This window comes from Lentzea albidocapillata (genome assembly GCF_000719115.1).
Lineage (GTDB): Bacteria > Actinomycetota > Actinomycetes > Mycobacteriales > Pseudonocardiaceae > Lentzea > Lentzea albidocapillata.
The window spans coordinates 1-56,785 of record NZ_JOEA01000006.1; the positions used below are offsets into that span (position 1 = coordinate 1).

The window sequence follows — 56,785 nt, forward strand, 5'->3', positions numbered from 1 at the left end:
GGAAACACCCGGTCCCATTCCGAACCCGGTAGTTAAGCCCTTCTGCGCCGATGGTACTGCACTGGTTACGGTGTGGGAGAGTAGGTCGCCGCCGAACTTTACTTCCCTGAAGGGGCTTGTGATCGCGGGGCACAATTACAGTGCTTTGCTCACAGGCCCCTTTCAGCGTGTCCATAGTAGGAGGATTTGGTGTCTAGGTTCGGGGATCGTCCCGGCGACCGTCAGCGTGGCCAGGGAGACCGACCGCGCCATTCCGACGGTGGCCGTCCATCAGGCGATCGCAAGTTCAGCAGCAACAGCAGCAACAACAACTCCCAGCGCGGTGAAGGCTCCGGCGACCGCACCAACAGCGGTGACCGTCGAGACAACCGCGCCGGCTCCAGTGACCGTGGTGGTTACCGCGGTTCCAGCGACCGTCCCGCTTACCGCAAGGACGACTCCGGCGACCGCGGTGGTTACCGCGGCCAGGGTTCAAGCGACCGTGGCAGCTCCAGCGGCTCCAGCGATCGTGGTGGCTACCGCAAGAGCGACTCGGGTGACCGGGGCGGCTATCGCGGTCAGGGTTCCAGCGAGCGCAGCGGTTTCCGCAGCGACCGCCCTGCCTTCCGTAAGGACGACTCAGGCGATCGCGGCGGTTCCCGCGGCGGCCAGGGTTCGAGCGACCGTGGCGGTTACCGCAAGAGCGAGTCGAGCGACCGTGGTGGCTACCGGGGCTCCAGTGACCGGCCCGGCTTCCGCAAGGACGACTCCGGCGACCGTGGCGGTTACCGCGGTTCCAGCGACCGTCCTGCCTACCGCAAGGACGACTCGGGCGACCGTGGTGGTTACCGCAAGAGTGAGTCCGGCGACCGTGGCGGCTTCCGCTCCGGTGAGCGCACTGGCTCGAGCGACCGTGGCGGCTTCCGCAAGAGCGACTCCGGCGACCGTGGCGGTTACCGAGGCCAGGGTTCCAGCGACCGTGGCGGCTTCCGCAAGGACGACTCGGGCGACCGTGGTGGTTACCGCAAGAGTGAGTCCGGCGACCGTGGCGGCTTCCGCTCCGGTGAGCGCAGCGGCTCGGGCGACCGCGGTGGGTTCCGCAAGAGCGAGTCGAGTGACCGTGGTGGCTACCGGGGCTCCAGTGACCGTCCCGGCTTCCGTAAGGACGACTCCGGCGATCGCGGTGGCTACCGCGGCCAGGGTTCCAGCGACCGTGGCGGCTTCCGTAAGAGCGAGTCGAGCGATCGTGGTGGTTACCGCGGTTCCAGCGACCGTTCGAGCGACCGTCCCGCGTACCGCAAGGACGACTCGGGCGATCGCGGTGGTTACCGCAAGAGCGAGTCCAGTGACCGTGGTGGTTACCGCGGTTCCAGCGACCGTTCGAGCGACCGTCCCGCTTACCGCAAGGACGACTCGGGCGACCGCGGTGGCTATCGCGGCGACCGTTCGAGCGACCGTGGCGGCTCCAGCGGCTCCAGCGACCGCGGTGGGTTCCGCAAGAGCGACTCCGGTGACCGGGGCGGCTCCCGCGGCCAGGGTTCGAGCGACCGTGGCGGTTACCGTAAGAGCGAGTCGAGTGACCGTGGTGGTTACCGCGGTTCCAGCGACCGTTCGAGCGACCGTTCCAGCGACCGCGGTGGTTACCGCAAGAGCGACTCGAACGACCGCGGTGGTTACCGCAAGAGCGAGTCGAGCGATCGCGGCGGCTACCGCAAGGACGACTCGAACAACCGCAAGGACGAGCGTTCCGCTCCGGTGCGCGACGACCGTCGTAAGGACGAGCGCAGCCGTGAGCGTGCGGCGCGGTTCCAGGATCGTCAGACCGACCCGGAGACCACCGGCCAGGACGGCACCGACGTCAAGGCCGCCGGCCAGGACGCGCCGGTCGCCGCCGAGGTGACCCCGGCCGCCGAGCGCGCCGGTTACCGCCTGGGCGACGGCGCCGCGGCCACGCGTGCCGCAGCCGGTCGTGAGACGGCAGCTGAGACCGTCGCCGAGGCCGAGGTCGCCGCTGAAGGCGACACGGACGAGGTGGCGAAGACCGAGACCGACGAGTCGCCTGCCGAGGGTGACGTCGTCGCGGCCGAGGTCAGCAGTGAGGCCGGCGGCGACGAGCCGCGCGACGAGGCGCCCGCGCCCCGTGGCGGACGGCCCCCGCTGCCGGACGAGGCCGACCTGTCGCTGCTCGACCCGGAGATCAAGCTCGAGCTGCGCAGCCTGCCCAAGGGCCTCGCGGAGATCATCGGCAAGCACCTGGCCGCGGCCGGGCTGCTCATCGACGAGGACCCCGAGCTGGCGCTGGAGCACGCGCGGTACGCGCGGAGCAAGGCTGCTCGTGTCGGTGTCGTGCGCGAGGCGGCCGGTCTGACGGCCTACTTCGCGGACGAGTGGGCCGAGGCTCTCAGCGAGCTGCGGGCCGCCCGCCGGATGATGACCGGCCCGGGCCACCTGGCGATCATGGCGGACTGCGAGCGGGCCCTGGGCCGGCCGGAGCGGGCCATCGACCTCGCCAAGGACCCGGCGGTCAAGGACCTCAGCCAGGAGGACGAGATCGAGCTGCGCATCGTCGCGGCCGCCGCTCGTCGTGACATGGGCCAGCTCGACGCCGCCGTCGTGGCGTTGCAGGGGCCCGACCTTGATCCGGGGCAGCGCAATCCCTACTCCGCGCGGCTCTTCTACGCTTACGCCGACAACCTGGCCGCGGCCGGTCGTATCGAGGAAGCCGTCAAATGGTTCCTCAACGCCGCCGAGGCTGACGACGAGGGGGAGACGGACGCCGCCGAGCGCGCGTTCGAGCTGACCCAGGAGGAGACCCCGGAGCAGTGAGCGAGACGTTGGTCGACAGGTACGACGCGTTGCTGATCGATCTCGACGGCACCGTCTACCGAGGATCCCAGGCCGTGCCGGGCGCAGCCGAAGCAATCGCTGCGGCCAGAAGCAAGGGCGTCGGGATCCGGTACGTCACCAACAACGCCTCCCGCTCACCGCAGATGGTCGCTGATCACCTCGTCGAGCTCGGGTTCGAGACGAGCATCGACGAGGTGAGCACCTCCTCGCAGGCGGGCGCGGCCATGCTGGCCGAACGCCTGCCGAAGCGATCCACTGTGCTCGTGCTCGGCACCAAGGCCCTGGAGGCCGAGGTGCTCAAGCGCGGACTCATCCCGACCGACACCGCCGACGGCGCGGTGGCGGTCCTGCAGGGGCTGTCCATGGACCTCGGCTGGCGTCAGCTGGCCGAGGCCGCGGTCGCCATCCGCGCCGGCGCGCTGTGGGTGGCGTGCAACGTCGACGCCACCCTGCCCACCGAACGCGGTCTGCTGCCCGGCAACGGCAGCCTCGTCGCGGCGCTGAAGACGGCGACCGGCCAGGAGCCGCTCGTCGCCGGCAAGCCCGCCACCCCGCTGCTGCAGCAGGCGGCGAAGGACCTCGGCGCGAACCGCCCGCTGGTGATCGGCGACCGCCTCGACACGGACATCCTGGGCGCCGTGAACGCCGGAATGGACTCCTTGCTCGTCCTCACGGGTGTATCCACCGAACAAGAGGCGCAAGCGCTTCCGGATGAGCAAAAGCCCACGTATGTCGGCGCGGACCTGTCGGTACTCCATCGGCTACCGTAAGACGAGTGAGCTACCCCCTGCCCGGACCGCCGCCCAACCCGGCTGACGCCATCGACGGCGCGCTGGAGCGGCTCGACGGGCTCGAGAACGTTCCCCTCGACGAGCATGTTGCCCGGTTCGACGCAGTGCATGCGACGCTCACCGACGCACTGTCGAGCATCGACAAGGTGTGATGCACAGTGCCTCGCAGGGTGCGGCTCGACGCCGAACTCGTGCGCAGGGGGCTTGCCCGGTCCCGTGAGCACGCCAGCCAACTCGTCGCGGACGGTCGCGTGAAGGTGCGCGGCACCGTCGCGACGAAGCCCGCGACCGCCGTCGAGACCTCCGACGCGGTCGTCGTCAAGGACATCGGCAACGACCCGAACTGGGCGTCGCGCGGCGCGCACAAGCTCATCGGCGCGCTCGAGGGCTTCAAGATCGACCCCACCGGCAAGCGTTGTCTCGACGCGGGCGCATCCACTGGCGGTTTCACCGACGTGCTGCTGCGCAAAGGCGCACGGCAGGTCGTCGCGGCCGACGTCGGCAGGGGTCTGCTCGACTGGAAGCTGCAGACCGACGACCGGGTCGTGGTGAAGGACAAGACCAACGTCCGCACCCTCACGCCCGAGGACATCGGCGGCAATGTTGAACTCGTGGTAGCCGATCTTTCGTTTATCTCGTTGAGGCTTGTGCTTCCCGCACTGGCCGCGTGCCTCGACGAGGAAGGCGACCTGCTGCCCATGGTCAAGCCGCAGTTCGAGGTGGGCAAGGAGCGCCTCGGCTCCGGTGGCGTCGTGCGCGACCCCGAACTCCGGGTCGAAGCCGTACTCGACGTGACCAGGGCGGCGACCGGACTGGGTCTGGCCGTGCACGGGGTCGTCGCGAGCCCGCTGCCCGGACCGTCCGGCAACGTCGAGTACTTCCTCTGGCTGCGCAAAGCGGATCCGCTCCCGGAAGGATCGGACGCTGTTGCACAGATGGTGCGCACCGCCGTCGAAGAAGGGCCCCAATGAGGGAAGTCCTGCTGGTCGTCCACACCGGGCACCAGAGCAACATCGATCTCGCCCGTCAGGTGGCCGGCCGGCTCGCGGTCGGGGGCGTCACGACGAGGGTGCTCGACGACGAGGCGCGTGACCTCGGCCCGTCGTGCTGCACCAAGGTCGTGCCCGCCGACGACCACGCGGCCGAGGGCACCGAACTGGTGCTGGTGCTGGGCGGTGACGGCACGCTGCTGCGCGGCGCCGAACTCGCCCGCCCGGCGCGGGTGCCGGTGCTGGGCGTCAACCTGGGCCGCGTCGGGTTCCTCGCGGAGGCCGACTCGGACGCGTTGCACGAGGCCGTCGGCCACGTGCTGGAGCGCGACTACTTCGTGGAAGAGCGCATGACGCTCGACCTCGTCGCGAAGGTCAACGGCGACGTGGTCGCGAAGACCTGGGCGCTCAACGAGATCACCGTCGAGAAGCTGATCCGCGAACGCATCCTCGACGTCGTGGTCGAGGTCGACGGCCGCCCGGTGTCGGCCTTCGGCTGCGACGGCGTGATCTGTGCGACGCCGACGGGCTCGACGGCCTACGCGTTCTCCGCGGGAGGTCCGGTCGTGTGGCCGGACGTGCAGGCGATCCTGGTGGTGCCGAGCAACGCGCACGCGCTGTTCTCGCGGCCGCTGGTCGTCTCGCCGAAGTCGCACGTGGCGTTCGAGATCGACCCGTCGGGCCACCCGGCGGCGCTGTCCGCGGACGGGCGGCGCACGTTCGAGCTGCCCGCGGGCGCGCGGATCGAGATCGTGGAAGGCGAGGTGCCTCTCAAGGTCGTGCGGCTGCGCCAGGCACCGTTCACGGACCGGCTGGTCGAGAAGTTCGCCCTGCCGGTGAAGGGATGGCGGGGACCATCGGCAGGCTGACAGCGCCGCTCGGTGCGTCGGCACTTGCCCGTTATGGTGCCCGCGAGGAAATGTCGGACTCGACAAGTAAGGTTCGCCCTGTGCTGGCCGAGATGCGCATCAATGGCCTTGGCGTGATCGACGAGGCCACCCTTGAACTAGACCCCGGATTCACCGTGGTGACCGGTGAGACGGGCGCGGGCAAGACCATGGTCGTGACCGGGTTGCACCTGCTCGGCGGTGGCCGGGCAGAGGCTTCGCGGGTGCGCACCGGGGCTGACAAAGCGGTGGTCGAAGGCCGCTTCCAGGCTCCGGCGGGCAGCCCTGCCGCGAAGGTGGCGGAGGAGGTCGGCGGCGAGGCCGACGAGGACGGGTCGCTGATCGCGATCCGCACCGTCGGCGCCGACGGCCGCTCGCGAGCCCACGTCGGTGGCCGCTCCGTGCCGGTCGGCGTCCTGTCCGAACTGGCCGAGCAGCTCATCGCCGTCCACGGGCAGAACGACCAGCTTCGGCTCATGCGGCCGACCGAGCAGCGCGGTGTGCTGGACCGCTTCGCCGGCGACGACGTGAGCTCGCCTTTGCGCGCCTACCAGGCCGTTCGCGAAGAGTGGCTGCGTGTCTCGGCGGAGCTGAAGGAACGCACCGAGCGCTCCCGCGAACTGGCCCGCGAGGCCGACCTGCTGCGGCACGGCCTGACCGAGATCGACGCCGTCGCCCCGAAGCTGGGCGAGGACGCCGAACTCCACGACGAGGCGCGGCGGCTCGCGGACGCCGACCAGCTCCGCGAGGCCGCCCAGGGCGCGCAGTTCGCGGTGTCCGGTTCGCTGGAGGGCGACCCGGACAACCCCGGTGCGCTCGGGCTGATCTCCGAAGCCGCCCGCAAGCTGTCGGCGTCGGAGGATCCGAAGCTGCGGGAGATGGAGCCGCGGCTGGTCGAGGCGGCGACGTTGCTGGCCGACGTCGGTGCCGAGATCTCCGGCTACCTGGACCATCTGGAGGCCGACCCCGGCCGGCTCGAGAGCGTGCTGCAGCGGCAGGCCGACCTCAAGGCGCTGACCCGCAAGTACGCCGCCGACGTCGACGGTGTGATCGCCTGGGCCGAGGACGCGCGCACCAGGCTGGGCGGGCTGGACACGTCCGAAGAGGCGTTGACCGGCCTGGCCGCCCGTCGCGACGAGCTGGCCGCGGAACTGGCGACGCTCGCCGGCCAGGTGACGGCCGCTCGCGTCGAGGCCGCTCTGGAGCTGGGCAAGGCCGTCACTGAGGAACTCGACGGGCTCGCCATGCCGCACGCCTCGGTCGAGCTGGCCGTCCGGCCCCGGCACGCCGAGGCGGGGGACGCGCAGGCGTTGTCCGTCGGACGCTCGATCCTGCACGCCGGCACGTCCGGCGTGGACGATGTCGAGCTGCGGCTGATCTCGCACCCCGGGGCGCCCGCCCTGCCGGTGCACAAGGGTGCTTCCGGCGGTGAGCTCTCCCGGGTGATGCTGGCGCTGGAAGTGGTGCTGTCGCACTCGGATCCGGTGCCGACACTGGTGTTCGACGAGGTCGACGCCGGTGTGGGCGGACGGGCCGCGGTCGAGGTCGGCCGCCGGCTGGCCCGGCTCGCCCGGTCGCACCAGGTGATCGTGGTGACGCACCTGCCGCAGGTGGCCGCGTTCGCCGATCGGCACCTCGTGGTGGACAAGTCCGCAGACGGGACGTTCACGCGGTCCGCGGTGCGGAGGCTGGACGAGACGCAGCGGGTCGTCGAACTCGCCCGGATGCTGGCCGGCATGGACTCGACCGACACCGGCCGGGCCCACGCCGAGGAGCTGCTGGCCGCGGCCAAGGCGGACAAGTCCGCTGCTCCCGTGGTCCGCCGGAAGAAGAAAAAGGCCTGACCGTCCCGGTCGCTTCTCCTCCCGCTGTTCCCGGCCGGGTTCGGCATGATGGGGGAGTGACGGGAACTTTGACCACGCGCCGGGTGCTCGGGGCGGTGCTGGTGGTCGTCGCGGCCGGACTGGCCGTGGCGGCCACGTTCCTGTCCGCGTACTCCGTGCAGGTCGTGGTCAGAGGTCAGACGTTGCGCTTCGAGGCCACCTCCTGGGTGGTCGAGCGGGACGACTTCCGTGAAGTGTTGTTGCTTGAACCCCTCGAGTTCGGGGAGCCCGCGGTGGGGGCCGCGCTCATCATGGCGCTGGCGGCCGTGCTGGCGTTCCGGATTCCGGCACTGCGGGTCGGGTCGCTGCTCGGGGCCGGGCTGCTGGCCGGGGTGGCGTGGGCCGCCGTCTCCCGGATCCAGGGGTTGCTGAAAGGGCTGGGAGAGATCGACTCACCCGTGCCCATCGAGGTGGAGCAGGGCGAAGGGGTCACCCTGCTGATCGTGGCAGCCGGGGTGGCCGTGGTGTCCGCCGTGCTGCATCAGGAGTTGCCTCGGGCGGACCAGGCGGAACCCGACGGTGACGGGGTGGTCGTCCACCAGATCGACGACGAGGCGGACGACACCGACACACCGCCGTACGGATATCCGGTGATCGTGGAGCCCAAGAGTGATTGATAGTCGCAAGACCGCATGGGTGCTGCTGGCGCTGGGGGCGGTGCTGTCGGTCGTGGCGTCGCTCCAGGACGTCTTCAGCACGGTCTACAAGGGATTCGGGTCCGACCTGACGGTCACCTGGACCCTGTGGGCCATCAGGTCGGCTCCGCAGGAGGGGGTCGCCGGTCAGTCCGCTCTCTTCGCCGCCGGGTGGCCGGTGGTGGTGTCGGCGGTCGTGATGGCCGTCGCCGTGGTGTTCGTGGTGCGCGAGCGGACCGCGTTCGTCGGGCGGCCGCTGGCCATGGGCGGGGCCGGGCTGCTGGCCGGGGTCGTGCTCCTCTACGTGGTTCAGGTCTGGGAACTGGAGCGGGGCATCAACGCACAGCCGCAGTCCGGTGCCGGCAAGGACGAGCTGCTCTACAACGGTGGCTTCTACCTGTTGATGGTCGCGGCCGTAGCCGCGCTCGTCGGTGCGGTGCTCGTCCAGCGGCGGAGTCCCGAGCCGGTGGCGGAGGACGACGACGAGGGGGAGGAAGTGGTCGTGCACCAGCTCGACAGCGACGACGACACTCCGCCCTTCGGCCTCGCCATTCCGCACGACGACGAGCAGCGGGAGGCTCGGTGATCGGCAGACCTACGGCGATCGCGTTGATCGCGGCGGGAGTGGTGCTGACCGCCACGGCGATGGTGTTGCCGTGGTACTCGACCGCCTACGCCGGCGGGGTCGAGGTCGTGGTCCGGGCGTGGGGGACGGAGATCCTCAACAAGCCCGGAGACTGGCCCGCGGGAGAGCTTTCGCCCTGGTACGGGGTGCCCGTCGTGGTCACCGCCGCGTTGCTCGTTGCCGGGGTCTGGATCAGCCGGGCGGCGCTGGCGGGAGCGGCCGGGCAGCTCGGCGCCGTGGGCGTGATCGGGGCGCTCGTGGTGTCCGAGCGCGGGCACGCGGTCGAGCAGCAGGGCGACTTCGCGGTCGGGTTCGGGCTGGTGTTCCTCGCGGTGGGGACACTGGTCGCGCTGGCCGGAGCCGTTGCGGTGCAACGGGAGGCGATGTGAGGAAGGTCGTGGGCGTCGTCCTGTTCGGACTTGCCGCCGCGGCCGCGGTCGCGGCCACGTTCCTGCCGTTCTCGGAACTGTTGATCAGCCTTGCCCCCGGGCAGCCGCAGACCGCGTACGTCACCACGGGGTGGAGCACGCGGTTCGGTGGCACGCAGGACGAGCACGGTCCGTTGTTCGCCATCCCGATCGTGGTGGCGGCCGCCGCCGTGCTGGCCGGGATGCGATGGCGAAAGGCCGCCTTTGCCGGAGCGGCCGCGCTCGCGGGCGTCACCGGAATGTTGTTCGTGTATTTGCTGAACGCGATCAGCTTTCACAAGGAGGGCAACATCGCCATCGATCCGGCGCTGGAAGCCGGGTTCGGCAACGGTATTTGGGTGCTCATAAGTGCAGTGGTTCTCGCGTTTGGAGCCGTAGTAGTTCACCCCGACGACTGACCAGCCGGAATTGTCCGGCGTGCCTCACCTGTCGCGTGCGCACCGTGAGCCACTATCGGCTCATGAAGCTTTCCGGGCTGCTGAGCCGCACCAACCACGAACTTCCCGGAGTCACCGGCGTCGCGCGGGTTGATCGGCGCGCGAGCGACCTGGTTCGGCGCGTCAGCGCCGGTGACATCGCGGTGATGGACCTGGTCGACATCGACCGGCGGACCGTCGAAGCGCTCGTCGCGGCCGAGGTCGTCGGCGTCGTGAACGCGTCACCGTCCATTTCCGGACGGTTTCCCAACCTCGGCCCGGAACTGCTGATCGAGGCCGGCATTCCGCTGATCGACAACGTCGGCGCGGTCGCGCTGCGGGAGATCAAGGAAGGCGTCAAGATCCGGCTGCACGAAGGTGTCGTGTACGCCGGGGAACGCGAGCTCGCCAAGGGGATCGAGCAGAACGCCGAAAGCATCGCCGACGCGATGATCGAGGCGAAGGCCGGCATGTCGGCGCAACTCGAGGCGTTCTCCGCGAACACCATCGAGTTCCTGCGCCGGGAACGCGCGCTCGTTCTCGACGGCGTCGGCGTACCCGAGGTGTACGTGCCGATGCGCGACCGGCAGGTGCTCGTCGTCGCCGGCGGGCCGTCGCACGCCGAGGAGCTGCGCAAGCTCCGCAAGTACATCCGCGAGTACCGGCCGGTGCTGATCGGCGTCGACTCGGGCGCGGACACGCTGATCGACGCCGGGCTCAAGCCGGACATCATCGTCGGCGACCCGGACGGCATCGGCACGGCGTCACTGCGCGCGGCCTCCGAGGTGGTCGTGCCCGCGCAGACCGACGGTCACGCGCCCGGCCTGCAGCGGATCCAGGACCTCGGCATCGGCGCGGTGACGTTCCCCGCGTCGGGCAACGCCGAGGATCTCGCGTTGCTGCTCGCCGAGGCGCACGGGGCGTCCCTGGTCGTCACGGTGGGGCTGCGCGCGACGCTGCGCGAGTTCCTCGACCGCGGGCACTCCGGTTCCAACCCCTCCACGTTCCTCACCCGGTTGAAGCTCGGCAGCAAGCTCGTCGACGGGGAGGCCGTCGCGACCCTGCACCGCAGCCGGGTCTCGCTGGGCGTGATCGTCCTGCTGGTGACCGCGGCGATCGTCGCCATGGCTGCGGCCCTCGCGGTGTCCGGTGTCGGTCACGTCTACGTCGACATCGTGGTCGACGGCTGGCAATCCGTCGTCAACTGGTTCAAGGGGTTCTTCTCGTGATCACGCTGCGCTACCACATAGTTTCGATCACCGCGGTGTTCCTCGCGCTGGCGGTCGGTGTCGTGCTGGGGTCGACCGCGATCAGCGGAAGGCTGCTCTCCGGGCTGAGCGACGAGAAGAACTCGTTGGCACAGCAGGTGAACGACCTGCAGAACGACCGCAACGCGTTGAACGCCAAGCTGACCGAGGCGGACAAGTTCGCCGCGTCCGTCGGCCCGCTCGCGGTCAAGGACCGCCTCGCCGAACGCACGGTCGTCATCGTCACGACGGCGGACGCCCGTCCGTCCGACCGGGACGCGCTGACCGGGCTGCTCAAGTCCGCGAGCGCCACCGTCACCGGCGAGATCCAGCTGACCGACGCGTTCACCGACCCGTCCCGCGGCGACCAGCTGCGCGATCTCGTGGCACGGCTGCAGCCCGCCGGCTCGCAGCTGCCCACGGCCGCGGACCCCGGCACACGCGCCGGTGGCCTGTTCGGAGCGCTGCTGCTGCTCAACCCGTCCAACAACCAGCCGCAGGCCACGGCCGACGAGACGGCGTCCGCGCTCGCCGGGCTGACCAACGCCGGGTTCGTGAAGGCCACCTCGGGGATGAAGCCTGCGCAGCTCGCGATCGTGCTGACCGGCGGTGCCGCGATCGGTGACTCGGCCGCGGACCGCGCCTCGACCGTCGCGCGCTTCGCCACCCAGCTCGACCGGGCCGGCGCGGGTGTCGTGCTGGCGGGCGCGAACGGTTCGGCGAACGGCACGGGTGCGATCGGCGTGGTCCGCGCGGACACCGCCGCGACGTCGATCCTGTCCACGGTGGACAACTCCGACACCCCGGCGGGCCAGGTCGTCGTGGTGATGGCGTTGAGCGAACAGCTGGAGGGCCGCTCCGGCCGTTACGGCGTCGCGGGCAACGCGGAGGCGTCCTCACCGGGGACGGCGGGCTAGTAGTCGGTCGTCCAGTCGCCCGGAAGGATCTTCAGCAGCTGCTCGAAGGCGTCCGGTGTGCGGGCGCGGGCCCACAGCCACTGGCGGTCGTCCTCGCGCACGACCAGGTCGTCCGCGACGAACCAGCGGGTGCCGGGACTGTGCAGCGGCAGCAGGGCGAAGTGGTCCTCGAGCAGGGAGACGTCCGCCTCGGATGTCTCCCTGTCCGCTGTTCCGGCCCCGTCGCGGAACAGCGACTCGGAGAGCACCATCTCCACGCACGCGAGCGAGAACCGCGGCAGCCAGGTGTCCCAGCGCTCCTCGGTCCTGTCGACGAGGTCGAGCTTGATCATCACCTCGGGGTCGTCGCCGTCCAGCGTCGTTCCCCAGGCCGCGACCCACTGGTTCTCGGCGCGGAACACCAGGACCTCGTCGTCCACGCGCAGTTCGGACGGCGTGAGCAGGCGGTCCTGGTTGCTGGTCAGGTCGGGGCGCTTGCCGAACAGCGACAGCGCCTCCTTCACCGCCTCGGGCAGCCGGACGAGCAGCTGTTCCTCGGCGGCGGCGAGATCGGCCCGGTTCCAGCCGTCCTGCGGTTCGATCGGCTCGGCCCACGCGGCCGCGAAACCCTCGATGAAACGCCACGCCCCTGAGCGTTCGCGCACGGCTCTTGCGGCTTCCCCTGCCACGTCGAAGGTCACGTGACAACTTTTCCTGATGCCGGCCCTTGCCGTGGGAGGTTCGGCAAAACCCCTCGCTGCGCCGATCGGGTGATGTGATCTGCCGGGTCGTGGTGCGCTGAGTGACCGGCGGCGTGTTAGCGTTATGGCCCGTGGATAGGGGGATTCGGCCCCCACGATTTTCACGGGAGCCCCGTTGGTGCAGCAGGCACGTACGACCAAGCACGTCTTCGTCACGGGAGGCGTCGCGTCCTCCCTGGGCAAGGGGCTCACCGCCTCCAGCCTCGGCCAGTTGCTCACCTCGCGCGGCCTGCGGGTGACGATGCAGAAACTCGACCCGTACCTGAACGTGGACCCCGGCACGATGAACCCGTTCCAGCACGGCGAGGTCTTCGTGACCGACGACGGCGCGGAGACGGACCTCGACATCGGCCACTACGAGCGGTTCCTCGCGCGGGATCTGAGCGGCGAGGCCAACGTCACCACCGGTCAGGTGTACTCCGAGGTCATCGCCAAGGAGCGGCGTGGTGAGTACCTGGGCGACACGGTCCAGGTCATCCCGCACATCACCGACGAGATCAAGCGCCGCATCCGGGCGATGGCCGAGCCGGACGCCGACGGCGTCAAGCCGGACGTGGTCATCACCGAGGTCGGCGGCACGGTCGGTGACATCGAGTCGCTGCCGTTCCTCGAGGCGTGCCGTCAGGTGCGTCACGACGTCGGCCGCGACAACGTCTTCTTCCTGCACGTCAGCCTGGTGCCGTACCTGGCGCCGAGCGGCGAGCTGAAGACCAAGCCGACGCAGCACTCCGTCGCGGCGCTGCGGAACATCGGCATCCAGCCCGACGCGATCGTGTGCCGCGCGGACCGGGAGATCCCGGACGCGCTCAAGCGCAAGATCGGCCTGATGTGCGACGTCGACACGGAGGCCGTCGTCGCGGCCGTGGACGCGCCCTCGATCTACGACATCCCGAAGGTGCTGCACTCCGAGGGCCTCGATGCCTACGTGGTGCGCCGCCTCGACCTGCCGTTCCGCGACGTCGACTGGACGGTGTGGGGCGACCTGCTGGAGCGGGTGCACAACCCGTCCGAGACGGTGAAGATCGCGCTCGTCGGCAAGTACGTCGACCTGCCGGACGCGTACCTCTCGGTCACCGAGGCGCTGCGTGCGGGCGGTTTCGCGCACCACGCCAAGGTCGAGATCAAGTGGGTGCCGTCGGACGAGTGTCAGACGCCCGAGGGCGCGGCACGGGCGTTGTCCGGCATGGACGCGGTACTGATCCCCGGCGGGTTCGGCGTGCGCGGCATCGAGGGCAAGCTCGGCGCGTTGAAGTACACCCGCACGCGCGGTGTGCCGACGCTCGGCCTGTGCCTCGGCCTGCAGTGCATGGTCATCGAGGCCGCGCGGAACCTCGCGGGCATCGAGGACGCGAACTCCAGCGAGTTCGAAGAGGGCGGCACGCCGGTCATCTCCACGATGGCCGACCAGCAGGACGTCGTGGCCGGTCAGCGCGACATGGGCGGCACGATGCGCCTCGGCGCGTACGTCGCGAAGCTCACGCCGGGGTCGGTCGTCGCTCAGGCGTACGGCGCGACCGAGGTGTCCGAGCGGCACCGCCACCGCTACGAGGTCAACAACACGTACCGGGGCAAGCTCACCGAGGCCGGCCTGGTGTTCTCCGGCCTGTCGCCGGACGGCCGCCTGGTCGAGTTCGTCGAGCTGCCGTCGGACGTGCACCCGTTCTACGCGGGCACGCAGGCGCACCCGGAGCTCAAGTCGCGTCCCACGAAGCCGCACCCGCTGTTCGCGGCGTTCGTGAAGGCCGCGATCGACTACCGCGTGGCCGACCGGCTGCCCCTGAAGGCCGGAGCTTCGAAGTGACATCTGATTTTGGGACGCGGCACGACTTCCGGACGGTCTCCAGCGAGGACCTGCACGTCGGACGCGTCGTCGCGCTGCGGATCGACGAGGTCGAGATGCCCGGTGGCGGCACGGCCAAGCGCGAGATCGTCGAGCACATGGGCGCCGTCGCGGTCGTGGCCGTGGACGACGCCGGTGAGGTCGTGCTGGTCCACCAGTACCGGCACGCGCTCGGGCGGCACCTCTGGGAGCTGCCTGCCGGGCTGCTCGACCACGACGGCGAGGAGCCGGTCATCGGCGCGCGCCGCGAGCTGGCCGAGGAGGTCGGGCTCGATGCGGCGCGCTGGGACACGCTGGTCGACACGGCCGCGTCCCCCGGCTTCACCGACGAGGTCGTGCGCGTGTACCTGGCGCGCGAACTGTCCGAAGTGGACCGTGAGGTGCAGGGCGAGGAGGAGGCGGATCTGGAGATCCACCGCTTCCCGCTCGACGAGGCCGTGCGCATGGTGCTGGCGGGGGAGATCGTGAACTCCTCGACCGTGGCCGGGCTGCTCGCGGCGCACGAGGTGCTGGCGGGGCGGGCGCAGACGCGTCCGGCCGACGCGCCGTTCCGCGACAAGCCGACCCGGTTCGCCGCGCGCAAGAAGTAAGTTGGACTCATGCAGACGTTGAAGGGTGCCTTCGCACGGGTGAAGGCACCCTTCGGCGTTCTCGCACTGGGTGGCGCGGGCGCGGTGCTGCTGCTGTTCGTCGATCCGAACAAGCCGGGCAACCTGCTGCCGAAATGCCCGATCAACTGGCTGACGGGGCTGAACTGCCCTGCGTGTGGTGCCACGCGCATGGTGCACGCGTTGCTGCACGGGGATGTCGTCGGCGCGTTCCACTTCAACGCCGTGTTGCTCGCGTTGGGCGTGCCTCTGGCCGTGTGGCTGTTCGCGCGCTGGACTCGCGACCGGTGGAATGGCGAACGGCGATCCGTGCCGAAGTCGGTCGGTGTCGCCGTTCTCGTCGTTGCCGCCGTGTGGGGCGTGGGTAGAAATCTCGCGGGGGTTTAGTCCCTGAGCTTGCGGCCCTGAGCGTCCGTGCCGCCGTTGACCAGGATGATGATTCCGTCGATCAGCGCCCAGATGCCGCAGCCACCGCAGGTCAGCAGCTGGGCGACGGCGATGCCGGTGTGACCGGTGTAGAAGCGGCCGATGCCCAGGTTGCCCAGGAACAGCTGCAGCACGCCGGCGGCGACCTTCGACTTGTCCGACAGCGGCACGCCGGTGATCGGGTCGTAGCCGTACGGGGCGCCGGGACTGCCGTAGCCGGGCGGGAGCATTCCGGGCGGAGGCATGCCGGGCGGGGGCGGCGGAACCGCGTACTGCGGCTGGGGCCCGGTGGGCGGCGGGTAGTACGGCTGAGTGGGCTGAGGCGCGTAACCGGGCGGGGCCGGGGGCACGGCGAACGGCACCGACGGCGGCGCGAGGAACGGCGGATGGGGCTGCGGCAGGTCGCGGAACAGCTCCGCGAGCTCGGCGTAGCTCTGCGCGCCGGACGCGCGGTTCACGCGTTCCTGGTATTCACCGATGTCGAGCCGCGCCATCGCGAAGTGGTCGTTGAGCGCGGTGATCGCCTCTTCGCGCTGCTGGTTGCCGATGCGTTGCTGCTCAGGCCCGAATGCTTCTGACACGGCACGCACGGTATCCGATGCAACAGATCGATATCGGGAATACGCTGCGACGATGCTGGTCGGTGTCCCAAAGGAGATCAAGAACCACGAGTACCGCGTCGCGATCACACCCGCCGGAGTCGTCGAGCTGGTGCGCCGCGGCCACGAGGTCGTCGTCGAACGCGACGCCGGCGCGGGTTCGTCGTTCCCCGACCACGAGTACGTGGCGGCGGGCGCGCGGATCGCGTCGTCGGCCGACGACGTGTGGGGGTCGGCGGACCTGGTTCTCAAGGTCAAGGAACCGATCGAGCCCGAGTACCACCGCATGCGCCGCGACCAGGTGCTGTTCACCTACCTGCACCTCGCGGCTTCGCCGTCGTGCACCGCGGCGATCGCGGCCTCCGGCATCACGGCCATCGCCTATGAGACCGTGCAGCTGCCCGACGGGTCGTTGCCGTTGCTGGCGCCGATGAGCGAGATCGCCGGGCGGATGGCCGCCCAGGTCGGCGCGCACTGCCTGGAACGAGCCCAGGGCGGGCGCGGGGTGTTGCTCGGCGGGGCGCCCGGAGTGGCGGCGGGCAAGGTCGCGGTGATCGGCGCGGGAGTGGCGGGGATGAACGCGGCGACGATGGCCGTGGGTATGCAGGCCGAGGTCGTCGTGCTGGACAACAACGTCAACCGGTTGCGGCAGATCGACTTCACCTACCGCGGGCACCTGCAGACGATCGCCTCGAACGTCTACGAGGTCGAGAAGGCCTGCCAGTGGGCGGATCTGGTGGTCGGCGCGGTGCTGGTGCCGGGTGCGAAGGCGCCGAAGCTCGTCAGCAACGACCTGGTGTCGCGGATGCGGACCGGCAGTGTGCTGGTGGACATCGCGGTCGATCAGGGCGGGTGTTTCGAGGACACGCGGCCGACCACGCACGACGCGCCGACGTACCGCGTGCACGACTCCGTGTTCTACTGCGTCGCGAACATGCCCGGTGCCGTGCCGAACACGTCGACGTACGCGCTCACGAACGTGACGCTGCCGTACGTCATCGCGTTGGCGGACAAGGGTTTCGATCGTGCTGTCGCGGATGACCCGGCGCTCGCCAAGGGTGTCAACGCGCGTGCTGGAGAGATCGTGCTGGAAGGGCTGGAGTGATTGCCGAGCTGGTGGCGACCTATCTCGACCACCTCGCCGTGGAACGCGGCACCGCCCGCAACACGCTCGACTCCTACACGCGCGACCTGCGCCGCTACACCGAGCACCTGGAGTCCATAGGTGTCACGGATTTGGGCGCGGTCACGGAACTGCAGGTGAGTGAGTTCCTGGCCGTGCTGCGCGAAAGCGGGCTCGCGGCGTCGTCTGCCGCACGGACGTTGGTCGCCGTGCGCGGATTGCACCGCTTCGCGCACCGTGAAGGCGTTGTGCCGCATGACGCCGCACGGGCTGTGCATCCGCCGTCGCCGCCGAAGAGGCTGCCGAAAGCTTTACCGATCAATGAGGTTCTCACCCTCCTGGAAACTGTGGGAAACCTCAGGGACAAAGCGCTGCTGGAGCTGCTGTACTCGACGGGAGCGCGAATCTCCGAGGTCGTCGGGCTGGACGTGGACGACATCGACGCTTCCGAGCGCACGGTGCTGCTGGACGGGAAGGGAGGGAAACAACGGCTGGTCCCGGTCGGGCGGCCGGCGTTGGCGGCGGTCGACGCCTACCTGGTGCGAGCACGTCCCGCGTTGGCGGCCAAAGGACGTGGTACGCCTGCATTGTTCCTGAATACACGTGGCGGAAGGCTGTCGCGGCAGAGCGCGTGGACGGTTCTGAAGACCGCGGCGGAGCAGGCTGGAATCACCGCGGTGGTCTCCCCCCACACGTTGCGACATTCGTTCGCCACCCATCTGCTCGAAGGGGGTGCCGACGTTCGGGTGGTGCAGGAACTTCTCGGGCATGCATCCGTTACGACCACTCAGGTGTACACACTGGTAACCGTTACGACTTTGAGGGAGGTCTACGCAACTGCACACCCTCGGGCCACTGGAACATGAGGCTTCCACGGGTACGGTGGGCAGGTGCCGAACTTGGACGAGCCGTCCCCACAGGCCATCGATCTAGCCGCCGTGCTGCACGCGCTGAGTGACCCGACAAGGCTCGCGGTCGTGCGCCAGATCCAGTCGAGCGGCGAGAGGCTGTGCGGGGCTTTCGAAGTTGACGTAGCGAAGTCGACCCTGTCCCAGCACCTGCGCGTGTTGCGCGAAGCGGGTATCACCCGAACACGCTGCCGCGGCAACCAGCGCTGGGTGTCATTGCGTCGCGATGACCTGGATCTTCTCTTCCCCGGCCTGCTGGACGTGGTGCTGTCCGCCGCGGACAGGCGAACACGAACGGATGTCGCGGTCTAACTCAGTCTTGACAAACACCGGCGAGGCGCGTTGCTGCTCGCACGGGTGCGGCCTAGGCTGCGCCCGGAGAGACGACTACGACCAGATGAGGGAACGCCAGCCATGTCGACACCGGAGCACGCTTTCGCGCCCCGTGCCGATCTGAACATGGCCCCGCACGCTGCGCCGGTGGACGACGTCGCTCACGAGCAGGTCGACGGGATCGGTCCGACAGGCCGCACGCGCCGCATCATCCCGGATCCGCCGCAGTTGCTGCACCACGGCCCGGCGAAGATCCTGGCCGTCTGCAACCAGAAGGGTGGCGTCGGCAAGACGACGACGACCATCAACCTGGGCGCGGCGCTGGCCGAGTACGGCCGCCGGGTGCTGCTCGTCGACTTCGACCCGCAGGGCGCGCTCTCCGTGGGCCTCGGCGTGCACCCGCACCAGCTGGAAACCACGATCTACAACGTCATCATGGAGAACGACACCGCCGTTCCCGACGTGATCCGCAAGACCATGGTCGACGACATGGACCTGCTGCCGAGCAACATCGACCTGTCGGCGGCCGAGATCCAGCTCGTGTCGGAGGTGGGCCGCGAGCACACGCTCGTGCGCACCCTTCGTCCCGTGATCGACTACTACGACTACGTGCTGGTCGACTGCCAGCCTTCGCTCGGCCTGCTCACGGTGAACGCCCTCGCGGCCGCGGACGGTGTGCTGATCCCGCTGGAGTGCGAGTTCTTCTCGCTGCGCGGGGTGGCGCTGCTCATCGACACCATCGAGAAGGTCAAGGAACGGTTGAACCCCAAGCTCAACATCACCGGCATCCTCGCCACGATGTACGACCCGCGCACGCTGCACTCGCGTGAGGTCATGGCCCGCGTCGTGGAGGCGTTCGGCGAGATCGTGTTCGACGCGGTCATCAACCGCACGGTGCGCTTCCCGGAGACCACCGTGGCCGGCGAGCCGATCACCCGCTGGGCACCGCGGTCCGCAGGTGCCAACGCGTACCGCGCGCTGGCTCGCGAGGTGATCGCCCGGTGAACCGTCGCCCAACGCTTCCCGGGGCCGCGGAACTGTTCAGGCTGACCGCTGCCGCGCCCTCCACCGAGGTCTCCTCCTCCGAGGACGCTCCGCAGCAACGCCGGGGTTCCGGCCGCACCAAGCACACCACGAAGATCACGGTCTACGTGTCCGACGAGGAGCTGCTCGCCCTGGAACAGGCGCGGCTCGTGCTGCGCGGTTCGCACTCGCTGGGCGTCGACCGCGGCCGCGTGGTGCGCGAGGCGGTCGCCATCGTGCTGGACGACCTCGAAACGCACGGTGACGCGTCGTTGCTGGTACGCAGGTTGCGCGAGCAGTGACAGAGCAAACCCCTGCTGACACTCCGGTTGACGACGGCAAGTTCAGGGTCCGGCTCACGAACTTCGAGGGTCCGTTCGACCTGCTGCTGCAGCTGATCTCCCAGCACACGCTCGACGTGACCGAGGTGGCGCTGCACACGGTCACCGACGACTTCATCGCGCACCTGCGCGGCATGGGCGACAAGTGGGACCTCGACGAGACCACCGAGTTCCTGGTCATCGCGGCGACCCTGCTGGACCTGAAGGCCGCCCGGCTGCTGCCCACCGGCGACGTCGAGGACGAGGACGACCTGGCGCTCCTGGAGGCGCGCGACCTGCTGTTCGCCCGCCTTCTGCAGTACCGCGCCTACAAGCAGGTCGCCGCCCTGTTCGCGGAACTGGAGCAGGGCGCGTTCCGGCGCTACCCCCGCTCGGTGTCGCTGGAACCGCGCTTCGAGGGCCTGCTGCCCGAGGTGATGCTCGGCGTCACGCCCGACAAGTTCGCCCTGATCGCGGCCGCCGCCTTCCGCCCGAAGCAGAAGCGCACGCTGTCGGTCGACCACATCCACCAGCACCGCGTGTCGATCCGCGACACCGCCGACATCCTGCGCGCGATGCTGATCGAGAAGGGCACCGCGTCGTTCTCGGAGATCGTCGCCGAGTGCACCGAGACCATGGAGGTCGTGGCACGGTTCCTGGCACTGCTGGAGCTGTACCGCGAGAAGTCGCTGGCCTTCGATCAGGAGGACCCGCTCGGTCCGCTGCAGGTGACGTGGGTCGGCGGGACGTTGGAGGACGCGCAGGCGCAGGTGCACGCCGGCGACGAGGATGAGGACTACGGCTGATGAGTGAGCCACTGGTCGGGCCGGACGCGGCGGAGATCGAGAAGCCGGGGCCGGCCTTCGACGGCGGCGAGCCGCAGGAGCCCGACGCCGCGCTGGACGACGCCGCTCCCCCCGCCGTCGTGCTGGAGGAGCCCGAGGTCGCGGAGCCCGAGGTCGCGGAGCCGGAACCCGACCCGGCCGACACCGAGGACGCCGCCACCCTCGAGGCCCAACTCCTCGCCGCGGCCCCGGAAGAGGCGATCGAGGACAGCGGCCTGCCCGACCTCACCGACGACGCCACCTTCGAGGCGGCACTGGAGTCCGTCCTCCTGGTCGTCGACAGCCCGATCGGCGAAGATGCCCTCAGCAGTGCTCTGGAGCAGCCGGTTAAGCGAATCAAGCAGGCACTCCGTAGACTCTCCAACCGGTACACCGAGTCCGGCAGCGGCATCGACCTGCGCAGGGCGGGGGACGGCTGGCGGTTCTACACGCGAGACCGCTTCGCCCCGTTCGTGGAGAAGCTGTTGCTCGACGGCCAGCGCGCGAAACTGACCCGCGCTGCCCTGGAGACGCTTGCGGTGATCGCCTACCGGCAGCCCGTGACGAGGGCCCGGATCGCGGCGGTTCGAGGCGTCAACGTGGACGGTGTGATCCGGACCCTGGTCGCACGGGGGCTCATCGAGGAGACGGGCACCGACAGCGACACAGGTGGGATCCTGTACCGCACGACCGAACTGTTCCTGGAGCGGTTGGGGCTGTCGTCACTTGCCGACTTGCCGCCAATCGCCCCGCTGCTGCCCGAAGTGGATGCGATCGACGATGTCTGAGAACGAGGGCGTGCGCCTGCAGAAGGTGCTCGCGCAGGCGGGGGTCGCCTCGCGCCGCGCTTCCGAAGAACTGATCGAGCAGGGGCGGGTGCAGGTCGACGGCAAGGTCGTCACCGAGCAGGGGCGGCGGATCAACCCCGAGACCGCGGTCGTGCACGTCGACGGACTGCGGGTGCAGATCCGCGAGGACGTCGTCACGATCGCGCTCAACAAGCCGTACGGGATGCTCTCCACGATGGAGGACGACCTGGGCCGGCCGTGCGTGGGCGACCTGGTGCGCAGCCGCAAGGAGCGACTGTTCCACGTCGGGCGTCTCGACGCCGAGACCGAGGGGCTGCTGCTCCTCACGAACGACGGCGAGCTCGCGCACCGGTTGATGCACCCGAGCTACAACGTCAAGAAGACCTATCTCGCCGAGGTCCCCGGACCTCTCGAGAAGGGCCTCAACAAGAAGCTCAAAGAGGGCATCGAGCTCGAGGACGGGCTGGCCAAGGTCGACTCCTTCAAGCTCATCAGCTCCGTGCCTGGCAAGGCGCTGGTCGAGATCGTGCTGCACGAAGGCCGCAAGCACATCGTCCGCCGCCTCATGGAGACCGCCGGATTCCCGGTGCAGTCGCTGGTCCGCGTCGCTGTCGGCGGTGTTTCCCTCGGAAACCAGCGTCCCGGTTCGATGCGGGTGCTCAACCGGCAGGAAGTCGGCGGGCTGTACAAGCTCGTCGGTCTCTGACGAGAACCTGACCCGCTGAGTTCTGAGCCGTGGGTGGCGCGTGCGCGGGCCACCCACGGCCACTCCGGCGCCGGTTCGGGGCGCGAGCACCGGGTCTTCCCCGAGTTGTGTCTGCCTCGACGTTAGGGCGAACGGGTTGTTCACGGTCATGTGTTCGCCGCTGAACAAAGTTCTCTGAACAATGACGGGATGCCGAGACGGGAACGCCCTCTCGACGAGGGCGAGAGTGGTCTCCTGCGGTTCGCGGCGGATCTGCGCCGGCTGCGGGAGCGTGCGGGCAGCCCCACCTACCGGGAACTGAGCCGGCGGGCGCACTACTCGGCGGCGGCGCTGTCGGAGGCGGCCGGTGGGCGCAAGCTGCCGAGCCTCGCGGTGACCATGGCGTACGCCAAGGCCTGCGACGCCGATCCGGAGGAGTGGGCGCGGCGGTGGCGCGCGGTCGTCGAGTCCGAACCCCGCGGGGGGAACGACAGTCCGTACGTGGGGCTCGCGATGTTCCAGCCCGACGACGCGCCGAAGTTCTTCGGGCGCGAGCGGCTGACGGCCGAACTGCTCACCACCCGGAACCGTTTCACCGGCGTCTTCGGACCGTCCGGTGTGGGCAAGTCCTCGTTGCTGCGGGCCGGTCTCATCGCCCGCACCCGCGAGCCGGTGCTGCTGTTCACGCCCGGCGCGAACCCCGTGGAGGAGTGCGCGATCGCGCTCGCCCGGCTCACCGGCGGGGAGGCGGCCACGCTCTCCGGCGAACTGGGGGACCCCGGCGCGCTTAGCCGCAGGCACCCGCACCTCGTGGTCGTCGACCAGTTCGAGGAGCTGTTCACGTTGTGCCGCAACGAAGAGCTTCGCCGGTGGTTGATCGAGGCACTCGTCGGCTGCCCGAAGGTCGTCATCGGCGTGCGCGCCGACTACTACGGCCACTGCGCGCAGTACCCCGATCTGGTCGACGCCCTCGAAGGCACGCAACTCCTCCTCGGCCCCATGACGCCCGACGAGCTTCGCCTCGCCATCACCGAACCCGCCGCGGTCGCAGGGGCCAAGGTCGAGACCGCGCTGCTGGCCAGGCTGATGGCCGACGCGGTGGGGCAGGCGGCCGTGCTGCCGTTGCTGTCGCACGCGCTCGCGGAGACCTGGCAGCACCGGCGCGGCATGACGCTGACCCTCGCCGGTTACGAGGAGGTCGGCGGCCTCGAACACGCCGTCGCCCGCACCGCGCAGGAGGTGTTCGACGGCCTGTCCCCGGCCGGGCAGGAACAGGCGAGGCAGATCCTGCTGCGGCTCGTCACCGCCGACGACACCAAACGCCGCGCGCACCAGGCCGAACTCGAAGCCGACGACGAGGTGTTGTTCGCGCTGGCCGCGGCGAGGCTCGTCGTGATCGACCGCGACGGCGTCGAACTGGCCCACGAGGCGTTGATCCGCAGCTGGCCCACGTTCCGGCGCTGGGTCGAGGAGGATCGCGAGAACATCAAGGCGCAGCGCGAACTCACGCACGCCACGCAGACCTGGGAGTCGCTCGACCGCGACCCCGGCGTGCTGTGGCGGGGACGCCGCCTGATGAACGTCCCGGCAGGACTTTCCCTGAACGCCAAGGAACGCGCCTTCCTCGCCGCGAGCCTGGCCGCGGAAGAGGAGGTCTCGGCGAGCGCCCGAAGACGCACCCGCCGTCAACGCCAGCTGCTCGCCGCACTCGCGGCACTCGTGGTCGTCGCCGCCAGCTCGACCGTTTTCGCCCTGCGGGCGGGCATCGCCGCCGACGAGCAGCGCGCCAACGCGGCCGTGCTGAGAGCAGTGGGGGAGGCCACTGCCCTGCGTTCCACGAACCCCGCCCTGGCGCAGCAGGTCGCGCTCGCCGCCTACCAGCTCGTGCCGTTGCCCCAGGCACGCAACGGGCTGAGGCAGGAGGACGTGCCGTCCCAGGTGCTGCGGGAAGCCCAGTCCGAGGTCACGGCCTTGGTGGTCGGCCCGACCCAGCAGCAGGTCGCGACCGGGCACCGTGACGGCACGGTCGTGCTGACGACGCTGGACGACCTGCCGTCCCCACGCACCTCCCACGACGCCACCAGGCACTCCGGCGCCGTCACCGCGCTCGCGATGGACTCGACCGGTGGCCTGATCGCGTCCGCGGCGGACGACGGCACCGTGCACCTCGTCGACGTCTCCCTCGGCAAACCGCGCGAACTGGCCGCGCTTCCCGTGCGTGCCACCGCGATCGCCTGGCAGGGCAGCACCCTCGTCACCACCGGCACGGACGGCGCCCTGAGCTTCTGGACGGACCTGCGCCGCGAACGCCCGAGGCTCCTCACCACCGCCCAGCCCGGCCTGGGACCGCTGGCGGGCATGTCGTTCCGCCCGGACGGCCAGGTCCTCGCCGCCGTCACCACCGGCCACGCCGTGCACCTGGTCGACGTCAGCGACCCGCGTGACGTCAAGCTCCTGTCGCTGACCAGGGAGTTCGCCCGCAGTGCCCAGTTCGCCGGCGCGGACCGCCTGATGACCACCGCGGGCACGGCCGTCCACCTCTGGGACACCACCGACCCGCGTGACCCGGTCCTGCGCGCCGTGATCCGGTCCGGCGGCGGCGAGGTCACGTCGGCCTGGCTCGCCGCCGGCCGGGTCGCGGTCGCCACCGACGACGGCCTGGTGCGGCTCTGGCAGCTCGGGGACGGCGAACCGGTCGAGCAGGCCCTGCTGCGCGGGCACACCGGGCCGGTCACCGCGGTAGGCCTGACGCCCAGGGGTGACGAGGTCGTGACGGGTGGCGCGGACCGGGCGGTGCGGCTGTGGAACGCCGACCCGCGCGACCCGGCGGTCAGGATCTGCGAGCAGGCCTTTCCGCGGATGAGCCGCGAGCAGTGGGGGCAGTACTTCGGCGATCTCGACTTCACCCCGCCGTGCCAAGACTGAAAGCCCAGGACCTGACCGGTGGAACGATCACGAAGCGCACGTCCGGATGGTGAGTGATTAGCGGGCCGTTAGACGGAGGGCGAACCTCTGGTGGACAATCCGGCCAGGAGGCGGCATGCCAAGAGGGGAACGTCCGCTGGGCCCGGAGGACACCGCGTTGCTGCGGTTCGCCGGTGACCTGCGCAGACTGCGTGACCAGGCAGGCAAACCGAGCTATCGCGAACTGGCCCGGCGCGCGAACTACTCGCCGACCGCGTTGTCCGACGCGGCCGGCGGACGCAAGCTGCCCTCACTCGCGCTGACGCTCGCGTTCGTGCGGGCCTGCGAGGCCGATCCCGCCTCGTGGACCAGGCGATGGCGTGAACTCGCCGCCGAGCACACCCAGCCGTTGCACCCGAACACGCCATACCCCGGCGGTGCGCCCTTCACCGAGACCGACGCGAAGCGGTTCTTCGGCCGTGAGTGCCTCGTCGAGCAGGTCGTCGAGTCGGTCAGGGCCAAGACCGTCACCGTTGTCTTCGGCGCCTCCGGATCGGGCCGGACGTCGCTGCTGCGCGCCGGTCTGCTGCCCGCCCTGGACGACGCCGTGGTGGTCACGCCGGGGCAGGACCCGGTCCGGGACCTCGCCGCGGCCCTCGCCGAGATCTTCGAGAACACCACCGCGAGCCGGTTGGCGCAGGAGTTCCGGGAGGACCCCGACCACCTCAGGCTGCGGATCCGCCAGCACCGCCCCGGCCTGGTGCTCCTCGTCGACGACTTCGAGAGGGCGCTGGACGCGGACGACTTCGTCGCCGCCGTGACCCGCTGCCCCCACGTCGTGCTTTCCGTGCGTGCCGACGAGCGGCGGCGCTGGCACGACAAGGGCGTCGACGCCGCCGAGATCACCATCGAGCCGATGAGCGCGGACCAGGTGCGCCGCGCGATCACCGAACCCGCTGCGAAGATCGGTGCCACCGTCGAGACCGCGGTGATCGCGCGCCTGGTCGCCGACGCCGCGAACCAGCACGCGCTGTCACTGGTGCAGCAGGCGCTGGTCGAGACGTGGCGGCGCAAGCGCGGCATGACGCTGTCACTCGCCGGTTTCGAGGAGTCCGGCGGCATCGAACACGTCGTCGCGCAGTCCGCGGAGACCTTCTTCGCGGGCCTCGGCGAGGCCGACCAGCGCGTGGCCAGGCAGCTGTTCCTGAGGCTCGTCTCGGTGCCGCGCAACGGGATCGTGCAACGCCGCAACCGCCTGCTGGACGTCGACGCCCGCCTGCTCGGCCTCCTCGTGAAGGCGAGGCTGGTGACGCTCACCGAGGACGGCGTCGAACTGACCCACGACGCCCTGCTGCGCTGGCCGCGGCTCGCCGGGTGGATCGACGAGGAACGCGAGAACCTCAGGACGCACCAGCAACTCGTCACCGCGATCGAGCTGTGGGAGGCGAGCGACCGCGACCCGCTGGCGCTCTACCGGGGCGTCCGGCTGCGCAAGGCCAAGGAGCTCGGCGAGTTCCTGACGGTCCAGGAGCGCCGGTTCGTCGACATCAGCACCAGACGCGAGACGCGCCGCTCGACGGCATTGATCGCGGTCGTGGCGGTGCTTCTGGCGCTGGTACCCGGCGGGGTCGTCTACGCGCTCGCGAACGAACGCAAGCTCACCGAGATGAGCGACAGGGCGCTGGGCGGCAAGGCGCTGTCGCAGTCCGAGGCGCTGCTGGAGCAACGCCGGCCGTACGCGGACAAGTACGCGCTGGTCGGCTACGCGGTCAGCCCGTCGGCCGAGGCCGAGAAGGTGCTGCGGCTCGCGAACGCGGTGGCGAGCGGCATCCTGTTCACCGGCACGCCGAAGGACGACGCGGACGTGGTGGTCTCCCCGCGCGGGGAGATGGCGGCGGTGACCGACCAGGACGGCACCGACCGGATGTGGGGCATCGACGACGGCAAGGCGTGGCCCGGCAAGAAGTTCGCCGACCGCCATCGGGTCGTGAAACTTGCCGAACGCCGTGCCATCACGAGGGATTTCAACGGCCAGGAACATCTGTGGGCCGTCGGCGACGCGAACGACGTCACCTACCTGACGGCGTTGCCCGGCCGGTTCCGCACGCTCGACCTCAGCCCGGACGGCTCCCGGCTCGCCGGCAAGGTCGGCGCCTCGGTCGAGGTCGGGCTCCCGACGCCGGACGAGTCCGAGTACGCGGAGCTCTACGACCTGAGCGACCCGCGCCATCCCCGCAAGCTCCCGATGCCGGTGAGCAACCCCGGGACCGTCGCGCTGAGCCAGGACGGCCGCGAGCTCGCGACCGGTGTCTGGAACTCGGCCACCGGCACCACGACGATCGAGTTCTGGAGCATCGGCGGCACCGTCGAGTCCGCGGGCCCGGCGATGTCCCAGCACGCCTACGTCCGCGGCATCACCTACAGCGGTGACGGGCGCTGGCTGGCCGTCGAGCACTCCTCGCCGGAGTCGGTCGTCGAGGTGTGGCAGCGCGTGCCGAGCGGCACGCCCGTGCTGCGCGCACGCCTTGACACGGCGTTGCGGGCCGGTGCCCGAGTCACGTTCTCCGACGACGGCCGCGTGGCCGTGGTCCGCGACAACGTCTTCGAGGTCCACCAGCTCCACGCGAGCGACCGTCCGGCGGACCGGCTCGTGTACGTCGTCGGGCACGGCAACTCCACGCGTGCGGTGTTCCGGCCGCAGAACCGCGACTTCCTGGTGCGCAGCGGGGGCCAGGATCCGGAGCTGCTGCCGTACGACCTCGACACCGACAGCATCATCAAGAGGATGTGTGAAAAAGACGGCGCGAGGCTCACTGACTCCGAATGGGTGAAGAGCTTCGGCGAAGTGCCGCGCGTGAACGTCTGCTGAATCCCGCGATGTGCGGGAAACAACCCGGAGTTGAGTGCGCACGCATTGTGAACTGGAGATCCACTCTCTAGGGTGACCGAGTGCGTGCGTTCACAAGGGGACTCATCGGCATCGCCGGGTTCCTCGCGCTCTGGGAGCTCTTAGGACGCTCTCCCCTTCTACCCGCGGATGCGCTGCCACCACCGTCCCTCGTGTTCGGTGAGCTGGTCGTGCAGCTGACATCCCCCGAGTTCATCAGTCATGTCGTGGCAACGGTTCTGGCTGTGCTGATCGCCATCGCGATCGCCATCGCCATCGCGGTGCCGAGTGGACTCGTCCTCGGCAGCGTCCCGGCCGTGCGCCACGCGACCAGGGCGGTCATCGAGTTCCTCCGTCCGATCCCTTCTGTTGCACTGATTCCGCTCGCGCTCGTGGTGCTGGGCTTCGGCCCGGAAACGAAGATCACGCTCGCGGTCTACGCGGCACTGTGGCCGATCCTGTTCAACACCATCTATGCGCTGGACGAACTGGACCCGTTGCTCGTTGAGACGTCACGGGTTTTCGGCACCGGACGTGTCGGCGTGCTGTTCCGGGTGGCGTTGCCGAGCGCCTTGCCGTTCGTCCTCACCGGAATCAGGCTCGCGGCGACGACGGCGCTGATCGTGATGGTGAGCGTGGAGCTCATGGCGGGCAGCCAGATCGGTCTCGGCTTCTTCATCATGGAGGCCCGCAGCGGGCCGGGCCGGATGGACCAGGTACTGGTCGGCACCGTGGTCGCGGGCGCGATCGGCGTCCTGCTGAACAGCGGTCTCGAGCGCGTCCGCAAGCGTTGGGTGGCCTGGTGAACAAGTTCCTTCAACGGTGGACCGTGTTCGCCGGTCTCATAGTCTTCTGGCAGTTGGCCGGCATGGCGGCCGACGACCCGTTCTTCCCACCACCGTCCGACATCGTGACGGCGGCCTGGGAGTGGTGGGTCCTGGAGCCGCAGAACGTCACCGAGCACATCCTGCCGTCGATCGGCCGGCTGCTGTCGGGCTGGGCGATCGCCTCGGTCATCGGCGTGGCGCTGGGCGTGCTGCTCGGCCGCTCCGACCGGGCGATGGACTACGCGGGACCGCTGCTGGTGTTCCTGCGCTCGATCCCGCCGCCCGCGCTGGTGCCGGTGTTCCTGCTGCTGTTCAGGGGCGGCACGTCGATGCAGCTCGCGACGATCATCTTCGGCGTGATCTGGCCGGTGCTGCTCAACAGCGTGGACGGCGCCCGTTCCGTCGACGTGACCAAAGTGGACACTTCCGCGGTCTTCCGGATCCCTCGCCACCAGTGGGTTCTGGGCGTGGTGCTGCCCGCGGCCTCACCGAAGATCTTCGCCGGGCTGCGGGTGTCGCTGTCGCTCTCCCTGGTGCTGATGGTCATCTCCGAGCTCGTGGGCACGGACAACGGCATCGGTTCTCAACTCATGCAGGCACAGCGCGAGTTCGACTACACGCGCATGTGGGCCGGCATCGTCCTGCTGGGCGTGCTGGGTTACGGACTGAACACCGTGCTTCTGGCGGTGGAACGCAGAGCTTTGGCTTGGCAACCGAGGAGCAGGGATGAGCAACATGCTTGAGGTGGCCGACCTAGGCCACAGCTACGGCGACTACGAGGCCATCGGTGGCCTCACGTTCACCGTGCGCGCCGGCGAGCTGGTGTGCGTGGTCGGACCCTCCGGATGCGGCAAGTCCACACTGCTGCGCACGATCTCGGGACTCATCGCGCCCTCCCGCGGTGACGTGACCCTCAACGGTTCCCACCTCGCGGTGGTGTTCCAGGACTACCAGCGTTCGCTGTTCCCGTGGCTCACGGTGCAGGGCAACGTGGAGTTCCCGCTGCGCTCCCTGCCGCGCGCCGAACGCCGCTCCCGCGCCGCCGAGGCCCTGGCCTGGGTGGGTCTATCGGCGGCCGCCAAGAAGCGGCCGTGGCAGCTTTCCGGTGGCATGCAACAACGTGTGGCGATCGCGCGCGCTCTGGCGTACCGGCCGGCGTTGTTGCTGATGGACGAGCCCTTCGCCTCGGTGGACGCGCAGACCCGGTTCGAGCTGGAGGACCTGTTGCTGCGCGTGCGCCGTGAGCACGACACGACCGTTCTCGTGGTCACCCACGACATCGACGAGTCGGTGTACCTGGGCGACCGCATCCTGGTGCTCTCCGGCTCGCCCGCGAAGCTGGTGGCGGACCTGGAGGTGCCGTTGCCCGCCGAGCGCGACCAGGTGACGACGCGGACGGACGAGGCCTTCGTGGCGCTGCGGTCCAAGGTGGCCCGGCTGCTGAACGTCGGCGGCAAGCCCACCCTCGACGTCGACAAGTGGGCTGCGGCGGAACGGGAATCGCTCAGCGAGACCGTCTCGTCCTGACAGTCGCTTGAGACAGGTGAGCCCCGGACCGCCGCGGTCCGGGGCTCACCTGTGTTCACAGTGCACCAGACACAGCTCAGAGGTGGAGGTCGATGCCGTTGCCGTTGCCGATGCCACCGTCGAGGATGTCGATGTCACCGATCTTGACGTCCCCGACGACCTGGCCGAGGTCGTTGTGCACGTCGCCGACCTGCACGACGTTGTGCACCACGTTGTCGGTCACGTCCACGACGTCCTTCACGTCGAGGTCGACCGAGCCGGCGACGTCCTTGACCAGCACGTCGGAGTCCAGGACGTCCTTGACGAGCACGTCGGTGTCGAGGTCCTTGACGACCACGTCGGTGACGTTGTCGACGTCGACGACGTCGGTCACCTTGGAGACGACGGCGTTGTCGTGGGCCACGCCGGAGACGTTCGAGACGACGTCGCCGGCCGTCAGCACGGTGGAGTCGAGGGTGCCGGACACATCGCCCAGGCCGGAGAAGTCGCCGGTCAGTGCGGTGATGGCGGAAGGAGCGGAGACGCCGGTGGTGCCGGTGATGCCCTCGACGTTGCTCGCGATCAGCGTCAGCTGGTCGACGGCGGGCAGTTCGCCGCAGCCGGAGAGGACCTCGTCGATCGCGCCGGTGTTCGGGACGGACGCGGCGTCGAGCACCAGCGGCAGGATGTCCTGGACGTCGCCGGGGGTGAGGTCGCCCAGACCGGCTGCCTCCAGGGCGGCCAGCGGGTCCTGCTGAAACGCCTCGCGGGCGTCGAGGTCGGTCAGGAGGCCGAGAGTGAAGTCGTGCAGGGTGGTCTGCTCGGTCTGCGCCTCGGTGCCACCGGTCTGCACGCTGGTGTCACCGGTCTGGGCCGTGGTCGGGCCGGTCTGCACCGTGGTGGTCTCGGTCTGCTGCATGGGACTCAGGCTCCTGTAGGTGGATCGGGGGATGTCGTGTTGAACCGTATGGATGAACGACATCCCCCGGCATCGGGAGTTGGCCCCAGATCGTGACGTAGTGAGGTCCTTAGGGGATCAGCTTCACCCGTTAGGGGAGCGGGGATTTCACCCTGTAGGGCTGATTTTTACCCATCAGGGTCCGACGTAGTTCTCCGCGAAGGTGGCGCGGTAGGCGGGAGACTCCGCCAGGTGCTCCAGCCTCGCCTGGGCCAACCGTCCGAAGAACGGCGAGCTCACGTCGGTGTGGATCATGTTCACCATCCACTGGGAAAATTCCTGTGCCCGCCAGACGCGGCGCAGGCAGTCCTCCGAGTAGGTCTTGAGACCGGTCTCGGATCCGCTGGCGTAGAAGTCGATAAGCGCACGTCCGAAGGTTGCGGCGTCGTTCATGGCGAGGTTCATGCCCTTGGCGCCGACCGGGGTGATGATGTGGGCTGCGTCACCCAGCAGATAGAGCCTGCCGTACGACATCGGCTCGACCACATGGCTGCGCATGTCGAGAACACGCTTCTCGATGATCTTTCCCTCGGTCAGCGCCCACGATGAGTCGTGCAGTGTGAAACGTTTGTGCAACGCTTCCCAGACTTGTTCGTCGGACCAATCCGAAGCTTTGGTTCCGACCGGTACCTGAAGATAGAAGCGGGATATCGAGGGCGACCGCAACATATGGCCGGCAAATCCGTCTTCGTGCAGTGCGTAAATGATGGCTTTAGTCGACGGAGGGGCTTCCGCGAGAATGGCAAGCCACTCGATCCCGTGCTGGTGGGAGAATTCTGAGAGCGCTCCCACAGGAATGGACGGACGGCTTACGCCGTGGAACCCGTCGCACCCGGCGACGAAGTCGCTCGTGATGGTCTCCCGGACCCCGTCTGCGCTGGTGAAGGCCACCGACGGACGAGAGGACGTCAGCTCCCGCAACTCCACGTCGCTGACCGAGAACCGGATGTCACCCCCTCTGTCCAGAAATCCCCCGATGAGGTCCTTGACGACTTCCTGCTGGGGGTACACGTAGTGTTCGCGGCCGCCATAGAGGTCGCTGTACGACACCTGGAACGCCTGGCCGCTCACGCGGAATTCACACGTTCCGTGACGGTCTGCTTCCATCAGCAAACGATCCGCCAGACCGAGCGACTCCAACATGGTCACGGAGCGGTGCTCCAGGACTCCTGCCCGTGCTCGTGTTTCCACTTGAGCTCGACTGGCCTTTTCGAGCACAACGCAGTCGATACCTGACTGCTGGATCAAGTTTGCCAAGGTCAGACCGGCCGGCCCTGCGCCGACAACGGTCACGGAGCGCTTCAACTGGGGTTCTCCTAGCCCTAGACCTGCTGTGCTTAGATGCTCACCGCAGGTAGTTGACTGGAACCTGCTCGTGTCGGTCAACTGGGGTCTTTTGGAGCAGCGCCATTACTCTGAGTGGTTGACCGTCGCGATCCCTCCCCGCAACGACGACACCGCTCCGACAGGAGAGTGCTCCCGATGACTCGAAGAGTCCGCCGTATGGCCATCCGTGGCATCGCCCTTGCCACGCTGCTCGCCACCGTGGCGAGCTGTGGTGCGCTCGGCGGCAAAGAGCAAGCACCGGCTGATGCGAACAGCAGCGGTCCGGTCGAGAAGGCCAAGATCAGCCTGGGGGTCCTGCCGATCCTCGACGTGGCCTCCGTCCACGTGGCGATCAAGAAGGGGTACTTCAAGGCCGAAGGCCTCGAGGTCGACCTCAAGATCATCCAGGGTGGGGCCGCCGCGATCCCCGGCCTGGTCAGCAAGGAGCTGGACTTCACGTTCGGTAACTGGGTCTCGTTCTTCGCCGCCCAATCGAAGGACGCCGCGAAGGCGGTCGACGGAATCAAGCTCATCTCCGACGGCTACCAGGCGAAACCCGACATGTTCCTGATCCTGGCGGGCGGTGACTCGGCCATCAAGAGTCCTGCCGACCTCGCCGGCAAGACCATCGCGATCAACACGTTCAAGAACATCGCGGAGCTCACCGCGAAGGCCACGCTCGAGGCCGCGAACGTGGACGTGAGCTCGGTCAAGTTCAAGGAGATGCCGTTCCCGGACATGCAGGCGGCGGTCCAGAACAAGACCGTTGACGCGGCCTTCATGGTCGAGCCGTTCATCACCCGCGCGCAGCGCGCCGCCGGTCAGATCAAGGTGCTGGACGCCGCGTCCGGCCCGACCGACAACATCCCGATCGCGGGCTACGCGACCACCGGCGCCTTCGCCAAGGAGAACCCCAAGACCGTCGCCGCCTTCCAGCGCGCGATGGCCAAGGGCCAGGCCGACGCCACCGACCGTCCCACGGTCGAGCCGCTGCTCGTCGAGTACGCCAAGGTCGACAAGGAAACCGCAGGTCTTGTCCACTTCGGCGCCTTCCCGACGACGCTCGACGCGACGCGTCTGCAGCGCGTCGTCCAGCTGATGCAGCGGTACCAGATGCTGGACAAGGAGCTCGACGTCAAGCCGATGCTCATCCAGCCCTCCGGTAGTTGACGAACAGCGCGGGTGACTGTGATCAGGCTGTGATCACGGCCACCCGCGCGACCGTTTCCTCCAGATGAATTATCGTGCGACGGCCGTTTAGCCGCGCAGCTCAAAGTTGTTGATTCTCGAACCACTGTTTTGTCGTCCGAACGGCGGTATGAGAACAGCGCGTTTTACTCCAAGATCCACCAGGTTTGCAGCTATTAAACGGGGCGGGGAGTGTTGACGGTGCGCGGTCGTGAGGACCAGCGAGGCATCGACCGGTTCCGCCTACGCAACTGGCGGTTGCGGAGCAAGCTCGCAGTGGTGTTGCTAGTTCCGGCTCTGAGCACCGCGACGCTCGCGGGCCTGCGGCTGAACACCCAGCTCGACGACGTCGAACTCTTCGGCAACGTCCAGCGCGAGCTCGCCGTGAGCCACCAGGCCGCGAGGGTGGAGAACGCTCTACAGGTCGAACGTGACTGGGCGGTGCAGTGTGTGGCCGCCGGCAGGCAGAACGCGTGCCCCGAGCACGCCGCCAGAACGGGTCTCACCGACACGGAACTGGGCAAGTACCGGGATTCGGGCGCGACGGCCACGGCCTTGAGCGCGTCCCTGCGGGAGACGTTCACCAAGTCGTTGCAGTCGCTCGACGGACTGGCGAGCTTGCGCGTGACGTTGCTGACCACCAAGTACCCGGACGTCGCGGTGATCAGTGCGTACAACCAGATCATCGCCTCGCTCAGCACGGTGCACCGCGCCGCGATCTCCAGCCTGAGCGAGCCGGAGATCGTTCCGCTGGTGGCCGCCGCGCAGGCGCTCTACACCGCGCAGGAGCAGCTCGGCCAGCAGAACTCGCTCCTGACGTCCACCGCGCTGCGCAGGGGCTTCGCGCCCGGCGCCGCGGACGAGCTGCGTGCCGCGCAGTCGCGTCTGGACGCGGCGTTCAACGAGTTCAACGACGTGGCGTCGCCGGCGAACAGGCAGAAGTTCCAGGACGTCGTGTCCGGTTCGTCCGTGGACGGTCGCAACCGGCTCGTGCGACTCGCGCTCGCGCAGGACTTCGAGCGCAAGCCGGTGTCCATCACGGACGCCGAGGTCCTCCAGATCGGCCAGGACACCGCGAACCTGGTTCGCGAGGTCGCGACCCACGTGGAGGCTCAGGCCGACGCGACGACCACGCGCCTTGCCGACACGGCTCGTTCGGACGCCTGGCGTGACGCGGCACTGGTCGCCGTCTCGCTGCTGATCGCGTTCGGCCTGATGGCGATGGTCGCGCAGTCGATGCTGCGGCCGCTGCGCGTGCTGCGCCGCAGCGCGCTCGACGTGGCCCGCAACCAGCTGCCCGAGGCGATCAAGCGAATCCGTTCGCACCGCGACCCGGAACGCGCCGCGGAGGAAGCGATCGTCCCGGTGCCGCTCAACACGACCGAAGAGGTCGGCCAGGTGGCACGGGCGTTCGACCTCGTGCAGCGCGAAGCCGTCCGCCTCGCCGTCGAACAGGTGGCACTGCGCGCGAACGTCAACGACATGTTCATCAACCTGTCGCGGCGTTCGCAGGCGTTGGTGGAGCGGCAGATCAACGTGATCGACCGGCTCGAGCAGGACGAGCAGGACCCGGACCATCTGGCGTCGCTGTTCGAGCTCGACCACCTCGCCACGCAGATGCGCCGCAACAGCGAGAACCTGCTGGTGCTCTCCGGCACGACGGTCAACCGCCGCGTCACCCGCCCGGTCGCGATCGCCGAGGTGCTCGGCGCCGCGGTGTCCGAGGTGGAGAAGTACGCGCGCGTCCAGATCGCGCCGACGCCGGAGCTCATGGTGCAGGGCCGCGTGGTCAACGACCTCGCGCACCTCGTCGCCGAACTGCTCGACAACGCGACGGCGTTCTCCAAGCCCACCACCAAGGTGACGGTGCGGACGATAGAGACCCGCAAGGGCGAGGTCGCGATCCGCATCCACGACCGCGGCGTCGGCATGCAGGAGAACGACGTCGTCGAGTTCAACGCGAAGCTCGCCGAGCCGCCGGAGGTCGACGTCTCGGTGGCCCGCGAGATGGGCCTGTACGTGGTCGGCCAGCTCGCGAAGCGCCACGAGATCCGCGTGACGCTGGCGAACAACGACGACATAGAGGGTGGCGTCACCGCCCAGGTGATCCTGCCGCTTTCCTTGCTGCACAAGGGATCGGTGCCCGCGCTGCCGTTGCCGGCCGCGCCGCTGCCCTCCGCGTCCGAGTCCACCGGCACCGGTGAGGCGCTGTCCGGTGTGCCGAAGTGGACGCCGGAACACCCGGTCGTCATGCCGTCGCCCGCCACCGAGGACGAGAACTCCGGCCGGCACCGCATCGAGCAGACCTCGACGGACGGCCTGTTCACCGCGCGGATCGAGGCTTCGGAAGACGTCGCCGAGGACGGGTACTCCTACGAGCCGCCGGTCGAACGCCCGACCGACCCCGCCACGGAGATCTTCCCCGCGATCGTCGACGAGCCGCTGATCTCGCACGACGACCTGTCGAGGTGGTTCAAGACCCCCTCGGCCCCCGAACCCTCCCCCAAGGACGTTCCGGCAGCGGAGCCGGAACGCGCCGAGCACCACGAGGAGGAGGACGCGGAGCCCGCCACCGTGAACGGCCTGCCCAAGCGGCACCGTTCGGCGGAGACCGTCAAGATCGAGGCGCCGACGGCGGTGCCGCGCGCGGTCGCCGACTACGCCGAGTCCGACTGGGGAGTGGCGGACGAAGGCTGGAAGGCCGCGGGCGCGCTGGACAAGGGCTCGGCCGCGCAGACGACGGAGAACGGTCTGCCCAAGCGCGTCCCGAAGGCGCGCCTGGTTCCCGGTTCGCTGCCGAAGCCGTCGTCGCCCGCACCCCAGTTGTCGACCGTCGGCATCCCCGGCCGGTCGGCCGACCGGCTGCGCCAGCGGTTCGCCACGTACCAGAAGGGTGTCCAGATGGGCCGTGAGTCGCTCTTCGACTCCGCCGTCGGAGGCATCCCCGTGATCGCAGAAAGGGAACGCCAGTGACCACCGCGACTGAGGAACTGGACAACTTCAGCTGGCTGGTCGAGGACTTCGTCAGCAGGGTGGCCGGTGTCGCGCACGCGATCGTGGTCTCCGCCGACGGCCTGTTGCTCGCATCGTCCGATCGGCTCCCGCACGACCGCGCGGAGCAGCTCGCCGCCGTCTCGTCCGGACTGGTCTCCCTGAACCTCGGCGCGGCGCGCTGTTTCGAGGCGGGTGAGGTCAAACAGACCGTCGTGGAGATGGAACGGGGCTATCTTTTCCTGATGTCCATCAGCGACGGGTCCTGCCTCGCCGTACTCGCCGCACCCAACTGCGACATCGGGCTCATCGGCTACGCGATGACCCGGCTGGTGGAGCGGGTCGGTCTTCAGCTGACGCCGGAGATCCGGGCCCAGCTGCACGTTTCCATGCGAGCCTGAGTAGAGAGAAGTTCCCATGAGCAACGGTGCTCCGGGTCGTCCGGGGTCACCTGGGGCCGGCCTGAGCGTGGTGTCGTCGAAGATCGTCGTCGCCGGTGGGTTCGGCGTCGGCAAGACGACGTTCGTCGGGTCGGTCTCCGAGATCACCCCGCTGACGACCGAGGCCGTGATGACCCAGGCATCGGTCGGAGTCGACGACCTGTCGGCGGTGCCGGACAAGGTGACCACCACGGTGGCCATGGACTTCGGCCGGGTGTCGCTGGACAAGGACCTGATCCTGTACCTGTTCGGCACGCCCGGTCAGCACCGGTTCTGGTTCATGTGGGACGACCTGGTCCGCGGCGCGATCGGTGCCGTCGTCATGGTCGACACCCGCAGGATCGACGAGGCGTTCGCGCCCATCGACTTCTTCGAGGACCGCGACCTGCCGTACGTGATCGCGGTGAACTGCTTCGACGGCCTGATGCACCACCGGGCGGAGGAGATCCGGGACGCGCTGACGATCTCGGCCTCGGTGCCGATAATTCCGTGCGACGCACGGAACCGGCAGTCGACGAAGCAGATCCTGATCGCACTGGTGGAGCACGCGCTGCGCCAGCCTTCGTTCGCCTAGTCATTCGCTTTCCGCGGAAACGGGGTCGGTGCCACGTGCACCGGTCCCGTTCGCGTTCGGCCTTCCGGTCCATAAGAACCAGCCGCGTGTGAACAGTTATACCTCCGTCCGGCGGCGGCCTGTTCGGCGCAGGAGAACGCGGGAAATCCGGTGGTAGGGCACGTTTCCGCTCGCCAGGCCGCACGTCGGGGCCGGTGGCGGGCTGATCACCTACGAAGTCTCTTGATCGTGGCAGCGCCGCTTCACACTTGACTCTTCTTGTGCGTCAACGGTGCGGCGATACAGTCGGGGTGCAATTACCCTGCATTGCGAGGAGATTCCTGTGTCCCTGCGCAAAACAATTGCTGTGGTCGCCAGTGCTGCCGCCCTCTCGGTCGGTCTCATCGGCACCGCGGAAGCCGCGCCCCGCATCGTCACCTACAACTCCAGCAACACCGGTGAGTTCCAGGCCGCGATCGACAAGGGCGCCCAGGTGTGGAACACCAGCGTCGCGAACGTCGTGCTGCGCAAGGTGACCGGCGCCGCGAACATCACCGTGCGCGTCGACAACCAGTGGCCCCGCGCCTACGTGACGAGCCTCGGCCGTGGCAGCTGGGTCATGGGCCGCCAAGCGGTCAACGAGGGCCACGACACCGTGCGCATCTCGTCGCACGAGTTCGGGCACCTGCTCGGCCTGCCCGACCGCCGGACGGGGCTGTGCACCGACCTGATGTCCGGTGCCAGCGCCGGCACGTCGTGCAAGAACCCCAACCCGAACACCAGGGAGAAGGCAGAGGTCGAGGCGAACTTCCGTTCGATGGTGACCGTCCAGCCGACTACCTTCGCGGACGCCGCCTAAGCGGCGGGTGGGTGGTTGTGGTCTCCCTGACGGCCACAACCACTCACGGCGAGACCACCAGGTCCACGCCCAGAGCCTGCAGCTCGTCCGGATCGCCCGGCCCGCCGATCACGTGCACGCCGGCCGACCGCAGCAGTGGCACCATCAGAGCAAGGCCCTGGCGCGCCAGGCGTTCCGACGGCGGCCGTGCCAGCCGGACACCCCACACCGGAGAGCGGTCCACAGTGGACAGCCCGGCGAACCCGCCGCCGAACTCGTGCAGCAGGACGTGCACGCCCATGTCGTGCAGCACTTCGAGGTTCTCCTCGCCGTCGGGCATCGACCTGACGTCCAGCGCCAGGAACAACGACGAGGCCGCGAACGAACTGGCCCGCAACGTCGACCGCACGTGTGCCGTGAGATCCGGATCCCGCGACTGGTCCCTGGACAACCGGATCAGCACCGGCTCGCCGCGCGAGCACGCGTCCCGCAGCACCAGCTGCCCGAGCCGGGACGCCAGTCCGAGGGCGTCGGCGTAGGCCACGACGTCGTCGTGCCGGGTGGCACCCCAGCGCACGGACGCCTCCACGAAGGCCGGCGGTCCCGAAACCCACGACACCGGCGCGTACTCCACGGAGATCTCGCCGTTCTCGAAGGCACCGGGCATCGCCGCGATGCGCGCGAATCTCGCCCGGTCGGCGGCGTCGGCCTCGTGGTCGTAGATGCCCCACTGCCGCTTGCCGCCGGTCTCGGCTCTGCGCAACGTCGAATGTGCGCGCCGCAGCACGGCCGTGGGATCGACGCCGGGGCCGGAGGTGTGCACGAAACCGATCGACGTCGACACCGCGACACCGGCGCCCTCCAGGTACACGGGCTCGGAGAGTTCCTCGTCGATCATCGTCGCCAGCGCCGCGACGTCGGGCGATCCATGGATCAGCACCACGAACTCGTCGCCACCGACCCGCGCCACCACCGCGTCCGGCAGCGCGACCCGCAACCGTCGCGCCACCTCGACCAGCACGGCGTCGCCCGCCGCGTAACCGAGGCCGTCGTTGACGATCGTCAGGCTGTCGACGTCCAGGTATCCCAGCGTGTACGGCTCGCCGGACGCCGTCGCGGACTCCAGCTTGTCGGTGAACGACGCCCGGTTCGGCAGCCCGGTCAGCAGGTCCGTCAGCGACTGGTGCCGCAGCCACTCCTGGAGCATGCGCTGCTCGGTGACGTCCTCGATCAGCGCGACGTGGAACTTCGGCAACCCGTCCGATCCGCGCAGCACGGACAGGACGACGTTCGCCCACACCGTGTCCCCGTTGCCCCGGGCCAGTTCCCACTCGCGCCGATCGGTGTCCACAGAGGACGCGAGCAGCCGGTGGCAGGCCGCGGCCAGCGCGGTCGCGTCCGGCTCGGCGAACAGTTCCTTGGGCATCTCCTCGTGGCCGAGGATGGTGGCCAGCGCCTCGTTCGCCTCCACGACCGCGCCCTGCAGGTCGAAGATCGCGATGCCCACCGCCGTCGTCGCGAAGACCTGGGCGAACCGGGCCTCGCTGTCGTGCAGGTCGCGCTGCGCGTCCTCGACGGCCTTCAGCAGCGAGTTCTTGACCTTCTCCTGCTCGGCGAACAACTGGTCGCGCGTCGCTCGCACGTAGCCCGACGCCAGCGCGCCGAGCACCTCGGGCGAGAACTCCTCGCCGAGCACCTCCAGCGTGCGGCGCAACGAGTCGGGTCCGGTGAAACTCTTGCGCACCAGCCATTCGCCGATGGCCACCGCCGCCTGCCCAGCACGCAGCCGGGCGGCGTGCTCGTCGAGGTGCTGCGTCAGCTTCCGCCGCGACATCGGCGAGTACGCGCTCTCGATCAGAACAGCCGCCCAGCGCTGTGCGAGGGGCGAGGCGGACATCAGGGCTTGCGACCCACCGCCGCGTAGATGTTCGCCTTCGACGGCTCGTCCCCGACGTCCTCGGGGGTCTCCGGCCGCCACTGCGGCGTGAACACGATGCCGGGCTCGACGATCTCCGTGCCCGCCAGCATGTCCGCGACCTGGGCCTTGGTGCGGGGCGTGATCGGCTCCGCGGTCTTCGCGAAGATCTCCTTACCCGCCGCCATGGCCGCCGGCATGCTGTCCGCGGTGAAGTGCGACAGCGCCAGGTACGACCCGGACGGGAGAGAATCCACGTAACGGGACAGCACGCCCCACGGGTCGTCCGAGTCGGGGATGAACTGCAGGACACCGACGACCAGAAGCCCGATCGGCTGGGAGAAGTCGAGGTGCTGCGCGGCCTGCGCCACGACCTTCTCCGGTTCGCGCAGATCCGCCAGCAGCGCCGTCACGTTCGGCTCGCCCGCCAGCATCAGCTCGGCGTGCGTGATCGCGACCGGCTCGAAGTCGACGTACACAACCTTGGACTCGGGCGAGACCTCGTGCGCCACCTCGTGGACGTTGCCGACGGTCGGGATGCCCGAACCGAGGTCGAGGAACTGCCGGATGCCGAGATCCGCCAGTTCCAGTACCGCGCGGCGCAGGTAGGCGCGGTTGAGCCGCGCCATGCCCCGTACCGGAAGGACCTTGATCAGGGCTTCCGCCGTCGCGCGGTCCGCCTCGAAGTTGTGCCCGCCGCCGAGCAGGTAGTCGTAGATCCGGGCGGAACTCGGGACGTCGACATTGACACCTTCCGGGACCCAGCTGACTCGATCGACCACAGCAGCACACCTCTCGCGATGCGAATTCTGAGCATCGACAACCCTACTGGCCGCAGATGTGGGCCGAACGAATGAATTACCCGTTCACACGAATGTGAGTCAGAGGATGAACCAATCGGTGCAACCACTTGCGAACCGGAACTTCACCGGTCCTCGTGGTGCGACCCCCATGACGAACATCCCCAGCTCGTCGACCGCCGCGGTCTCGTGGTCGCCGTTCGGCGTCACCAGCGTGACCGGTCCGGTCGCCGGCATCAGCTGACCGGTGACCCCCGCCGCGGACACCTCGACCTGCAGCATCACGCCGTCCGCGTCGAACACCAGCTGCCGCGCCGTGGCCGTCGACCGGGCACGGGCGAACAGCGTGTCGTCCAGCACCGAGTCGTACGACGTGATGAGCAGCAGCTCCTCGTCGATGTTCCGCCAGGTGAACGCGGCCTTCGCGGCCTCCACGAACTCCGGCGGGACGTCGTCCTGGGGTGTGCTCAACGCGTCACGCAAGGCATCGAGCAGTACTTCGTCACTGTCCCATTCGTGCCGCACCCAGCACACCTCCTCTCTTCGCCGGCGAGCCCAGGAAGGCCGAGATCGCAGGGGTCTTCCGCAACTTCTCCAGGCAACGTATCCGCGTCGGGCCGATGCTGCCGACCGGCATCGCGAGCTCTTCGCTCACGACCTGGTAGCTCGGCGGCGGGTCCGTCATCAGCTTCTGCAGCAACCGCTTGCACTGGTCCGTGAGCTCGGCGAACCCGTCGCGCAACGCCTGCCGCCGTTCCACCGCCAGCAGGTCCGCCTCCACGTCCGCGTCCGCCTGCTCCGCCTCCAGCGCGTCGGATTCGGACAACGGGTCGTAGAGGTGCGTCCGCTGCTGCACACGCAGCACGCGCAGGCATTCGTTGCGGGTGGTCGTCATGATCCAGCCCGGCAGTGCCTCCGGCTCGCGCAGTCGTCCGATCTGCTCCACGAGCCGAAGCCACAGCGTCTGGTTCACGTCGGCCGCATCCGAAGGGCGCAGCCGGTGCTTGTAGATCACCGACACCACCAGCGGCGTGTAACGGTCCACGATCTCGTTCCACGCCGACTGATCGCCCTCGGCCGCCGCGCTCACCAGCGCGGCGATCGGGGATGCAGAACTCACGTCGACTCCTTGCGGTCACAACTGGCGGAGGCCGAGGTTGCCTCCCAGATACAACTATTTGACGAAAACTCCGTAACCGGAGTGGAACTCCGGCCCGGTCAGCAGTTTGTCACGCGCCTGACGTGCGTCGATGCCGTCCGAGACCATGGTGGCGGCGATCCGGCCGGTGACCAGGGGAGCGGCGAACGACGTGCCGTACCAGTACGCCCACAGCGCGAACGGCGTAGCCGCGGCCTCGCCCGGCAGCTGCCACTCGCCCTTGAGGTAGGTCGAGGCCCGGTTGCCGATCGCGCACGCGTCGACCCAGTGGCCCCAGTTCGAGTAGAAGGCGGGACCGATCGAACCGTCCCGTTCCTGCTGGGCGGCGGCGACGGCGGTGACCCCGCACAGCGCGGCGGGCCAGCTCGGCCGCTGCGTGCCCTGGTTGCCGGCGGAGGCGACCACGACGATGTCGGCGGGCAGCGCCTCGATGGTGCGCCGCAACGGTTCGGAGGCCACGTCGTCCGCGGTGAAGCAGCCGAGCGACAGGTTCAGCAGGTTGATCTTGTGCTGGCCCAGCTCGGTGATCTTGCGGCAGATCCGTTCCTCGTCGCCGAAGCCGTTCGGGTCGAGGCCGATCTCCGGGTCGAAGGTGACGCCGGGCGCCGCGTTCTGGATGACGCCCGCGACGAACGTGCCGTGCCCGCCCTGCAGCGCGAAGTTGTCGCCGTTGCTGTAGGCGGCGTCGACGTCGTCGGCCTCCTTGGCGTAGCGGCCGTCGAACCACTCGGAGTGCTCGCTGTCGGCGCCGGAGGAGATACCGGTGTCGATGATGCCGACGCGGACGTCCTTGAGGCGCTCGTCGAACTTCGGCGCCGAGACCGGGTCGGCCGGGTAGGGCCGGTCGCCGGGGTTGCCCATGACGAGGCCGCCGTGACCGACGATCACATGGTGCGGCTGCACGAGCGGCACGCGCTCGTTCGGCCAGTTCCGCTGGTCGCGCAACAGGCGGACAATGCGCGGAATGTCCTCCGCGTTGTTCGGCAACGTCAATCGCGCCAAACCGGCGAATCCTTCGCCCGGCCGGGCGACGATGTTGTTTTCCCGGAGCTTTTCGACCACGCGTTGTTGGTCCTCGGCACCGACGAGCAACTGACCGGGCCGATAAAGGAATTCACGCCCGCGTTCGGCGTGGAAGCTGATGGTCTTGTCCTCGGCGATGAGCTGCAGGAAAGCTCTTTGGTAAAGCTCCGCGCTTTCTGGCGTTTTCGACACCACGGCCTCACTAAAGCAGCGTTGACGGGCACCCCGACCGAGCTTGATCAAGCTACCACAGCGGATAAAGTGTCGCCGTGACCGACTTTTGTGCGGAGGACGCGCTGGAGGCCAGGCAGCGCAACCCGCGCGCGGCCGTGGAGATGGCCCGCGCTGTCCTTCGCGCGACGGAAGATCGTTCGGAATGGTCGATCGCCGAGCGCGCGATCGGCCTCGCGTTGCGGGAGATGCACGACTTCCCCGGCGCGGCCCGGCACCTCCGCCGCTCGATCAGGATCGCCTCCGAGGCGTCGCTGCCCCGGTTGTCCGCACTGGCCCAGATGAGCCTGGCGTGGGTGCTCGCCTACACGGGCAGGCAGAAGGCCGCGCTGACGTTGCTGGACGACGCCATGCCGGAACTGACGGGCGCGGACTCGGTGGCCGCCCTGATGCAACGTGGCGTCGTCTTCCACTACCTGACGCGTTACGACGACGCGCAGCGCGACTACACGGCCGCCATCGCCGGTGCGCGACGAGTGGGGGACCAACTCGTCGAAGCGCGCGCTCTCAACAACCGCGGCCTCGTGCGCGCGTACGTGGGGAACATGCGTGAGGCGTCGGCCGACTTCTCGCTGGCGGCTTCGTTGCTGGGGGAGCTGGGCCAGGAACTCGGCGTCGCCGACGTGCACTGGAACGCCGGCATCATGGCGACGCGAGGCGGTGACGTACCCGCCGCGCTGACGCTGTTCGACAAGGCGGAGGAGGTCTACCGCCGTCTCGACGTGATGCGCCCGGTGCTGCTGGTCAACCGGTTGGAGCTGCTCGTCTCGGTGCCGCTGCTGGACGAGGCCCGCGCCGCGGCCGACCGCGCGATTCCCGAACTGAAGGCGCTGAAGAACCCGATGGGCGTCTCGGAGGCCCTGTACTTCCGCGCCCGCATCGCCCTGCTGGACGACGATCCTTCTGCGGCGCATTCGTTCGCCGCCGAGGCGCGTCGCCGGTTCCGCCGCGAGCAACGCCTGCTGTGGGCGGCCGGCGCGCGTTACCTGGAGCTGCACGCGGCCGTGCTGCGCGGCGACCGCTCGCGTCCGTTGCGCCTGGCGTTGTCGCGGGTCGCCTCCGAACTGGACGCGATGGACTGGCGGCTGCCCGCGCTGGAGGCCCGCATCGACGCGGGCCTGGTCGCCGCGGACCTGGGCCACCGCGCGCGTGCGGTCGCGGAGCTGTCGGTGGCGGCTGCCGCGCGGCTGCGTGGCCCGGCCGGTCTGCGCGTGCGCGGCTGGTACGCGGAAGCGTTGCGCCGCAAGCTTTCCGGCGACATCCGGGGGACTTCTTCGGCTCTCCGGCGGGGCATCGGGCTGCTGGACGAGTACCGGGTGTCCCTGGGTGCCGCCGAGCTGCGCGCGTCAGCCGGTGTGCAGGGCCAGGCTCTCGCGCTGGAGGGCCTGCGGCTGGCCGTCGCCTCCGGCAACGCCGCACGCGTGCTGTCGTGGACCGAGAGCTGGCGTGCCGGCGCGCTGCGGATGAAGTCCGTGTCGCCTCCCGACGACCCGCGCCTGGAAGACGCGCTGGCGTCGTTGCGCGCGGTGGCGGCCGACGTGGAATCCGCTGTGCTGGCCGGAAAACCCGCGGGCGCCCTGCGCGCCAAGCTGGTGCGCGCCGAGCAACGCGTCCGCGACCTGACCCGCCAGGTGTCGGGCGAGGTCTCCGTCTTCAAACCGCCGTCGGTCCCGTCGCTGGTCGCCGCCCTGGGTTCGGCGGCGCTGATCGAGTTCGTGGAGGACGACGGCACGCTGATGGCCGTCGTCCTGGCCGGCGGCCGCGCCTCCCTGCATTCGCTGGGTGCCGCGGAGGGCGTGGTCCGCGAGATCCGCCTGCTCCGCTTCGCCCTGCACCGCCTGGTCACCCTGCCGCCCAACCTGCCGAACCTGGCCGTGGCCCGCTCATCGGCATCCCACGCCGCCGCACTGCTCGCCCGCCGCCTGCTGGACCCGCTGGCCTCCCGCATCGACGGCCGCCCGTTGGTCGTCGTGCCCACCGGCGCGCTGAACGGCCTGCCGTGGGCCGTCCTGAACCGCCAGGTGGCGGTCGCGCCGTCCGCGTCCGTCTGGCTGCGCGCCACTTCCGTGCCGGACGCCTCGGGCGAATCCGTGCTGGCCGCCGGGCCGCGCATGGCCGCCGCCCCCGCCGAGATCAAGGCCATCAGCGCCCATGTGCCGGGCCGCGTCCTGGTGGGCGGCGAGGCGACCGTGAGCGCCGTGGCGTCCGCAATGGACGGTGCCGCGCTGGCCCACATCGCCGCCCACGGCTCGTTCCGCGTCGACAACCCGCTGTTCTCGGCCCTGGAACTGGCCGATGGGCCGTTGACCGTCTACGACATCGAACGCCTGCGTCAGCCGCCTACGCGGGTAGTGCTGTCGGCGTGCGACACGGGCCAGTCCGCCGTTCGTCCCGGCGACGAGTTGATGGGGTTCACGGCGGCGCTTCTCGGCCTGGGCACGCGGACGTTGATCGCGCCCGTCGTGCCGGTGCCGACCGACGGCACGGCGCCGGTCATGGTGGAACTGCACCAGAAGCTGGCCGCCGGGATGGCTTCGGCCGAGGCTTTGGCTGCGGTGCAACGCGCTGCGGTGGACGACGCCGCCTACGCCGCCGCCGTCGGCTTCGTGTGTTTCGGCGCGGGCTAGCGCCCTACTTGGGCGGCGGGGTGCTGTAGAGGACCAGTGCGCTCTGTCCGGAACAGCCGATCTCTCCCGGCTGGGTCTGCACGCGCGGCGGGTACCAGGCCTCGACCGTTCCGTTGGCGAGCCGCACCCCGTTGAGGCAGGAGCCACCACCACCGGCGACGATGCCGACGGCGCCGTCCTTGACGAAGGCGTCGAGCCGGGGCTCGGCCCAGGGCAGCTTGGTCTCCGGGTCGACCGGCACCGGAGGCAGGTTCGCGCGCAGTGCCGCGAGCACCTCGTCCGCCGTCGGGTTGGGCGGCAGTGCGGTGAGGATCGTCTTGAAGGCTTCGAGGTAGTCCTCCGGCACGCCGGTGAGCTGGGTGGGCGGCGGGACGACCGGCCGGGCGTCGGCCGGGCAGCGGACTCGGCCGGGGCCGCCTTCGGTGACGCCGTAGTGGTTGAAGTCGGCTCGGTAGCAGGCGGTCACCGGATCCTCGTCCCAGAGACGGAAGCTCGGCGGGGACTCGGAGGTGCCGGGGTGGTGGACGCGGAAGAGCAGGCTGGCGTGCACCTTCTCCGGGTCGGTGGTCGGGCTGTCGGTGATCTCCAGGACCGCGAAGTACTTCTGGTCGGTGTTGCCCCACAGCGCGGAACGGGCGTAGGCGTTGCCGTCGGTGCCGCGCGGGTAGCCGATGCGCTCGGCGACCTGCCTGGCTTTCTCGTCGGTGGCGCTGTTGCCGTCCGGCTGGCCGGCGACGTACGCGGTGACCGCGAGCGCCATCACCAGAAGTGCTACCCCCAGAACTTCATGGCGGTGACGCTAGCGGCACGACCATCGCGGCCGCGCGAGTAGTTGTACTCAGGTCATTCCAGAACGCTTGAGTTTCGCTTATGGTTGCTCGTCATGACAACGAGGTCGTGGTGGGGCTGGGGCAACGTCGAGGACGCCGTCACCCCGGAGGAACGCCGTGCGCTGGTCGAACGGGTCCGGGCGGTGCTGCCGGACGCGGACCTGACGTTCCACGAGCCGCCGGACCCCGCCACCCTCGACCTGCCCTCCTCACGGATCCAGCCGAGCGAGATCTACTCGACGGATCCGGTCGACCGTCTCGCGCACGCCCGCGGCCAGGCCTATCGCGACGTCACCCGCAACCTCGCCGGTGACATCGGGCCGCTGCCGGACGCCGTCGCCCGTCCGCGCACCGAGCAGGACGTCGTCGACGTGCTGGACTGGTGCGGGTCGAACGACGTCGCGGTGATTCCCTTCGGCGGCGGCACTTCCGTGGTCGGCGGCGTCGAGCCGCGCGACCTGGATCGCGTCGTGACGATGGACCTCCAGCACCTGGACCAGGTGCTGGAGGTCGACCCGGCCAGCCGCGCCGCCCGCATCCAGGCGGGGGTGCTGGGGCCGTCGCTGGAGGCACAGCTCAAGCCGCACGGCCTGACGTTGCGGCACTTCCCGCAGTCGTTCGAGTTCTCGACGCTCGGCGGCTGGCTCGCCACCCGCGCGGGCGGCCACTACGCCACGCTCTACACGCACGTCGACGACCTGACCGAGTCGCTCAGGGTCGTGACGCCCCAAGGGATCAGCGAGTCGCGCCGGTTGCCGGGGTCGGGCGCGGGGCCGTCGCCGGACCGGCTCTTCCTGGGCTCCGAAGGCACCCTGGGCGTGATCACCGAGGCGTGGATGCGACTGCAGGAGCCGCCGGTCCACCGGGCGGGGGCCTCGGTGCGGTTCGCGTCGTGGGAACGGGCCGTGGAGGCGACTCGGCTGATCGCGCAGTCCGGCCTCCACCCGGCGAACTGCCGCCTGCTGGACCCGGCGGAGGCGTTCCTCAACGCCGGGTCGCCGTCCTCCGTGCTGGTGCTGGCGTTCGAGTCCGCGGACCACCCGGTCGACGCGAAACTCGCGCGAGCGCTGGAGCTCTGCGGCGATGGCGAGGTCGTCGAGGGCGCGGCGCAGCAGTGGCGGAAGTCGTTCCTGCGCATGCCGTATCAGCGGGACGCGATGGCTCAGCACGCGATGATCACCGAGACGTTCGAGACGGCCTGCACCTGGGACCGTTTCGCCGAACTGCACGCGGCGGTCACGGAGGCGGCGACCAAAGCGCTGCGCGAGGTGTGCGGCATCGGCATCGTCACGTGCCGCTTCACCCACGTCTACCCGGACGGCCCCGCGCCCTACTACGGCATCTACGCGCCGGGCCGCTGGGGCAGCCTCACCGCACAGTGGGACGAGATCAAGGCCGCGGTCTCCGAGGCGCTCATCGCGTCAGGCGGCACGATCACGCACCACCACGCCGTCGGCCGCGACCACATGCCCTGGTACACGCGGCAACGGCCGGACGTCTTCGGCGCGGCCCTGTCCGGTGCCAAGGCCGCGCTGGATCCTCAGGGCCTGCTCAACCCCGGCGTCCTCACGACACGACCGACCTGAGGATCAGCGCCGCGATGAACACCAGCGTGAACGCCAGGTCGAGCCCGAACCCGCCGAACCGCACCGGCGGCAACACCTTGCGCACCGGCGCGAGCACCGGCTCGGTGACGCCGTGGGTCACCCGGCGCACCTTCCACACCCAGTCACCGCGCGCCTGGAAGGTGACCGCCCAGTCCACGATCATCCGGCCGATCATCACGAGGATGAACAGCGTCAAGAGCCAATAGAGCAGCCAGCCGACCAAGCCGAACAAGATGGCCTCCTTACGTCCTGTACGTCCATGAAGCCACACGAAACTGAGAGGCGCCTGGCAACTCGCTGAGACAGTATTCAGCGCGTGGCGTATGACGAGGGCCTGGCCCACCGTCTGGGCGAGTCGCTGGGCGACCTCCCGGACCTCGGCACGAAGAAGATGTTCGGCAGCCTGGTGTTCATGTGGCGCGGAAACATGCTGGTAGGAGTACTGAACTCCGACCTGATAGCGCGCGTGGGCCCCGAGGCGCAGGCGGACGCGCTGGCCCAGCCGGGCGCCCGCGTCTTCGACTTCACCGGACGGCCGATGAACGGCTGGGTGGTCGTCGACGGCGAGGCCGTGGCGGAGGACGAGGCGCTCGAGGACTGGATCGCGCGCTGCCGCGAGTTCGTGGAAGCGCTACCGCCGAAGTGAGCCGACACGAAGTAGCGTCGAACGCATGACTGCTGAAGACATGCTCGCCGTCGCCGTAGAAGAGGCGCGGACGGGGCTCGCCGAAGGCGGAATCCCCATCGGCGCGGCACTCTTCGACGCAGACGGCCGTCTGCTGGGCAGGGGCCACAACCGCCGCGTGCAGGACGGCGACGCCTCGATGCACGCGGAGACCTCGGCCTTCCGCAACGCCGGCCGCCAGCGGAGCTATCGCGGCACGACGATGGTCACGACCCTGTCGCCGTGCTGGTACTGCAGCGGCCTGGTCCGCCAGTTCGGCATCTCGCACGTCCTGATCGGCGAGGCCACGACGTTCCACGGCGGTCACGACTGGCTGGCGGAGCACGGCGTGGGCATCACCGTCGTCGAGGACCCGGCGCTGGTCGAGCTGATGACGACGTTCATCGCCGAACGCCCCGAACTCTGGTTCGAGGACATCGGCCAGGATTAGCGTGGGACTTATGGCTGCTGTGCTGATCGCCGGGGCGGACGAGGACGCGGAGATCGCGCGCCGGCTCGTTCTCGCCGGTCACACCGTCCGGTTCGCGCCGCTCGACGGCGCCTCGGCCGAGTCCCTGGACTCGCTCGACGTGCTGGTCAACATCGGCGGGGCCGCGGAGGAGACGTTCGAGGGTGCCGTCGAGAGCGCCGCGCGCGTCCTGCAGACCTACCTGCCGCTGCTGCAACGGTCCGCTGTCGTGGTGAACGTCAGCGGCCCCCGGGACTCGCCGTCCGCGGCGGCGGTCAACATCGTCACCGTGCAGTACGCGAAGGCGTTCCCGCGGATGCGGATCAACGCCGTCGAGCAGGACGCCGGCGCCATCGTGCGGATGGCGCAGGTTGGACAGGACGGGCCGACCGGCGGCTACTTCGACGCGACGGGCGCCCCGCTCTGGTGATCAGGACGTGTAGCGCTGCGCCGCCTCGTCCGCCGACTTCACGATCGTGAACACCGCGTCGAGCCCGGTCGCCTCGATGGGGCGCAACGCGGCCCGGTTCGACGCCACCACCACGAACTCGACGCCGGCCTTCGACGCGCGCTGCTGGCCGAGGACCAGGGCCTCCAGCCCGGCGGACCCCAGGAAGCGGACTCCGCCGAGATCCACGACGACGGCCCGCAGGCCTTCCGCCACGTGAGTTTCCAGCGGGCTGGTCAGCGCACCGCTGGAGGTGGTGTCGAGCTCGCCGGACACGCGCAGCACGACGACGTCAGGGGCGGGCCGGTCGACGACCACGGTGGCCAGAGCAGTGGGGTCAGGCACGTGATCTCCTTCGTCAGCTGTCAGCACCCCACGTTAACCCGGCTGGAGACCGGCGGTCGACGGCACCTCAACGAGGTGCGACCTGCCTGCAGGGAAGCGTGGACGTGCTGGGTGAGGCGGGCGTGCAGTTCGTGGCACGCGGTGAAGCCGAGGCGGACGTCCTCCGGCGGGCACTGGACGGGCAGCAGTTGCGCGAACGGGTCGCCGCCGATGGTGTCGACCGCGGTCAGGAAGCCGACGAGGGCCCCGACGAGTCGCCGGTGCAGGCCGAACAACGACAGCGCGTTCGCCAGTGCGAGGGTCGGGGCGGGCATTTCGTCGACGCCGGAGAACGGGTCCAGGTCGCGTAGCGTCACGGTGAACAGCACCGAATGCGTGCGCTCGGAGCGCGTGCCGTAGGCGTCGCCCTGGATGTCGCGCAGCACCGAGCGCATCTCGCGGCGCGGCTGCCAGAACGCGTGGTGGCCGCGCAGTTCGGAAAGCCCCTCGTCCGACAGCGCGGCGGGTGAGGTGACCTCGGTCAACGACCGCAGCGCCTCCTCCCAGCGGGTCTCCAGTGCCGCGTGGAACTGGGCCAGCGCCGGGTGGTCCTCCCAGCCGGCGGCGACATCGTCGAAGCCGCGCATCCGCAGCTCGTAGCAGATCCACAGCGACAGCTGCAGGTCGTCGTCCTGCCAGGCTTCCCTTGCACCGCCGCTGACGAGCAGCGCGGGCTGCGGCGGGGGCGGCAGGCGCAGCGCTGAGACCAGGGCTGAGCTCATGTGGCCGCGGGGGCCGGGGAGGCGCATCAGGTTTCCTCACGCGTTCGGGCGATCAGCATGTCCACAAGGGACTCGGGGTCCGGGTATCGTCGTTGCCGAGCGGCACCGCAGCCGTTGTGGCGCAACCAGTCCAACTGCTGCTCCACAGTAGACAGAGTGCCGCGATCGCGCAGCGCGACCGCGACGTGCTCAACGAGCGACGCCGCCCGGTCGAACGCGGGGGAGAGTTTTCCGGTGTGTGGATCGGCGGCCAGTCCGTCGACCCCGTCGCGCGACGCCCGCCAATATGCCGCTCGCAGCACGGAATCGTCCACCCGCTGTTCGGAGGGTTCCGTCACGACGAGGGCCCGGACCAACTCGGCGAGGACCACGACTTCCGTTGCCAGCTGCGGGATGTCCGCGACGCGCACCTCGACGGTCGGATGATCGGCGGACGGGCGGACGTCCCAGTACACCATCGCCCTGTCCATCAACGCTTCCGAGCTGATCAGCGCCTCGACGGTCCGGTCGTAGTCGGCGGGGCCGTGCCAGAACGGCGGCGGCCCGCTCACCGGCCAGCGCGACCACACCATCGACCGCCAGCTGGCGTACCCGGTGTCCTCTCCCTGGGAGTACGGGGAGTTCGCGCTCAGCGCCAGCAACGTCGGCAGCCACGCCCGCAGCTTGTTCGACGCCGCCAGAGCTTCGGAGCTCGAGGAGACACCGACGTGCACGTGCAGGCCGCAGGCACCCGTTCCGGTCACGAGTCTGCGATGGGAGTACTCGATCCGGTGATAGCGCCCGTCATCCGATCCGGGAGGGGGCCCGGCCTCGCCGATCGGCGGCATACCCGTCGCCACGAGCCGGCACCCTGTCTCGTCGGCGGCGTCCACGAGCACCCGGCGGCCGAGCCGGACCTGTTCGGACAGTTCGTCGAACGAGGAGGTGACGCCGGTGGCGATCTCGATCTGGAACGGCGTGAGCTCGCCCTGCACGTCGAGGTCTCCCGGCGCGCGGGAGATCTCCCTGACCCGGGGTGCCAGTGCCACCGGCCGCCGCGAATCGGGATCCACGAGCAGGAACTCCTGTTCCACACCGACCGTGTAGTGATTCATCGGCGAGCGGGTACCCGCGTTTCATGCTGATCAATCCCGGGGTGCCCGGATGAGACTGCGGCGCAGTATCACCGCAGGTCCAGGCTGGACGCGCCGCAGGCATGGCAAGGGGTTCCGGTACCTCGACGCCGATGGCGGAGCACTGTCCACGAGCGACGTGGAGCGGGTGAAGGCCCTCGTGATCCCACCCGCCTGGCGCGACGTGTGGATCTCTCCGCACCCGAACGGCCACATCCAGGCCGTCGGTTACGACGACGCCGGCCGCCGCCAGTACCTCTACCACGAGAAGTGGCGGACCGACCGCGACACGGAGAAGTTCGCCCGCGTGCTCGAGCTCGCCCCGAAGCTCGGGAGGTTCCGCGAGCAGGTCGAGAAGGACATGAGGTCGCGCGGCCGGAAGCGGCTGCTCGCCATCGCGCTGCGGATGCTCGATCTCGGCGTCTTCCGCGTCGGCCACGAGGAGTACGCCGAGGAGAACGGCACGCACGGCGTCGCGACCCTGCTCTGCGAACACCTCTCGGTCACCGGCGACCGGGTCCGTTTCCGGTTCCCCGCCAAGCACGGCGTCGAGGTGGACCAGGAGATCACCGATCGCGCGCTCGCCAGGGCCGTCCGGTCGTTGCTGCGCGACCGGACGCCGGACTGCCGCGTCTTCGACCTCACCGCCGACGACGTCAACGAACGCTTCCGCGAGCTGGTCGGCGACGAGTTCAGCGTGAAGGACCTGCGCACCTGGCACGCCACGGTCTTCGCCGCCCAGGCGTTCGCGCAGGCCCTGCGCGAACGGGGCAGGCCGTCGAAGCGCGCGGTCAGTGCCGTCATGAAGGAGGTCGCGCAGGACCTCGGCAACACGCCGTCCGTGGCGAGGAAGTCCTACGTGGACCCGCGCCTGGTGGAGGCGTTCGAGCACGGTGACGTCATCGGCGGAGGTGACCCCGAACGGGCTGTGCGGAAGCTGCTCAGGCGGATCTGACGGCGGCGGCGCGGTCGCACTGGCGGCACCACACCGCGCCCTGCGCCGACGCCAGCGCGGCGAACCCGGCGAAGAGGTGCAGCGCGTTCGAACCGGAGTTGACGTTCAGGAAGTTCACGAGCTCGCCGTCGTAGCGGGCCAGGCCGAGCCCGAACATCACCAGGAACAGCACCGCCACCAGCAGCCCGATATCGGTCAGTGCCTTCAGGTGCGGTACCGCGACCAGCAGGGCGGCACCGAAGACCAGGTGGATGACGTTCTGCAGCGGGTTGACGCGCAGTCCGAGCACCCAGGTATCGGACTCGCCGGCGAACGATGAGAAGCCGGTCACGAAGAACCCGGCCACGCCCCAGAGCACGAGCAGGGCACCAGTGCTGATCGCCAGCTTCTGGGGCCACCGCAACCGTTTCATGAACCCAGTATCGCCAGAAGCGGACATTCTCGCTCGTTCATTTCACTCCTCCGCCAGCAGATCGTGTCGCAGCTGCTCCAGGGACTTGGTGAGCAGCCGCGACACGTGCATCTGGGAGATGCCCACGCGGCGGGCGATCTCCGTCTGGGTCAGCCGGCCGAAGAAACGCAGGACCACGATGGTCCGCTCACGGCGCGGAAGGCCCCGCAGCATCGGCTGCAGGGCCTCGTGGATCTCCACGCCTTCCAGCGCCGGATCGTCGACGGTCGAGCTCTCCAGCGAGTCCAGTGGCGCGAACGCGATGTTCTTCTCGATGCGCAGGCCCTCGTAGACGTCGGTGAGCGACACCCCGAGGTGCCGGGCGATCTCGGAGGGAGTGGGGGACCGCCCGGTCCTGTGCGAGAGCTCGGCGGTCGCGCCGTCGATGGAATCGCACAGCTCTTTCAACCTGCGGGGCACGCGGACCGCCCAGCACTGGTCGCGGAAGTGACGCCGCACCTCGCCGGTGATCGTCGGCACGGCGTAGGACAGGAAGTCCGTCTGCCGCGAGACGTCGAACCGGTCGATGGCGTTGATCAGTCCGACCGCCGCCACCTGCGCGAGATCTTCCATGGGCTCGCCGCGTTCGCTGAAGCGGCGAGCGATGTGCCGGGCAAGGGGGAGGTACTCGCGCACCAGCCGGTCTCGCAGCACGTAGTAACGCGGCGAGTCACGGCTGGTGCGGGCGAGTTCCTCAAACGCCGCGTGCTGGTCTGGCGTCAATGTGCACCGCGATCAGACCTGGGGCGGCGGCGTCACGTCGCCCCGCCAGGCGCCGGTCTCGGCACCGCGCTTCTCGATGAACTCCTTGAACCGTTTCAGGTCGCCCTCGACCCGGTGGCCGACGACGCCGAGCGCCGCTCCGGCCTTCTCGGTGATGGTCTCGGGGTCGTACTCCATCTGGAGGTGGACCCTCGTCGTGTCGTTGTCCAGGCGGTGGAACGTCACCACGCCACCCTGCGGCGGCCCGTCGACCGTGGTCCACGCGACTCGCTCGTCCGCGTGCTGCTCGGTGATCTCCGCGTCGAACTCGCGGACGACCCCGCCGATCTTCGTGGTCCAGTGGGTCCTGGTCGGCGTGACCTGGTCGATCTTCTCGACTCCGTCCATGAACGCCGGGAAGGATTCGAACTGGGTCCACTGGTTGTAAGCCGTGCTCACGGGCACGTGGACGTCCACCGACTTCTCAATGGTGGTCACGAAACCTCCTCCTTCGATTGGTGTCGGAAGGTGAGTACCCGAGCGACGCGCTGTTACACATCCGATACGTGTCCATTCTGGACGGTCACGCAGAGTGCCGAACCACTTGCGATCCGCACATCACGAAATCGCCCGCAGTGGTCAAATCGCTCTGTGATCCAAGTCTCAGGGGCTGCATACTGCGCGGTATGTCAGGGGCCCCTAGGAGGCGCTGGTGCTCGAAGCGAACAACCTCGAGGTTGTCTACGACGACGTGATGCTGGTGCTCCGGGGCGTGAGCCTGCAGGTGCCCCAGGGCAAGGTTGTGGCCCTGCTCGGTGCGAACGGAGCAGGCAAGACGACCCTGATGAGGGCCTTCAGTGGCCTGCTCGACGTGCACGACGGCAAGGTCACCAAGGGCTCGATCACGCTCGACGGTGAACCGATTCACCGCCTCTCACCAGCGAAGATCGCGGACCGAGGCATCAAACAGGCCCTGGAGGGCCGCCGAATCCTGGCCGAACTGACCGTCGAGGAGAACCTCAAGGTCGGCGGCCACGCGAGGCCCAAGCGGCTCAAGCAGAACCTGGACCGCTGCTACGAGCTCTTCCCGCTGCTGCTGGAACGGCGAAGACAGAGCGCGGGCTACCTGTCCGGCGGCGAGCAGCAGATGCTCTCGATCGGCCGTGCGCTGATGTCGGAACCGTCCTACCTGTTGCTCGACGAACCCAGCCTCGGTCTCGCGCCGTTGCTCGTCCAGCAGATCCGCGACCTCGTCGTGAAGATCAACGAACAGGGCACCACGGTCCTGCTGGTCGAGCAGAACGCCAGCATGGCGCTCTCCATCGCCGACCACGGCTACGTGCTGGAGACCGGCAAGGTCGTCATGGACAAGCCGGCGGAGGCACTTCTCGCCGACGACGACATCCGCGAGTTCTACCTCGGCCTCGGCACCTCCTCGTTCCGTGCGGTCAAGCACTACAAGCGCAGGAAGCGGTGGCTGTCATGAGCGTTCTGGAAGTCACCGACGTCCGGCTCGCGTTCGACGGGGTCGTGGCGGTCGACGGGGTGTCGTTCGAGGTCGGGGAGGGTGAGCTCTTCGCCGTCATCGGCCCGAACGGCGCCGGCAAGACGTCCATCTTCAACGTCCTGAGCGGCGTCTACCGGCCGCAGCAGGGCACCGTGCGGTTTCGCGGGCACGACCTGATCGGCATGCGGCCGCACCGCATCGCCGCGCAGGGCATGGCCCGCACGTTCCAGAACATCGAGCTGTTCTCCCACCTCACCGTCGTCGACAACCTCATGCTCGGCCGCCACAACCACATGCGGTACGGCGCGCTGTCGGCGTTCCTCTGGCTCGGCAAGGCACGCGCCGAGGAACTGAAGAACAGGGCCGCGGTCGAGGAGGTCATCGACTTCCTGGAACTGGAGCAGTGGCGCCGGTACCCGGTCGGCCTGCTGCCCTACGGCGTGCAGAAGCGCGTCGAGCTGGGCAGGGCGCTCGCGATGGAGCCCAAGCTCCTGCTGCTCGACGAGCCGGTCGCCGGCATGAACGTCGAGGAGACCGAGGACATGGCCCGGTTCATCCTCGACGTCCGGGAGGAGCTGAACATCCCGATGATCATGGTGGAGCACGACATGGGTCTCGTGATGGACCTGGCCGACCGCGTGATGGTCATGGACTTCGGCCGTCCGATCCGCACCGGTACGCCCGCGGAGGTGCAGCAGGACCCCGACGTCATCCGCGCGTACCTCGGCGAGCAGCACAAGAGCGTGACGCCATGACCACGACCGTCGTCACGCGCGTCAGGAACCGCGCCGAGAACACGCCCGACCAGATCGCCCTGCGGGCCAAGGACTTCGGCATCTGGCAGGAGGTCACCTGGTCCGGCTACTGGGCGAACGTCGA

At 69.2% G+C, this 56,785-nt stretch carries 60 protein-coding genes and 1 rRNA gene (1 of these 61 cut by a window edge); 44 read left to right on the forward strand and 17 right to left on the reverse strand.

The annotated features are described in order from the left end of the window. The 13 genes from rrf to IG04_RS0109590 all read left to right on the forward strand — a co-directional run. Positions 1–97 (forward strand): 5S ribosomal RNA (rrf, locus tag IG04_RS43840); the annotation flags it as partial. Between the two features lie 92 nt (positions 98–189). Further along, entirely contained in the window at positions 190–2,805 is a 2,616-nt protein-coding gene (locus tag IG04_RS48040) for a hypothetical protein (RefSeq protein WP_157512895.1), read from the forward strand. Continuing rightward, the gene (locus IG04_RS0109540; RefSeq protein WP_030476202.1) at positions 2,802–3,596 is read left to right on the forward strand and encodes an HAD-IIA family hydrolase; all 795 of its coding nucleotides are present in this window, start codon (positions 2,802–2,804) and stop codon (positions 3,594–3,596) included. The genes IG04_RS48040 and IG04_RS0109540 overlap by 4 nt, the downstream gene beginning before the upstream one ends. Positions 3,597–3,601: 5 nt before the next feature. Then, the gene (locus IG04_RS47130; RefSeq protein WP_169745989.1) at positions 3,602–3,769 is read left to right on the forward strand and encodes a hypothetical protein; all 168 of its coding nucleotides are present in this window, start codon (positions 3,602–3,604) and stop codon (positions 3,767–3,769) included. A gap of 6 nt (positions 3,770–3,775) precedes the next feature. Then, the gene (locus tag IG04_RS0109550; protein ID WP_030476203.1) at positions 3,776–4,588 is read left to right on the forward strand and encodes a TlyA family RNA methyltransferase; all 813 of its coding nucleotides are present in this window, start codon (positions 3,776–3,778) and stop codon (positions 4,586–4,588) included. Beyond that, positions 4,585–5,475, forward strand: coding sequence for an NAD kinase (locus IG04_RS0109555; protein WP_030476204.1), 891 nt, complete (start codon positions 4,585–4,587; stop codon positions 5,473–5,475). Before IG04_RS0109550 ends, IG04_RS0109555 begins: the two co-directional genes overlap by 4 nt. 80 nt (positions 5,476–5,555) lie before the next feature. Further along, entirely contained in the window at positions 5,556–7,337 is a 1,782-nt protein-coding gene (recN, locus tag IG04_RS0109560) for a DNA repair protein RecN (RefSeq protein ID WP_036014234.1), read from the forward strand. Between the two features lie 56 nt (positions 7,338–7,393). Continuing rightward, complete coding sequence (locus tag IG04_RS0109565) at positions 7,394–7,993, forward strand: hypothetical protein (RefSeq protein ID WP_144065508.1); 600 nt, start codon at positions 7,394–7,396, stop codon at positions 7,991–7,993. Next, entirely contained in the window at positions 7,986–8,597 is a 612-nt protein-coding gene (locus tag IG04_RS0109570) for a hypothetical protein (RefSeq protein WP_144065509.1), read from the forward strand. Before IG04_RS0109565 ends, IG04_RS0109570 begins: the two co-directional genes overlap by 8 nt. Then, positions 8,594–9,025 carry a hypothetical protein gene (locus IG04_RS0109575; RefSeq protein WP_030476208.1) on the forward strand — a complete coding sequence of 144 codons (432 nt, stop codon included), beginning with the start codon at positions 8,594–8,596 and terminating at the stop codon, positions 9,023–9,025. Before IG04_RS0109570 ends, IG04_RS0109575 begins: the two co-directional genes overlap by 4 nt. Then, positions 9,022–9,462, forward strand: coding sequence for a hypothetical protein (locus tag IG04_RS0109580; protein WP_084401790.1), 441 nt, complete (start codon positions 9,022–9,024; stop codon positions 9,460–9,462). Before IG04_RS0109575 ends, IG04_RS0109580 begins: the two co-directional genes overlap by 4 nt. Before the next feature lie 62 nt (positions 9,463–9,524). After that, positions 9,525–10,709, forward strand: a complete 1,185-nt coding sequence (gene steA, locus IG04_RS0109585; protein WP_030476210.1) for a putative cytokinetic ring protein SteA — start codon at positions 9,525–9,527, stop codon at positions 10,707–10,709. After that, positions 10,706–11,644, forward strand: coding sequence for a copper transporter (locus IG04_RS0109590; RefSeq protein ID WP_030476211.1), 939 nt, complete (start codon positions 10,706–10,708; stop codon positions 11,642–11,644). Before steA ends, IG04_RS0109590 begins: the two co-directional genes overlap by 4 nt. Here IG04_RS0109590 and IG04_RS0109595 read toward each other — a convergent pair. Further along, positions 11,641–12,324 carry a hypothetical protein gene (locus IG04_RS0109595; protein ID WP_030476212.1) on the reverse strand — a complete coding sequence of 228 codons (684 nt, stop codon included), beginning with the start codon at positions 12,322–12,324 and terminating at the stop codon, positions 11,641–11,643. The genes IG04_RS0109590 and IG04_RS0109595 overlap by 4 nt on opposite strands. 178 nt (positions 12,325–12,502) lie before the next feature. Between IG04_RS0109595 and IG04_RS0109600 the strand changes: the two genes are divergently transcribed. From IG04_RS0109600 to IG04_RS0109610, 3 genes are read left to right on the forward strand one after another with little or no spacing between them, the layout of a single operon-like run. Continuing rightward, entirely contained in the window at positions 12,503–14,185 is a 1,683-nt protein-coding gene (locus IG04_RS0109600) for a CTP synthase (RefSeq protein WP_030476213.1), read from the forward strand. Then, positions 14,182–14,814, forward strand: a complete 633-nt coding sequence (locus IG04_RS0109605) for an NUDIX domain-containing protein (protein WP_030476214.1) — start codon at positions 14,182–14,184, stop codon at positions 14,812–14,814. The genes IG04_RS0109600 and IG04_RS0109605 overlap by 4 nt, the downstream gene beginning before the upstream one ends. Positions 14,815–14,823: 9 nt before the next feature. Continuing rightward, positions 14,824–15,219, forward strand: a complete 396-nt coding sequence (locus IG04_RS0109610) for a DUF2752 domain-containing protein (protein ID WP_030476215.1) — start codon at positions 14,824–14,826, stop codon at positions 15,217–15,219. Here IG04_RS0109610 and IG04_RS0109615 read toward each other — a convergent pair. Next, entirely contained in the window at positions 15,216–15,839 is a 624-nt protein-coding gene (locus tag IG04_RS0109615) for an NINE protein (protein ID WP_030476216.1), read from the reverse strand. The two genes, IG04_RS0109610 and IG04_RS0109615, sit on opposite strands and share 4 nt — an antisense overlap. A 52-nt stretch (positions 15,840–15,891) precedes the next feature. Between IG04_RS0109615 and ald the strand changes: the two genes are divergently transcribed. From ald to IG04_RS0109680, 13 genes are all read left to right on the forward strand, one after another. After that, positions 15,892–16,962, forward strand: a complete 1,071-nt coding sequence (gene ald, locus IG04_RS0109620) for an alanine dehydrogenase (RefSeq protein WP_051769409.1) — start codon at positions 15,892–15,894, stop codon at positions 16,960–16,962. 8 nt (positions 16,963–16,970) lie between these two features. After that, positions 16,971–17,846 (forward strand): site-specific tyrosine recombinase XerD, encoded by an 876-nt coding sequence (gene xerD / locus IG04_RS0109625; protein WP_211257730.1) that lies wholly within the window; start codon positions 16,971–16,973, stop codon positions 17,844–17,846. Positions 17,847–17,870: 24 nt separating this feature from the next. Beyond that, positions 17,871–18,200, forward strand: coding sequence for an ArsR/SmtB family transcription factor (locus tag IG04_RS0109630; protein ID WP_036014240.1), 330 nt, complete (start codon positions 17,871–17,873; stop codon positions 18,198–18,200). A gap of 147 nt (positions 18,201–18,347) precedes the next feature. Beyond that, positions 18,348–19,226, forward strand: coding sequence for a ParA family protein (locus tag IG04_RS0109635; RefSeq protein ID WP_245816457.1), 879 nt, complete (start codon positions 18,348–18,350; stop codon positions 19,224–19,226). Further along, entirely contained in the window at positions 19,223–19,546 is a 324-nt protein-coding gene (locus IG04_RS0109640) for a hypothetical protein (RefSeq protein ID WP_030476221.1), read from the forward strand. Before IG04_RS0109635 ends, IG04_RS0109640 begins: the two co-directional genes overlap by 4 nt. Continuing rightward, positions 19,543–20,370 (forward strand): segregation and condensation protein A, encoded by an 828-nt coding sequence (locus IG04_RS0109645; RefSeq protein ID WP_030476222.1) that lies wholly within the window; start codon positions 19,543–19,545, stop codon positions 20,368–20,370. The genes IG04_RS0109640 and IG04_RS0109645 overlap by 4 nt, the downstream gene beginning before the upstream one ends. After that, positions 20,370–21,176, forward strand: a complete 807-nt coding sequence (gene scpB / locus IG04_RS0109650) for an SMC-Scp complex subunit ScpB (protein ID WP_084401792.1) — start codon at positions 20,370–20,372, stop codon at positions 21,174–21,176. Before IG04_RS0109645 ends, scpB begins: the two co-directional genes overlap by 1 nt. After that, on the forward strand, positions 21,169–21,903 hold the full coding sequence (locus tag IG04_RS0109655; protein ID WP_030476224.1) for a pseudouridine synthase: 735 nt from the start codon (positions 21,169–21,171) through the stop codon (positions 21,901–21,903). Before scpB ends, IG04_RS0109655 begins: the two co-directional genes overlap by 8 nt. A gap of 189 nt (positions 21,904–22,092) precedes the next feature. After that, positions 22,093–24,807 carry an nSTAND1 domain-containing NTPase gene (locus tag IG04_RS0109660; protein WP_051769412.1) on the forward strand — a complete coding sequence of 905 codons (2,715 nt, stop codon included), beginning with the start codon at positions 22,093–22,095 and terminating at the stop codon, positions 24,805–24,807. A gap of 115 nt (positions 24,808–24,922) precedes the next feature. Further along, complete coding sequence (locus tag IG04_RS43845) at positions 24,923–27,655, forward strand: nSTAND1 domain-containing NTPase (RefSeq protein ID WP_051769414.1); 2,733 nt, start codon at positions 24,923–24,925, stop codon at positions 27,653–27,655. Between the two features lie 80 nt (positions 27,656–27,735). After that, positions 27,736–28,479 carry an ABC transporter permease gene (locus IG04_RS0109670; protein ID WP_030476227.1) on the forward strand — a complete coding sequence of 248 codons (744 nt, stop codon included), beginning with the start codon at positions 27,736–27,738 and terminating at the stop codon, positions 28,477–28,479. Then, complete coding sequence (locus tag IG04_RS0109675) at positions 28,476–29,243, forward strand: ABC transporter permease (RefSeq protein WP_245816429.1); 768 nt, start codon at positions 28,476–28,478, stop codon at positions 29,241–29,243. The genes IG04_RS0109670 and IG04_RS0109675 overlap by 4 nt, the downstream gene beginning before the upstream one ends. Next, a complete protein-coding gene (locus IG04_RS0109680; protein ID WP_051769417.1) occupies positions 29,227–30,027 on the forward strand; it encodes an ABC transporter ATP-binding protein in 801 nt (266 codons plus the stop codon). Before IG04_RS0109675 ends, IG04_RS0109680 begins: the two co-directional genes overlap by 17 nt. A gap of 76 nt (positions 30,028–30,103) precedes the next feature. Here IG04_RS0109680 and IG04_RS0109685 read toward each other — a convergent pair whose 3' ends face one another. Both IG04_RS0109685 and IG04_RS0109690 read right to left on the reverse strand, forming a co-directional pair. Then, positions 30,104–30,925, reverse strand: a complete 822-nt coding sequence (locus IG04_RS0109685; RefSeq protein WP_030476230.1) for an IniB N-terminal domain-containing protein — start codon at positions 30,923–30,925, stop codon at positions 30,104–30,106. A gap of 174 nt (positions 30,926–31,099) precedes the next feature. Beyond that, positions 31,100–32,269 (reverse strand): 4-hydroxybenzoate 3-monooxygenase, encoded by a 1,170-nt coding sequence (locus IG04_RS0109690; RefSeq protein WP_030476231.1) that lies wholly within the window; start codon positions 32,267–32,269, stop codon positions 31,100–31,102. 177 nt (positions 32,270–32,446) lie between these two features. Here IG04_RS0109690 and IG04_RS0109695 point away from each other — a divergent pair, with 177 nt between their 5' ends. From IG04_RS0109695 to IG04_RS0109715, 5 genes are all read left to right on the forward strand, one after another. After that, the gene (locus IG04_RS0109695) at positions 32,447–33,460 is read left to right on the forward strand and encodes an ABC transporter substrate-binding protein (protein WP_030476232.1); all 1,014 of its coding nucleotides are present in this window, start codon (positions 32,447–32,449) and stop codon (positions 33,458–33,460) included. Positions 33,461–33,679: 219 nt separating this feature from the next. Beyond that, positions 33,680–36,451, forward strand: coding sequence for a sensor histidine kinase (locus IG04_RS0109700; protein ID WP_245816430.1), 2,772 nt, complete (start codon positions 33,680–33,682; stop codon positions 36,449–36,451). Then, entirely contained in the window at positions 36,448–36,870 is a 423-nt protein-coding gene (locus IG04_RS0109705) for a roadblock/LC7 domain-containing protein (protein WP_030468876.1), read from the forward strand. Before IG04_RS0109700 ends, IG04_RS0109705 begins: the two co-directional genes overlap by 4 nt. A 16-nt stretch (positions 36,871–36,886) precedes the next feature. Next, entirely contained in the window at positions 36,887–37,483 is a 597-nt protein-coding gene (locus IG04_RS0109710; RefSeq protein WP_030476234.1) for a GTP-binding protein, read from the forward strand. Positions 37,484–37,805: 322 nt separating this feature from the next. Beyond that, on the forward strand, positions 37,806–38,321 hold the full coding sequence (locus IG04_RS0109715) for a snapalysin family zinc-dependent metalloprotease (RefSeq protein ID WP_144065510.1): 516 nt from the start codon (positions 37,806–37,808) through the stop codon (positions 38,319–38,321). A gap of 43 nt (positions 38,322–38,364) precedes the next feature. Here the strand turns inward: IG04_RS0109715 and IG04_RS0109720 are convergent, their stop codons facing one another. The 5 genes from IG04_RS0109720 to IG04_RS0109740 all read right to left on the reverse strand — a co-directional run bounded on the left by IG04_RS0109720 (position 38,365) and on the right by IG04_RS0109740 (position 43,062). Next, positions 38,365–40,197 (reverse strand): diguanylate cyclase domain-containing protein, encoded by a 1,833-nt coding sequence (locus IG04_RS0109720; RefSeq protein ID WP_051769423.1) that lies wholly within the window; start codon positions 40,195–40,197, stop codon positions 38,365–38,367. Further along, positions 40,197–40,997 (reverse strand): SAM-dependent methyltransferase, encoded by an 801-nt coding sequence (locus IG04_RS0109725; RefSeq protein ID WP_030476237.1) that lies wholly within the window; start codon positions 40,995–40,997, stop codon positions 40,197–40,199. Before IG04_RS0109725 ends, IG04_RS0109720 begins: the two co-directional genes overlap by 1 nt. Positions 40,998–41,096: 99 nt before the next feature. Continuing rightward, positions 41,097–41,540, reverse strand: a complete 444-nt coding sequence (locus IG04_RS0109730) for a hypothetical protein (RefSeq protein WP_030476238.1) — start codon at positions 41,538–41,540, stop codon at positions 41,097–41,099. Further along, on the reverse strand, positions 41,518–42,135 hold the full coding sequence (locus IG04_RS0109735; protein ID WP_030476239.1) for an RNA polymerase sigma factor: 618 nt from the start codon (positions 42,133–42,135) through the stop codon (positions 41,518–41,520). The genes IG04_RS0109730 and IG04_RS0109735 overlap by 23 nt, the downstream gene beginning before the upstream one ends. A gap of 54 nt (positions 42,136–42,189) precedes the next feature. Beyond that, the gene (locus IG04_RS0109740; protein WP_245816431.1) at positions 42,190–43,062 is read right to left on the reverse strand and encodes a S8 family peptidase; all 873 of its coding nucleotides are present in this window, start codon (positions 43,060–43,062) and stop codon (positions 42,190–42,192) included. On the opposite strand from IG04_RS0109740, the gene IG04_RS48045 reads away from it, so the two are divergent. Both IG04_RS48045 and IG04_RS0109745 read left to right on the forward strand, forming a co-directional pair. Continuing rightward, the gene (locus IG04_RS48045; RefSeq protein ID WP_245816432.1) at positions 43,048–43,470 is read left to right on the forward strand and encodes a hypothetical protein; all 423 of its coding nucleotides are present in this window, start codon (positions 43,048–43,050) and stop codon (positions 43,468–43,470) included. The genes IG04_RS0109740 and IG04_RS48045 overlap by 15 nt on opposite strands. Continuing rightward, positions 43,467–46,055, forward strand: coding sequence for a CHAT domain-containing protein (locus tag IG04_RS0109745; RefSeq protein WP_051769426.1), 2,589 nt, complete (start codon positions 43,467–43,469; stop codon positions 46,053–46,055). The genes IG04_RS48045 and IG04_RS0109745 overlap by 4 nt, the downstream gene beginning before the upstream one ends. 4 nt (positions 46,056–46,059) lie before the next feature. Here IG04_RS0109745 and IG04_RS0109750 read toward each other — a convergent pair whose 3' ends face one another. Next, entirely contained in the window at positions 46,060–46,815 is a 756-nt protein-coding gene (locus tag IG04_RS0109750) for a hypothetical protein (protein WP_030476242.1), read from the reverse strand. A gap of 123 nt (positions 46,816–46,938) precedes the next feature. On the opposite strand from IG04_RS0109750, the gene IG04_RS0109755 reads away from it, so the two are divergent. Beyond that, entirely contained in the window at positions 46,939–48,471 is a 1,533-nt protein-coding gene (locus IG04_RS0109755) for an FAD-binding oxidoreductase (RefSeq protein WP_030476243.1), read from the forward strand. Here the strand turns inward: IG04_RS0109755 and IG04_RS0109760 are convergent. Beyond that, positions 48,452–48,724 (reverse strand): YggT family protein, encoded by a 273-nt coding sequence (locus IG04_RS0109760; RefSeq protein ID WP_030476244.1) that lies wholly within the window; start codon positions 48,722–48,724, stop codon positions 48,452–48,454. The genes IG04_RS0109755 and IG04_RS0109760 overlap by 20 nt on opposite strands. Positions 48,725–48,808: 84 nt before the next feature. On the opposite strand from IG04_RS0109760, the gene IG04_RS0109765 reads away from it, so the two are divergent. The 3 genes from IG04_RS0109765 to IG04_RS0109775 are packed head-to-tail and all read left to right on the forward strand — an operon-like array spanning position 48,809 to position 50,055. Next, the gene (locus tag IG04_RS0109765) at positions 48,809–49,138 is read left to right on the forward strand and encodes a TfoX/Sxy family protein (RefSeq protein WP_030476245.1); all 330 of its coding nucleotides are present in this window, start codon (positions 48,809–48,811) and stop codon (positions 49,136–49,138) included. 25 nt (positions 49,139–49,163) lie between these two features. Then, complete coding sequence (locus IG04_RS0109770) at positions 49,164–49,607, forward strand: nucleoside deaminase (RefSeq protein WP_030476246.1); 444 nt, start codon at positions 49,164–49,166, stop codon at positions 49,605–49,607. A 10-nt stretch (positions 49,608–49,617) separates the two neighbouring features. Beyond that, the gene (locus IG04_RS0109775) at positions 49,618–50,055 is read left to right on the forward strand and encodes a Rossmann-fold NAD(P)-binding domain-containing protein (RefSeq protein WP_030476247.1); all 438 of its coding nucleotides are present in this window, start codon (positions 49,618–49,620) and stop codon (positions 50,053–50,055) included. Here IG04_RS0109775 and IG04_RS0109780 read toward each other — a convergent pair whose 3' ends face one another. The 3 genes from IG04_RS0109780 to IG04_RS0109790 are packed head-to-tail and all read right to left on the reverse strand — an operon-like array spanning position 50,056 to position 52,273. Further along, entirely contained in the window at positions 50,056–50,418 is a 363-nt protein-coding gene (locus IG04_RS0109780) for an STAS domain-containing protein (RefSeq protein WP_159460490.1), read from the reverse strand. It abuts the gene before it with no gap. Positions 50,419–50,438: 20 nt separating this feature from the next. Beyond that, positions 50,439–51,206, reverse strand: a complete 768-nt coding sequence (locus IG04_RS42425) for an iron-containing redox enzyme family protein (protein WP_144065511.1) — start codon at positions 51,204–51,206, stop codon at positions 50,439–50,441. Next, positions 51,206–52,273, reverse strand: a complete 1,068-nt coding sequence (locus IG04_RS0109790; RefSeq protein ID WP_030476250.1) for a carboxylate-amine ligase — start codon at positions 52,271–52,273, stop codon at positions 51,206–51,208. The genes IG04_RS42425 and IG04_RS0109790 overlap by 1 nt, the downstream gene beginning before the upstream one ends. A gap of 49 nt (positions 52,274–52,322) precedes the next feature. Here IG04_RS0109790 and IG04_RS0109795 point away from each other — a divergent pair, with 49 nt between their 5' ends. Continuing rightward, positions 52,323–53,246, forward strand: coding sequence for a DNA topoisomerase IB (locus IG04_RS0109795; RefSeq protein ID WP_030476251.1), 924 nt, complete (start codon positions 52,323–52,325; stop codon positions 53,244–53,246). Here the strand turns inward: IG04_RS0109795 and IG04_RS43850 are convergent. From IG04_RS43850 to IG04_RS0109810, 3 genes are read right to left on the reverse strand one after another with little or no spacing between them, the layout of a single operon-like run. Beyond that, positions 53,233–53,658, reverse strand: a complete 426-nt coding sequence (locus tag IG04_RS43850; RefSeq protein ID WP_051769434.1) for a DUF4383 domain-containing protein — start codon at positions 53,656–53,658, stop codon at positions 53,233–53,235. The genes IG04_RS0109795 and IG04_RS43850 overlap by 14 nt on opposite strands. A 42-nt stretch (positions 53,659–53,700) precedes the next feature. After that, positions 53,701–54,420 (reverse strand): SigB/SigF/SigG family RNA polymerase sigma factor, encoded by a 720-nt coding sequence (locus IG04_RS0109805; protein WP_030476253.1) that lies wholly within the window; start codon positions 54,418–54,420, stop codon positions 53,701–53,703. 12 nt (positions 54,421–54,432) lie between these two features. Further along, complete coding sequence (locus tag IG04_RS0109810) at positions 54,433–54,897, reverse strand: SRPBCC family protein (RefSeq protein WP_030476254.1); 465 nt, start codon at positions 54,895–54,897, stop codon at positions 54,433–54,435. Positions 54,898–55,111: 214 nt separating this feature from the next. Between IG04_RS0109810 and IG04_RS0109815 the strand changes: the two genes are divergently transcribed. The 3 genes in view from IG04_RS0109815 to IG04_RS0109825 are tightly spaced (each overlapping or abutting the next) and all read left to right on the forward strand, a layout consistent with a single transcriptional unit that may run on beyond the window. Next, positions 55,112–55,885: an ABC transporter ATP-binding protein gene (locus IG04_RS0109815; RefSeq protein ID WP_030476255.1), complete on the forward strand. Its 774-nt coding sequence runs from the start codon at positions 55,112–55,114 to the stop codon at positions 55,883–55,885. Beyond that, positions 55,882–56,661: an ABC transporter ATP-binding protein gene (locus tag IG04_RS0109820; protein ID WP_030476256.1), complete on the forward strand. Its 780-nt coding sequence runs from the start codon at positions 55,882–55,884 to the stop codon at positions 56,659–56,661. The genes IG04_RS0109815 and IG04_RS0109820 overlap by 4 nt, the downstream gene beginning before the upstream one ends. After that, positions 56,658–56,785 carry the 5' portion of an AMP-dependent synthetase/ligase gene (locus IG04_RS0109825; RefSeq protein WP_030476257.1) on the forward strand. 1,693 nt of this gene lie beyond the right edge of the window, so only the first 128 of its 1,821 coding nucleotides appear in the window; it begins with the start codon at positions 56,658–56,660; the stop codon falls past the right edge of the window. Before IG04_RS0109820 ends, IG04_RS0109825 begins: the two co-directional genes overlap by 4 nt.

What these genes read in the sequence shown, in the direction of transcription:
- IG04_RS0109555 (WP_030476204.1), top strand. Translation starts at nt 4,585, where the DNA reads ATGAGGGAAGTCCTGCTGGTCGTCCACACCGGGCACCAGAGCAACATC.
- steA (WP_030476210.1), top strand. Translation starts at nt 9,525, where the DNA reads ATGAAGCTTTCCGGGCTGCTGAGCCGCACCAACCACGAACTTCCCGGA.
- IG04_RS0109610 (WP_030476215.1), top strand. Translation starts at nt 14,824, where the DNA reads ATGCAGACGTTGAAGGGTGCCTTCGCACGGGTGAAGGCACCCTTCGGC.
- ald (WP_051769409.1), top strand. Translation starts at nt 15,892, where the DNA reads ATGCTGGTCGGTGTCCCAAAGGAGATCAAGAACCACGAGTACCGCGTC.
- IG04_RS0109635 (WP_245816457.1), top strand. Translation starts at nt 18,348, where the DNA reads ATGGCCCCGCACGCTGCGCCGGTGGACGACGTCGCTCACGAGCAGGTC.
- scpB (WP_084401792.1), top strand. Translation starts at nt 20,370, where the DNA reads ATGAGTGAGCCACTGGTCGGGCCGGACGCGGCGGAGATCGAGAAGCCG.
- IG04_RS0109655 (WP_030476224.1), top strand. Translation starts at nt 21,169, where the DNA reads ATGTCTGAGAACGAGGGCGTGCGCCTGCAGAAGGTGCTCGCGCAGGCG.
- IG04_RS0109660 (WP_051769412.1), top strand. Translation starts at nt 22,093, where the DNA reads ATGCCGAGACGGGAACGCCCTCTCGACGAGGGCGAGAGTGGTCTCCTG.
- IG04_RS43845 (WP_051769414.1), top strand. Translation starts at nt 24,923, where the DNA reads ATGCCAAGAGGGGAACGTCCGCTGGGCCCGGAGGACACCGCGTTGCTG.
- IG04_RS0109680 (WP_051769417.1), top strand. Translation starts at nt 29,227, where the DNA reads ATGAGCAACATGCTTGAGGTGGCCGACCTAGGCCACAGCTACGGCGAC.
- IG04_RS0109685 (WP_030476230.1), bottom strand. Translation starts at nt 30,925, where the DNA reads ATGCAGCAGACCGAGACCACCACGGTGCAGACCGGCCCGACCACGGCC.
- IG04_RS0109695 (WP_030476232.1), top strand. Translation starts at nt 32,447, where the DNA reads ATGACTCGAAGAGTCCGCCGTATGGCCATCCGTGGCATCGCCCTTGCC.
- IG04_RS0109710 (WP_030476234.1), top strand. Translation starts at nt 36,887, where the DNA reads ATGAGCAACGGTGCTCCGGGTCGTCCGGGGTCACCTGGGGCCGGCCTG.
- IG04_RS0109720 (WP_051769423.1), bottom strand. Translation starts at nt 40,197, where the DNA reads ATGTCCGCCTCGCCCCTCGCACAGCGCTGGGCGGCTGTTCTGATCGAG.
- IG04_RS0109750 (WP_030476242.1), bottom strand. Translation starts at nt 46,815, where the DNA reads ATGGCGCTCGCGGTCACCGCGTACGTCGCCGGCCAGCCGGACGGCAAC.
- IG04_RS0109755 (WP_030476243.1), top strand. Translation starts at nt 46,939, where the DNA reads ATGACAACGAGGTCGTGGTGGGGCTGGGGCAACGTCGAGGACGCCGTC.
- IG04_RS0109770 (WP_030476246.1), top strand. Translation starts at nt 49,164, where the DNA reads ATGACTGCTGAAGACATGCTCGCCGTCGCCGTAGAAGAGGCGCGGACG.
- IG04_RS0109775 (WP_030476247.1), top strand. Translation starts at nt 49,618, where the DNA reads ATGGCTGCTGTGCTGATCGCCGGGGCGGACGAGGACGCGGAGATCGCG.
- IG04_RS42425 (WP_144065511.1), bottom strand. Translation starts at nt 51,206, where the DNA reads ATGCGCCTCCCCGGCCCCCGCGGCCACATGAGCTCAGCCCTGGTCTCA.
- IG04_RS0109790 (WP_030476250.1), bottom strand. Translation starts at nt 52,273, where the DNA reads ATGAATCACTACACGGTCGGTGTGGAACAGGAGTTCCTGCTCGTGGAT.
- IG04_RS0109795 (WP_030476251.1), top strand. Translation starts at nt 52,323, where the DNA reads ATGAGACTGCGGCGCAGTATCACCGCAGGTCCAGGCTGGACGCGCCGC.
- IG04_RS43850 (WP_051769434.1), bottom strand. Translation starts at nt 53,658, where the DNA reads ATGAAACGGTTGCGGTGGCCCCAGAAGCTGGCGATCAGCACTGGTGCC.
- IG04_RS0109820 (WP_030476256.1), top strand. Translation starts at nt 55,882, where the DNA reads ATGAGCGTTCTGGAAGTCACCGACGTCCGGCTCGCGTTCGACGGGGTC.